The 57,671-nt window shown below is 38.5% G+C and carries 61 protein-coding genes and 2 pseudogenes (1 of these 63 running past the window's edge); 20 read left to right on the forward strand and 43 right to left on the reverse strand.

The window, feature by feature from the left end; translation table 11 throughout:
- Positions 1–525 precede the first annotated feature (525 nt).
- Complete coding sequence (locus R2S57_RS21440) at positions 526–1,482, forward strand: lipid A deacylase LpxR family protein (RefSeq protein ID WP_316846993.1); 957 nt, start codon at positions 526–528, stop codon at positions 1,480–1,482.
- Positions 1,483–1,492: 10 nt separating this feature from the next.
- Complete coding sequence (locus R2S57_RS21445) at positions 1,493–2,602, forward strand: acyloxyacyl hydrolase (RefSeq protein WP_316846994.1); 1,110 nt, start codon at positions 1,493–1,495, stop codon at positions 2,600–2,602.
- Here R2S57_RS21445 and R2S57_RS21450 read toward each other — a convergent pair.
- The 4 genes from R2S57_RS21450 to R2S57_RS21465 all read right to left on the reverse strand — a co-directional run bounded on the left by R2S57_RS21450 (position 2,599) and on the right by R2S57_RS21465 (position 5,451).
- Complete coding sequence (locus tag R2S57_RS21450; protein ID WP_316846995.1) at positions 2,599–2,958, reverse strand: CoA-binding protein; 360 nt, start codon at positions 2,956–2,958, stop codon at positions 2,599–2,601. The two genes, R2S57_RS21445 and R2S57_RS21450, sit on opposite strands and share 4 nt — an antisense overlap.
- A gap of 40 nt (positions 2,959–2,998) precedes the next feature.
- Entirely contained in the window at positions 2,999–3,466 is a 468-nt protein-coding gene (locus R2S57_RS21455) for a DinB family protein (RefSeq protein WP_316846996.1), read from the reverse strand.
- A gap of 33 nt (positions 3,467–3,499) precedes the next feature.
- Positions 3,500–5,041 carry an NAD(P)/FAD-dependent oxidoreductase gene (locus R2S57_RS21460; protein WP_316846997.1) on the reverse strand — a complete coding sequence of 514 codons (1,542 nt, stop codon included), beginning with the start codon at positions 5,039–5,041 and terminating at the stop codon, positions 3,500–3,502.
- A gap of 98 nt (positions 5,042–5,139) precedes the next feature.
- Positions 5,140–5,451 (reverse strand): hypothetical protein, encoded by a 312-nt coding sequence (locus tag R2S57_RS21465; protein WP_316846998.1) that lies wholly within the window; start codon positions 5,449–5,451, stop codon positions 5,140–5,142.
- A gap of 138 nt (positions 5,452–5,589) precedes the next feature.
- Between R2S57_RS21465 and R2S57_RS21470 the strand changes: the two genes are divergently transcribed.
- The 5 genes from R2S57_RS21470 to R2S57_RS21490 all read left to right on the forward strand — a co-directional run bounded on the left by R2S57_RS21470 (position 5,590) and on the right by R2S57_RS21490 (position 8,543).
- Positions 5,590–6,171 carry a LemA family protein gene (locus tag R2S57_RS21470; protein WP_055907879.1) on the forward strand — a complete coding sequence of 194 codons (582 nt, stop codon included), beginning with the start codon at positions 5,590–5,592 and terminating at the stop codon, positions 6,169–6,171.
- An 82-nt stretch (positions 6,172–6,253) separates the two neighbouring features.
- The gene (locus R2S57_RS21475; RefSeq protein WP_316846999.1) at positions 6,254–6,697 is read left to right on the forward strand and encodes a TPM domain-containing protein; all 444 of its coding nucleotides are present in this window, start codon (positions 6,254–6,256) and stop codon (positions 6,695–6,697) included.
- A 3-nt stretch (positions 6,698–6,700) separates the two neighbouring features.
- Positions 6,701–7,474: a TPM domain-containing protein gene (locus R2S57_RS21480; protein ID WP_316847000.1), complete on the forward strand. Its 774-nt coding sequence runs from the start codon at positions 6,701–6,703 to the stop codon at positions 7,472–7,474.
- Positions 7,475–7,559: 85 nt separating this feature from the next.
- Entirely contained in the window at positions 7,560–7,949 is a 390-nt protein-coding gene (locus tag R2S57_RS21485; protein WP_316847001.1) for a hypothetical protein, read from the forward strand.
- A gap of 45 nt (positions 7,950–7,994) precedes the next feature.
- Entirely contained in the window at positions 7,995–8,543 is a 549-nt protein-coding gene (locus tag R2S57_RS21490; RefSeq protein ID WP_316847002.1) for an NUDIX hydrolase, read from the forward strand.
- 57 nt (positions 8,544–8,600) lie between these two features.
- Here R2S57_RS21490 and R2S57_RS21495 read toward each other — a convergent pair whose 3' ends face one another.
- Both R2S57_RS21495 and R2S57_RS21500 read right to left on the reverse strand, forming a co-directional pair.
- Positions 8,601–9,629, reverse strand: coding sequence for a S41 family peptidase (locus R2S57_RS21495; protein WP_316847003.1), 1,029 nt, complete (start codon positions 9,627–9,629; stop codon positions 8,601–8,603).
- A gap of 17 nt (positions 9,630–9,646) precedes the next feature.
- Positions 9,647–11,413 (reverse strand): S41 family peptidase, encoded by a 1,767-nt coding sequence (locus R2S57_RS21500; RefSeq protein ID WP_316847004.1) that lies wholly within the window; start codon positions 11,411–11,413, stop codon positions 9,647–9,649.
- A gap of 212 nt (positions 11,414–11,625) precedes the next feature.
- On the opposite strand from R2S57_RS21500, the gene R2S57_RS21505 reads away from it, so the two are divergent.
- Together R2S57_RS21505 and R2S57_RS21510 are read left to right on the forward strand one after the other, a co-directional pair.
- Positions 11,626–12,669 (forward strand): sensor histidine kinase, encoded by a 1,044-nt coding sequence (locus tag R2S57_RS21505; protein ID WP_316847005.1) that lies wholly within the window; start codon positions 11,626–11,628, stop codon positions 12,667–12,669.
- Positions 12,666–13,385, forward strand: coding sequence for a LytTR family DNA-binding domain-containing protein (locus R2S57_RS21510; RefSeq protein ID WP_316847006.1), 720 nt, complete (start codon positions 12,666–12,668; stop codon positions 13,383–13,385). The genes R2S57_RS21505 and R2S57_RS21510 overlap by 4 nt, the downstream gene beginning before the upstream one ends.
- A gap of 101 nt (positions 13,386–13,486) precedes the next feature.
- On the opposite strand, the gene dnaA is transcribed toward R2S57_RS21510, so the two are convergent.
- The 3 genes from dnaA to R2S57_RS21525 form a co-directional block, all read right to left on the reverse strand.
- Positions 13,487–14,917 (reverse strand): chromosomal replication initiator protein DnaA, encoded by a 1,431-nt coding sequence (dnaA, locus tag R2S57_RS21515; RefSeq protein WP_025145530.1) that lies wholly within the window; start codon positions 14,915–14,917, stop codon positions 13,487–13,489.
- 554 nt (positions 14,918–15,471) lie between these two features.
- A complete protein-coding gene (locus R2S57_RS21520; RefSeq protein WP_316847007.1) occupies positions 15,472–17,019 on the reverse strand; it encodes a methylmalonyl-CoA mutase in 1,548 nt (515 codons plus the stop codon).
- A 189-nt stretch (positions 17,020–17,208) separates the two neighbouring features.
- Positions 17,209–17,739, reverse strand: coding sequence for a hypothetical protein (locus R2S57_RS21525; RefSeq protein WP_316847008.1), 531 nt, complete (start codon positions 17,737–17,739; stop codon positions 17,209–17,211).
- 92 nt (positions 17,740–17,831) lie between these two features.
- Between R2S57_RS21525 and R2S57_RS21530 the strand changes: the two genes are divergently transcribed.
- Positions 17,832–18,185 (forward strand): HesB/IscA family protein, encoded by a 354-nt coding sequence (locus tag R2S57_RS21530; protein ID WP_238415818.1) that lies wholly within the window; start codon positions 17,832–17,834, stop codon positions 18,183–18,185.
- A gap of 157 nt (positions 18,186–18,342) precedes the next feature.
- A complete protein-coding gene (locus tag R2S57_RS21535) occupies positions 18,343–19,572 on the forward strand; it encodes an ABC transporter permease (protein ID WP_316847009.1) in 1,230 nt (409 codons plus the stop codon).
- A 225-nt stretch (positions 19,573–19,797) separates the two neighbouring features.
- Here R2S57_RS21535 and R2S57_RS30585 read toward each other — a convergent pair.
- From R2S57_RS30585 to R2S57_RS21565, 5 genes and pseudogenes are all read right to left on the reverse strand, one after another.
- Positions 19,798–20,534 (reverse strand): annotated as a pseudogene (locus tag R2S57_RS30585) (tyrosine-protein phosphatase).
- Between the two features lie 17 nt (positions 20,535–20,551).
- Positions 20,552–21,109, reverse strand: coding sequence for a hypothetical protein (locus R2S57_RS21550; RefSeq protein WP_316847012.1), 558 nt, complete (start codon positions 21,107–21,109; stop codon positions 20,552–20,554).
- Positions 21,110–22,132, reverse strand: coding sequence for a UDP-glucose 4-epimerase GalE (gene galE, locus R2S57_RS21555; protein ID WP_316847013.1), 1,023 nt, complete (start codon positions 22,130–22,132; stop codon positions 21,110–21,112).
- 1 nt (position 22,133) lies between these two features.
- The gene (locus tag R2S57_RS21560; RefSeq protein WP_316847014.1) at positions 22,134–23,162 is read right to left on the reverse strand and encodes a UDP-glucuronic acid decarboxylase family protein; all 1,029 of its coding nucleotides are present in this window, start codon (positions 23,160–23,162) and stop codon (positions 22,134–22,136) included.
- A gap of 44 nt (positions 23,163–23,206) precedes the next feature.
- Positions 23,207–24,520 (reverse strand): UDP-glucose/GDP-mannose dehydrogenase family protein, encoded by a 1,314-nt coding sequence (locus R2S57_RS21565; protein WP_316847015.1) that lies wholly within the window; start codon positions 24,518–24,520, stop codon positions 23,207–23,209.
- Positions 24,521–24,655: 135 nt separating this feature from the next.
- Between R2S57_RS21565 and R2S57_RS21570 the strand changes: the two genes are divergently transcribed.
- Positions 24,656–25,888, forward strand: a complete 1,233-nt coding sequence (locus R2S57_RS21570) for a 3-deoxy-D-manno-octulosonic acid transferase (RefSeq protein ID WP_316847016.1) — start codon at positions 24,656–24,658, stop codon at positions 25,886–25,888.
- Here R2S57_RS21570 and R2S57_RS21575 read toward each other — a convergent pair.
- From R2S57_RS21575 to R2S57_RS21610, 8 genes are all read right to left on the reverse strand, one after another.
- Positions 25,866–26,372, reverse strand: coding sequence for a gluconokinase (locus tag R2S57_RS21575; protein WP_316847017.1), 507 nt, complete (start codon positions 26,370–26,372; stop codon positions 25,866–25,868). The two genes, R2S57_RS21570 and R2S57_RS21575, sit on opposite strands and share 23 nt — an antisense overlap.
- 14 nt (positions 26,373–26,386) lie before the next feature.
- The gene (gene hemH / locus R2S57_RS21580) at positions 26,387–27,397 is read right to left on the reverse strand and encodes a ferrochelatase (RefSeq protein WP_316847018.1); all 1,011 of its coding nucleotides are present in this window, start codon (positions 27,395–27,397) and stop codon (positions 26,387–26,389) included.
- A 428-nt stretch (positions 27,398–27,825) separates the two neighbouring features.
- Entirely contained in the window at positions 27,826–28,500 is a 675-nt protein-coding gene (locus tag R2S57_RS21585; protein ID WP_316847019.1) for a fatty acid desaturase, read from the reverse strand.
- A gap of 33 nt (positions 28,501–28,533) precedes the next feature.
- Positions 28,534–29,073, reverse strand: coding sequence for a cysteine hydrolase family protein (locus R2S57_RS21590; protein ID WP_316847020.1), 540 nt, complete (start codon positions 29,071–29,073; stop codon positions 28,534–28,536).
- A gap of 32 nt (positions 29,074–29,105) precedes the next feature.
- Positions 29,106–29,954: a 4-hydroxy-3-methylbut-2-enyl diphosphate reductase gene (locus R2S57_RS21595; protein ID WP_316847021.1), complete on the reverse strand. Its 849-nt coding sequence runs from the start codon at positions 29,952–29,954 to the stop codon at positions 29,106–29,108.
- Between the two features lie 12 nt (positions 29,955–29,966).
- Positions 29,967–30,641, reverse strand: coding sequence for a carotenoid biosynthesis protein (locus R2S57_RS21600; RefSeq protein ID WP_316847022.1), 675 nt, complete (start codon positions 30,639–30,641; stop codon positions 29,967–29,969).
- Positions 30,611–31,708: a glycosyltransferase family 2 protein gene (locus R2S57_RS21605; RefSeq protein ID WP_316847023.1), complete on the reverse strand. Its 1,098-nt coding sequence runs from the start codon at positions 31,706–31,708 to the stop codon at positions 30,611–30,613. Before R2S57_RS21605 ends, R2S57_RS21600 begins: the two co-directional genes overlap by 31 nt.
- Positions 31,705–32,343 carry a 1-acyl-sn-glycerol-3-phosphate acyltransferase gene (locus tag R2S57_RS21610; protein ID WP_316847024.1) on the reverse strand — a complete coding sequence of 213 codons (639 nt, stop codon included), beginning with the start codon at positions 32,341–32,343 and terminating at the stop codon, positions 31,705–31,707. Before R2S57_RS21610 ends, R2S57_RS21605 begins: the two co-directional genes overlap by 4 nt.
- Before the next feature lie 304 nt (positions 32,344–32,647).
- On the opposite strand from R2S57_RS21610, the gene R2S57_RS21615 reads away from it, so the two are divergent.
- Positions 32,648–33,193, forward strand: a complete 546-nt coding sequence (locus R2S57_RS21615) for an REP-associated tyrosine transposase (RefSeq protein ID WP_316847025.1) — start codon at positions 32,648–32,650, stop codon at positions 33,191–33,193.
- A gap of 118 nt (positions 33,194–33,311) precedes the next feature.
- Here the strand turns inward: R2S57_RS21615 and R2S57_RS21620 are convergent, their stop codons facing one another.
- Positions 33,312–33,818, reverse strand: a complete 507-nt coding sequence (locus tag R2S57_RS21620; RefSeq protein ID WP_131532897.1) for a phosphoribosyltransferase family protein — start codon at positions 33,816–33,818, stop codon at positions 33,312–33,314.
- 192 nt (positions 33,819–34,010) lie between these two features.
- On the opposite strand from R2S57_RS21620, the gene R2S57_RS21625 reads away from it, so the two are divergent.
- The gene (locus R2S57_RS21625) at positions 34,011–34,715 is read left to right on the forward strand and encodes a head GIN domain-containing protein (protein WP_316847026.1); all 705 of its coding nucleotides are present in this window, start codon (positions 34,011–34,013) and stop codon (positions 34,713–34,715) included.
- A gap of 152 nt (positions 34,716–34,867) precedes the next feature.
- Here the strand turns inward: R2S57_RS21625 and R2S57_RS21630 are convergent, their stop codons facing one another.
- From R2S57_RS21630 to R2S57_RS21640, 3 genes are all read right to left on the reverse strand, one after another.
- On the reverse strand, positions 34,868–35,278 hold the full coding sequence (locus R2S57_RS21630; RefSeq protein ID WP_316847027.1) for a hypothetical protein: 411 nt from the start codon (positions 35,276–35,278) through the stop codon (positions 34,868–34,870).
- A gap of 91 nt (positions 35,279–35,369) precedes the next feature.
- Positions 35,370–36,782: a 23S rRNA (uracil(1939)-C(5))-methyltransferase RlmD gene (gene rlmD, locus R2S57_RS21635; protein ID WP_316847028.1), complete on the reverse strand. Its 1,413-nt coding sequence runs from the start codon at positions 36,780–36,782 to the stop codon at positions 35,370–35,372.
- Positions 36,783–36,924: 142 nt separating this feature from the next.
- Positions 36,925–37,035 carry a hypothetical protein gene (locus R2S57_RS21640; RefSeq protein ID WP_025145553.1) on the reverse strand — a complete coding sequence of 37 codons (111 nt, stop codon included), beginning with the start codon at positions 37,033–37,035 and terminating at the stop codon, positions 36,925–36,927.
- 260 nt (positions 37,036–37,295) lie between these two features.
- On the opposite strand from R2S57_RS21640, the gene R2S57_RS21645 reads away from it, so the two are divergent.
- From R2S57_RS21645 to R2S57_RS21655, 3 genes are all read left to right on the forward strand, one after another.
- Entirely contained in the window at positions 37,296–38,690 is a 1,395-nt protein-coding gene (locus R2S57_RS21645) for a S41 family peptidase (RefSeq protein ID WP_316847029.1), read from the forward strand.
- Positions 38,691–38,806: 116 nt separating this feature from the next.
- A complete protein-coding gene (locus R2S57_RS21650; RefSeq protein WP_316847030.1) occupies positions 38,807–39,265 on the forward strand; it encodes a DoxX family protein in 459 nt (152 codons plus the stop codon).
- A 44-nt stretch (positions 39,266–39,309) separates the two neighbouring features.
- Positions 39,310–41,013 (forward strand): M28 family peptidase, encoded by a 1,704-nt coding sequence (locus tag R2S57_RS21655; RefSeq protein WP_316847031.1) that lies wholly within the window; start codon positions 39,310–39,312, stop codon positions 41,011–41,013.
- A 1-nt stretch (position 41,014) separates the two neighbouring features.
- Here R2S57_RS21655 and R2S57_RS21660 read toward each other — a convergent pair.
- Positions 41,015–41,239, reverse strand: a pseudogene (locus R2S57_RS21660) (Fic family protein); the annotation flags it as partial.
- 157 nt (positions 41,240–41,396) lie between these two features.
- Positions 41,397–41,897, reverse strand: coding sequence for a RhuM family protein (rhuM, locus tag R2S57_RS21665; RefSeq protein ID WP_316847032.1), 501 nt, complete (start codon positions 41,895–41,897; stop codon positions 41,397–41,399).
- Positions 41,898–42,036: 139 nt separating this feature from the next.
- Here rhuM and crtD point away from each other — a divergent pair, with 139 nt between their 5' ends.
- The gene (gene crtD, locus R2S57_RS21670) at positions 42,037–43,524 is read left to right on the forward strand and encodes a 1-hydroxycarotenoid 3,4-desaturase CrtD (RefSeq protein ID WP_316847033.1); all 1,488 of its coding nucleotides are present in this window, start codon (positions 42,037–42,039) and stop codon (positions 43,522–43,524) included.
- A gap of 112 nt (positions 43,525–43,636) precedes the next feature.
- Here the strand turns inward: crtD and R2S57_RS21675 are convergent, their stop codons facing one another.
- The 5 genes from R2S57_RS21675 to R2S57_RS21695 are packed head-to-tail and all read right to left on the reverse strand — an operon-like array spanning position 43,637 to position 47,401.
- Complete coding sequence (locus tag R2S57_RS21675) at positions 43,637–44,137, reverse strand: shikimate kinase (protein WP_316847034.1); 501 nt, start codon at positions 44,135–44,137, stop codon at positions 43,637–43,639.
- A 21-nt stretch (positions 44,138–44,158) separates the two neighbouring features.
- A complete protein-coding gene (locus R2S57_RS21680; protein WP_316847035.1) occupies positions 44,159–44,605 on the reverse strand; it encodes a DinB family protein in 447 nt (148 codons plus the stop codon).
- A 3-nt stretch (positions 44,606–44,608) separates the two neighbouring features.
- The gene (locus tag R2S57_RS21685) at positions 44,609–45,664 is read right to left on the reverse strand and encodes an ABC transporter permease (RefSeq protein WP_316847036.1); all 1,056 of its coding nucleotides are present in this window, start codon (positions 45,662–45,664) and stop codon (positions 44,609–44,611) included.
- 1 nt (position 45,665) lies between these two features.
- A complete protein-coding gene (locus R2S57_RS21690) occupies positions 45,666–46,817 on the reverse strand; it encodes a BT_3928 family protein (protein WP_316847037.1) in 1,152 nt (383 codons plus the stop codon).
- Positions 46,818–46,855: 38 nt separating this feature from the next.
- Positions 46,856–47,401: a DUF1599 domain-containing protein gene (locus R2S57_RS21695; protein WP_316847038.1), complete on the reverse strand. Its 546-nt coding sequence runs from the start codon at positions 47,399–47,401 to the stop codon at positions 46,856–46,858.
- A 99-nt stretch (positions 47,402–47,500) separates the two neighbouring features.
- On the opposite strand from R2S57_RS21695, the gene folP reads away from it, so the two are divergent.
- Entirely contained in the window at positions 47,501–48,355 is an 855-nt protein-coding gene (gene folP, locus R2S57_RS21700) for a dihydropteroate synthase (protein ID WP_316847039.1), read from the forward strand.
- Positions 48,356–48,643: 288 nt separating this feature from the next.
- The gene (gene cdaA, locus R2S57_RS21705; RefSeq protein WP_230145952.1) at positions 48,644–49,435 is read left to right on the forward strand and encodes a diadenylate cyclase CdaA; all 792 of its coding nucleotides are present in this window, start codon (positions 48,644–48,646) and stop codon (positions 49,433–49,435) included.
- Positions 49,436–49,761: 326 nt separating this feature from the next.
- Here cdaA and R2S57_RS21710 read toward each other — a convergent pair whose 3' ends face one another.
- From R2S57_RS21710 to recJ, 10 genes are all read right to left on the reverse strand, one after another.
- The gene (locus tag R2S57_RS21710) at positions 49,762–50,172 is read right to left on the reverse strand and encodes a BrxA/BrxB family bacilliredoxin (protein WP_029275606.1); all 411 of its coding nucleotides are present in this window, start codon (positions 50,170–50,172) and stop codon (positions 49,762–49,764) included.
- A 99-nt stretch (positions 50,173–50,271) separates the two neighbouring features.
- Positions 50,272–50,751 carry a CCC motif membrane protein gene (locus R2S57_RS21715; protein ID WP_316847040.1) on the reverse strand — a complete coding sequence of 160 codons (480 nt, stop codon included), beginning with the start codon at positions 50,749–50,751 and terminating at the stop codon, positions 50,272–50,274.
- Positions 50,752–50,759: 8 nt separating this feature from the next.
- Positions 50,760–51,080, reverse strand: a complete 321-nt coding sequence (locus tag R2S57_RS21720) for a DUF2752 domain-containing protein (RefSeq protein WP_316847041.1) — start codon at positions 51,078–51,080, stop codon at positions 50,760–50,762.
- The gene (locus tag R2S57_RS21725) at positions 51,061–51,495 is read right to left on the reverse strand and encodes a YkvA family protein (protein WP_316847042.1); all 435 of its coding nucleotides are present in this window, start codon (positions 51,493–51,495) and stop codon (positions 51,061–51,063) included. The genes R2S57_RS21720 and R2S57_RS21725 overlap by 20 nt, the downstream gene beginning before the upstream one ends.
- Positions 51,496–51,513: 18 nt before the next feature.
- Complete coding sequence (locus tag R2S57_RS21730; RefSeq protein WP_316847043.1) at positions 51,514–52,398, reverse strand: YARHG domain-containing protein; 885 nt, start codon at positions 52,396–52,398, stop codon at positions 51,514–51,516.
- Between the two features lie 20 nt (positions 52,399–52,418).
- Complete coding sequence (locus R2S57_RS21735; RefSeq protein ID WP_316847044.1) at positions 52,419–53,045, reverse strand: DUF2306 domain-containing protein; 627 nt, start codon at positions 53,043–53,045, stop codon at positions 52,419–52,421.
- Positions 53,046–53,453: a hypothetical protein gene (locus R2S57_RS21740; protein ID WP_316847045.1), complete on the reverse strand. Its 408-nt coding sequence runs from the start codon at positions 53,451–53,453 to the stop codon at positions 53,046–53,048.
- Between the two features lie 109 nt (positions 53,454–53,562).
- Positions 53,563–55,080 carry a GH3 auxin-responsive promoter family protein gene (locus R2S57_RS21745; protein WP_316847046.1) on the reverse strand — a complete coding sequence of 506 codons (1,518 nt, stop codon included), beginning with the start codon at positions 55,078–55,080 and terminating at the stop codon, positions 53,563–53,565.
- Between the two features lie 162 nt (positions 55,081–55,242).
- A complete protein-coding gene (gene lptB, locus R2S57_RS21750) occupies positions 55,243–55,983 on the reverse strand; it encodes an LPS export ABC transporter ATP-binding protein (protein ID WP_316847047.1) in 741 nt (246 codons plus the stop codon).
- Between the two features lie 83 nt (positions 55,984–56,066).
- Positions 56,067–57,671, reverse strand: partial view of a single-stranded-DNA-specific exonuclease RecJ gene (gene recJ / locus R2S57_RS21755; protein WP_316847048.1) — the 3' portion only. The gene runs 96 nt beyond the window's last position; the window shows 1,605 of its 1,701 coding nt (coding positions 97–1,701); the start codon falls outside the window, past its right edge; the stop codon is at positions 56,067–56,069.

Consider the following 57,671-nt stretch of genomic DNA (forward strand, 5'->3'; position numbering starts at 1 on the left):
GATCTCCTGCGCCATCCTTTCATTCAAAACCCTTCCTCCGAAGCGGGATGCAAAAGTAGGGAATTTTAACGTACCCGCAAACAAAATATCACTATAAGTACACAGTTTAAGGTAAGTGCATGGTTTTCAACAGGAAAAAATATCGGACAGGCCAAAACTTTTTGAAGAAATAGATGTTTAGGGGCTGCCGCCCCCCAGGCTTCCGAAGTTTCGCCTGCGCACAGCCGTTTGAAAATCAGGAAGTCTTTGCCAGATAAACCCGACCATAGTGGAAAACCCAAAGGTGAGGAACGAACCGAGGATTTGGAACAAAGGGCGGGACTGTACTTATATAGTAGCACCGCGCCTGCTTTGCTAAAAAAGAGAATGTAGTCTCTGGCTTTAGCATTCCGAAATTCCCCTTACGCTTGGCCCATTTAAACTTCGGAAGTCAATTCCTCCTAACCTATATAGTAACACTGAAATTTCGAACAATATTTAATACTTTTATAACTTTATTAAAATCATCCCAAAAAAATGAAATTGATGCTCAAACTATACCTTTCTCTGCTTTTTATCAGCATAGTTGAAATTAGTTATGCCCAAAATTACAAAAATGAACTTGTTGTCATTTCCGAGAACGATGCTTATATAGACATCACCAGCGATCGTTACTATACAAACGGTGCATTCATTAAATTTAGGCATGCCCTAAATGGAGAAAATTTAAAACCAGGAAGAAACAAAGAAATCATCGGTTTTGAACTTGGTCAGAAAATTTACAATCCTTATTACAGTTTTGTACCAAATCCTGCGCTTCAGGACCGTCCTTTTACCGCTTATCTTTATGGGGAAGCAAATTATAGCCGGTTTTACGCAAATAAGCAAATGCTTAAAGTTTCTGCACAGCTAGGGGTTACAGGAAAAGATGCTTTTGGTGAAAAATTTCAAAAGGCATTTCATAAACTGGTAGGCCAGAATCAAATTGAAGGCTGGGAATATGGCTTAAACAGCGAACCTACATTAAACTTAGGCATAGAGTATAATAAACTTTTAGTTACTACTAATAATAAGATATTCGATATAACAGGAACAACTTCGGCTGCTGTTGGCAATGTAATTACCAAAGCTAACCTTGGTGCGATGTTCCGATTGGGTCGATTTAATGATATGGATGGTTCTGCGGCCTTTAACAGTTTAGTAAATAACAACAATACCAATAAAGCGCAACGCAAATACGAGCTTTTTTTTTCGGTGAGTCCGCAATTACATGCTGTTGCTTTTGATTCCAGTTTGCAGGGCGGCTTGTTTTTGGAGGACAAAGGACCAATCACCTTTAAACCTAAACCTATTGTTTTTACCACGCAGGTAGGTTTAACTTTTGCCATTGCCCGCTGGACAGCCAATTATACCGCCACCTTCACTTCGAACGAAGTTAAAAAAAGTGCCACGGGTTACCGCTATGCCTTTTATAGTCTCGCTTATCGTTTTAGTAAAAGCTAATGATATCCTCATGAAAAAACAACTACTCTCATTTATTCTTATTATTGGTAGTACATGCTTTACCAGAGCACAAATTGCGCCTGAAAATCATTCGATTATCCTGAAGCCTATATTTGGAACACATGTAAATAGTGATCAAGGACATTTGTTTCAAGACCAGATTACAGGTTTTGATGCGGCTTATTTTAATGATATTAGCCAGAACAGTGATAAATGGATCGGGTTCATTGGCGCAAAATCGTATGGCATCGGCTTTATTTTCAGGGATCTGAGCAAATTAAAGGGCACAAAAGATACTTCGGCAAATGCTTTTGGACAAGTATATGGCCTGGTGGCACAGATGGATTTTCGATTGTTTACAATTGGGAAGGTTAAATTTAATTTTACGCCGGGTGTTGGCTTGGGTTATACGAATAAGTATTATTTCAATAATACCAAAAACAGGTTTCTGGGAAGCCCGATTAACGAAACCATTAAAGCCGATTTAGGCATGGAACTCCCGCTAAGCAAATATGCTGATTTAATGGCAGGTTTCGGTTTTTTACATGTATCGAATGGAGGTGCCACAGTTCCAAATGGCGGCCTAAATACCGGAAATGTTTATGTTGGGCTTAAATTAAACAATCCGAAAACATTAACGGCTGAGCGGAAAAGCACATACACCACGCTGCAAAGAAATGCTATCGAAATCAGTGCAGGTATAGGTGCAAGAGGGGTATTTGCCGATAGAACGAAAAGTTTATACAAAAGTGGATTATATGCGGGTTACAACTTTTACCTGCACGATGTAATATCGCTTAAAGCAGGTGCAGATGCCGTTTATTATTTCAGCATCTTCGATCCAAATAATTATGTTAGAACCTTCCAGAATTATGGTACTTCATATGATAAGTGGCGCACAGGCATAAGCATTGGCGCTGACATTAATTTATGGCGCTTAACCGTTGCTGCACAGATCGGAAAATATATACACTACAACAGATTAATGGAAAAAGCATCCTGGTATTGGACCTTCGGTCCTACTTTTAACATTACACCGCACCTGGGCTTACAAGCCAAAACTTACATGCATTTTGCTCAGGCAGATTATGTAAACTGGGGTGTTGTGTACAGATTTTAATATTGACCAGTACTTAACAACACTAAGGTACAGGCTTCAACAGGCTCGATATCGTGCTGATCCAATAATTTTTCGAGTTCGTAATTCTCCGTTCCGGGGTTGAAAATTACGCGCTTTGGCTTTGTTGCCAGGATATAATCGTGATATTGTGCTTGTAAAGGTGGGCCAATATATAAAGTTATGGTATCGATATCGTTATGGATATCACCAGGTTTTTCAATTTCTACACCTGCAACCTCTCCCCTTTTTATACCTACATTCACAATATCGTGATTGAAACGTTTGAGCATATTGGCTGCTTTGTAGGCATATCTTGAAGGATCAGGCGATGCGCCAATGATTAATGTCTTCTTCATTGTTATTAAATTGATTACACAGGTTTAAGGATTAAACAAATTAAAATTTTGAAAGCAATGCAATCTGGCCGGAATGGTATGCGTGGTGTTGTGCCAAACCGTTTACAAGTTCGATATTGCTTACCCCTGTTCCTAAAGCAGTACTTCCTCCGCTCTTCAATTCATCATCCCACTGGTTATCTTTTATGGCTTCACAAACCCTGATGAGTTCCTCATTGGCCACTTTAAAGTTAAAAATAATTCTTTCCCAATCTTTTGGCGTTCTACCTTCAGGCTCCGGCCAATCGCCCATTGCAGGCTCCTCAGCTGGCTTACCAGTTAATCTGGAAGAAACTTCTTCTGTCCACGCCGTTAAATGCAAAGCAATTTCAGCAATAGAATGTGCATCTGGAACAAAATGACTAAATGCACTTTCGGGATTTACGTTATTTAGCGTTTGCATTACATGGTTACCATGCCAGGCATCGCCATTAAAGGCTTTTTTAATTTCGTTGGTGATATTAAACATACCAAAACAACAATTGGTATAATATAAAGTTTGTTATGATGCGCTTAATATTGCATTCGCACAGTTAATTCCATCTATTGCGGCAGATACAATTCCACCTGCATAACCGGCACCTTCTGCACAGGGATATAACCCTTTTACCTGAGGATGCTGATAGGTTTCTTTATCCCTTGGAATCCTAACCGGCGATGATGTTCTACTTTCAACACCAACCAAAATGGCTTCATTGGTATAATAACCCCTAATTTTTTTTCCAAACAAAGGCAATGCCGCGCGCAAACTATCAGATACAAAATCGGGCAGAATGTTATCGAGCATCGAACTTTTGGTACCTGGGAGATAAGAATTCTTGGGCAGATCGATCGATAATTTATTATTCACAAAATCGACCATGCGTTGTGCAGGGGCAACCAAATTGCCACCGCCAGCTTCGAAGGCTCTTTTTTCAATTTCTGATTGAAAATGCAACATCCTGAGCGGATCGTAACCCTGAACATCATCTAAGGTAACCTGAACCACTGTTCCAGAATTGGCATAAGGGTTGTTCCGCTTAGATGGCGACCAACCGTTAACCACAATTTCATTTTCACCTGTGGCACATGGAGCAATAATACCTCCCGGGCACATGCAAAAAGAAAATACACCCCGGGCACCGACCTGCTCTACCAAACTATAATAGGCCGGTGGTAAAAATTCTGATCGGATATCGCAATGGTATTGTGCCGAATCTATAATCTCCTGAGGATGTTCTATCCGTACCCCTAAAGCAAAAGGTTTGGCCTCGATCAGGATATTCTTTTTATTTAACAATTCGTAAACATCTCTTGCTGAATGACCTGTTGCCAGGATAATATCATCGGCCAACAACTTGTCCTGAAAATTAATCTCTATTCCTTTTACTTTGCCAAATTCGATTAAAATATCGGTCATTTGGCTATCGAACATTACTTCACCCCCAGCATTTAAGATGGTGTCTTTTATGGAAGTAATGATATGTGGCAGTTTGTTGGTACCAATGTGCGGACGGGCATCGATTGCGATATCGGGCTCTGCGCCATGGTTTACAAAAACCTGAAGCACCTTGTTAATGTCGCCACGTTTATTAGACCGTGTATATAATTTACCATCAGAGTAAGTACCTGCACCACCTTCGCCATAACAATAATTGGATTCGGTATTTACCAAACCTTGTTTATTAATAGCAGCCAGATCTCTACGGCGTTGCTTTACATCTTTACCACGTTCGATAATAATGGGTTTTAAGCCATTTTCGATACACTGAAGGGCCGCAAATAAACCTGCCGGACCAGCCCCGATAATAATCACAGCCTTAGCTGCACTTACATTTGGATAGTTGATGGTATACACTTCCGGAATGGCTTCTTCATCCACAAAAACCTTTACCTGGAGACGAAAAATGACTTTCCGCGAACGGGCATCAATAGATCTTTTCAGGATTTCAAAGCCTTTGATCCTGGATTCAGGTAATTTTAAGGCTTCAGCTAGTTTTTGGTTGACTAACTCAGTTTGCTCTACCTCATGAGGGAGCAACGTAATTTCGATGTCTTTTTGCATATCATGTCAGGTTTTTATCCCGAACGGTACAAAGATAGGTAACTATCAAGAAAAATTGATACTATTTAACATGCTGTTACAAATGCTTAATAAACGCCCTAAAATAATTCACTTATCCGGAAAGCAATTACGGTATTCCATAGGCTTTTTTGTTCCCGCTCTACCTCCTGCCCCGATGAAACCAGTGCAAAAAGCAAGCACACCATAAAATAAGGATATCCAGTGCTTAAACCGGGGGCATCCGTCCGATCGGGTTTAATTAGGTTGATTCTGCTACTATGTCGATTTTCCGTGCCACAGCCTGAAGTTATTAGCCTCGCTACTAATAAAAGCGAAAGACCTTGCACTTCAAATAAAAAAACGAGATTTAAATCGCTAGATGTTAAACGCTCATAAACAAAATCTTCCATTTCAATCTATCCAGAACCCTTACCTGGCTTGTCAACCTGGCAGATAATTAACGAAACTGTAACAAAGGCATACAATTTGATATCTAATTCGTAAATTGACCATAATTCAGTTTGATTATAAAGACAAAAACCATAAAAATGAAAAGATTAATATTTGGAATTCTTGCCGCCGTTATTGCGGTTAGCACTTTAAGCTCATGCGGATACAATAGCATGGTTAAATTGGATGAGAACGTTAAATCGAAATGGGGAACCGTACAAACCCAGTATCAAAGAAGGGCAGATTTAATCCCAAATTTGGTAGCTACTGTAAAAGGTGCAGCCAAATTTGAACAGGGTACTTTAACTGCAGTGACTGAAGCCCGTGCTAAAGCAACGCAAATGACGGTTAAAGCCGACGAATTAACACCAGAAAACATTCAGAAATACCAGGCCGCTCAAGGACAATTGAGCCAGGCTTTGGGTAAATTACTGTCCATTACCGAAAACTATCCTGAGTTAAGGGCTACCCAACAGTTTAGCGATTTATCTGCTCAGCTAGAAAGTACCGAAAACAGGATTACAGTTGCCCGTAAAGACTTTAACGATGCAGTACAGGAATATAATGGCAAAATCAGATCATTCCCTACCAATTTAACAGCTGGAATGTTCGGTTTTAAACCTAAGGGATATTTCGAGGCCGATGCTTCTGCAAAAGATGCACCCAAAGTAGAATTTTAATATTCTCCACAATATATAAGGGTAGTGAATGTTTACTTAACTGAACATTTATTACCCTTTTTACTTCATATAAAATAAACACATGTCGTTATTTTCAGATATTGAACAAGAAAAAATAGCAGATACCATCTCCAGCGCCGAAAAAGCAACTTCAGGAGAAATCAGGATCGCTATTGATAAACATTGTGAAGGTGATCCATATGAAAAAGCTACCGAATATTTTGCCAAGCTGGATATGGATAAAACAGCCAAAAGAAATGGCGTGCTAATTTATCTGGCACATGCAGATCATAAATTTGCCATTATTGGCGACGTTGGGATTCACCAGTTGGTACCTGAAAATTTTTGGGAAACTACTAAAATTGCCATGACAGCACATTTTGCAAAAGGCAATTTGGCTGATGGCATTATTGCCGGGGTAGCATTGGCAGGAGAGAAACTAGCCTTATTTTTTCCTCCTCAAAAAGGCGACATTAATGAATTGCCAAACGATATCGTTTTTATGGATAACCTAGAGGACAAATAAGCGATGAAAAAAATATTCCTTTTATCATTATTCACTTTATTATTCACTTTCGGTTTTGCGCAGGATTTCCCAGAAAAGCCCGGTACTTTGGTTAATGATTATGCCAATGTATTGTCTTCTGAACAAAAACAAGCGCTGGAAAGTAAATTGGTAACTTTTAGCGATTCGTCCTCTACACAGATTGCCATAGCCATATTAAAATCGGTAGGCGATTACGACATCAACGAATATGCAGTAGAGTTGGGTAGAAAATGGGGCGTTGGTCAAAATGGCAAAAATAACGGGATCATGATCGTTGTTGCTGTTGGCGATAGAAAAATTTCCATCCAAACCGGTTATGGTTTAGAAGGGGCCTTACCTGATATTTATGCCAAACGTATTATCGATAACGACATTAAGCCCAATTTTAAAGCAGGCAACTATTATGCAGGTCTGGATGAGGGTACTACATCGATTATAAAATACACCAGGGGTGAATATAAAAATGACAATCCAAAAGCTTCTTCAAAGAAAGGTGGCTCAGGTAGTATTATCATTATCATCATTATTGTAATTGTGATCATCATCATCATGCGAAAAGGTGGCGGAGGCGGAAGCGAAGTAATTGGCGGACGTGGCGCATCTAACGCTTTATTTTGGGCCATGCTTTTTGGAAGCGGTGGCGGTGGTCGAAGCAGCGGCGGCTGGGGAGGTGGTTCTTCTGGCGGAGGTGGCGGAGGATTCGGCGGCTTTGGTGGTGGGAGTTTTGGCGGAGGAGGCTCTAGCGGAAGCTGGTAGTCCATAGTCCATAAGTTGGAGCCTTTTCCCGTTCGAACGTTACAAAACATTCCAACTTTGCAACAATTTTAACATTACAACCCTAATGTATAGAAGAGATTTAATTACAGCAGAAATTCAGAAATTGGCCCAGGTTTTGGCCCGCATTATGGGACTCAAATTGGAGGGCAAATTAGCAGAGGCCAATCAAATTTTCGACGAAACCATGGAGAGTGGTTTTCTGTTGCCTAAAGAAATTCTTGAAAGCGAAGATCTGACGATTTTTGAAAACTGGTTAACTGAAGGGAATCTCCCGCCAGAAAAACTCGATTCGTTAAGCGAATTTCTGTATTACGAGTTAGGCGTGAGTCAGGATCGCAATCAAACCATTGCGCCAAAACTTAATTTAGTTTATCAATACTTGTCAGATCAGCACAAGATTGTACATTTGGTAAACCTGCACCGCCAGAAAACAATACAACAGTATATCAGTTAGGAGTTGGCAGTTTTTAGTTTTAAATAAACTCAATTAACATCAATAATGATTATAGAAAAGTGGCAGAAACTTGCCTCTAAATATTTAGTACGCGAGCAGTGGGCTACCTTACGGGTAGATGAAGTGAAACTTCCGGGCGGTGTGATAAAAGACGACTATTATGTTTTAGAATATCCAAACTGGGTAAACGCGATTGCATTAACCGAAGAAGGAAAAATAATTATGGTGCGCCAGTACCGCCATGCAGCTGATATTGTTTCGCTCGAAGTTCCGGGAGGTGTAATTGACGGTGACGAAGCACCTGAGTTTGCCGTTAAACGTGAGCTTTTGGAAGAAACCGGTTACAGTTTTAAAACCTGTAAACTTATTGCCGAGCTTTACCCCAATCCGGCAACAGCCAACAATAGAACTTTCACCTACATTTTAACGGGTGGTGTTAAAACTCACGAACAGCATTTAGATGAACACGAAATATTAAATGTTGAAGAATATACCGTTGAAGAAGTTAAACAGTTGATCAAAGACAATAAAATTGCCCAAGCCCTACATGTTGCCGCTTTGTACTATGGCTTAGCCGAGCTGGAAAAACGTTAAACATAATCCATTTATAAATAAAAGCTCCTTAATCAAAAAATTAAGGAGCTTTTTTTATTAGCGAACAGTTTTCTTATTTAATACCTCATACGCCTTTTCAAGGTATAATTGTTTGTCTTTTCCCTCATCTCCACTAAGCCGACCAACTTTAACATCACCAACAAGGCCCACTCCAATTTCAGCATACTGGTTTAAATTCCTATCGATGGTAATGCCTTCGGTTAAGACCAAAAATGCGCCATCACTCAGCTTATGCTCCTGGTTTGCCGAGGTTAATCCATTTGTTTTGTTGCCAATTATGGTAGCATTTTTCTGTCCAACAAAAGATATCGCAGCAAATTCGGCACTACTGGCTGTTTTTTCGTTCACCAATACCGCAAGATTAAGATTCTTGATTTTTATTTTATCTGTTGTGAGCTTAAATAGATAAACAGCTTTTTTGTTTTCGAATAACCTGTCATCTTTAAAATTAAAAAAGTTGTTTTTCCCGCTCCTATCCATCCAGCCGATTACGTTAGATTGATCGAGCAAAGGTGCTATTGCAGCATACATGGGTGCAAACATCCCGCCTTCATTATCGCGCAGATCCAATATCCATCCTTTAGGCTTTTGAGCCGAAAGTTTTAACAGTTCAGCTCTGAAATGATTTACAAATTCGTTCCATTCATTCATATTGTAGCTATAAAATGCCGGCAAAGCAATATAAGCATAACGGTTTTCTAAAAATGCTGTCTGTATTTCTGGGAAAGGCAGTCCGCTTGCCCGGTAGCCTTTTACATAAGATTCAACAACTTCTGGCGTAAAAAATTTAGAATGTGAATCACCTAATTTTTCAAGTACATCTTTTATAATAGGATAAGTTTCTCTTATATTTTTAAACTTTGCAGCTTGTTCAGTTGCTTCCAGCTCAATTTTATCCCAGTTTATTTTATCGCTGTTTATTTTATCGCTGTTTACCGATCTGTTTTTTATAATCCTAAGTGCTTTTTCAATGTAAGTTTTAATACTGTCACTGCTTTCAATTTTGACTGTTGCGCCCGCTTTGAGAACAATCAATAGTAATAGTATTATAAGAATCTTTTTCATCATATATTTTTTAAAGGTTATTGAACAGATTTAATAGCAAAATTGAGTTGCGTATCCCTATCTGCGAGGATATCTTCAATTTTTGGTTTAATTATTTTATTAATTTTTACTCCTTTTCCCTGTGCAAGTGTTCCATCGGGATAATAAATGGCATTGCCTGTAAAATAGATATTGTAATTTCCGGGAATATTGATACATTTTTCATCACCATCTGCTCCCGCTGTTTGCTCACCGATGGTAATTGCGTTAGGGAATGTGTACTGCAAATTCATGGTATTCCACTCAGATAAACTTTGGGTATCCGAATTAACGATGATGCATACCTTGCCCGTATACCTAAAACTTTCAGCCTTTACCCCGTCAGGGTAGTAGGTAAAAGTGCCTGGTATTGAGGAAAAGCTTCCCAGATTTGTGGCATCAGCCTGAAAATACTGCCCAAAAAGATTATGCTGCATCGCGAATTTCTTATAGATGTAATGAAAAACAAAGCCACCCCAGCTGGGATAACCCCGCATATCGAAAATCATTCCTTTTTGTTTTGCAGCTAAATTTAAAATAGAGTCCATTTTTGCATCCAAATGATCCTCTTGTACATGATCTAAAAGCCCGCGTATTTTATCGATATTGAAGTAGGCGATTCCATCATCCATTACTTTAAATGGCAAAATATTTTCCTTAATTTTCAACTTGGCGGTCATATAATTATTGATCGCCTGGATACCGTTCCTGTTTTTTGAGGTTACAAAAGCGACCAAGAGTTCTTTTTTCTTTCCTGATGAAGAAACAGCTAAACGATACCGAGAAGAATCATTGCTCCACATCAGATTGGTAAGGTAATTGTTGAGTTTAAAAATTAAGGTATTCCGGTTAGAGGCAGAAAGTAGTCCCTTAAGTCCGTCGATCTTTTTGTTTACGGCTATTCCATTAATTGCCGTGATTAAATCGCCTGCCTTTATCCCTGCTTCCGCACAGAGATCCGGCACAATAATTCCGGTAACCAATATTTTGTTGTCGATAATCTGGTAGTCGAAAGGTGGATAATAGCTGTTTTTAAAAATTTCCTTTTTATAGGTTAAATTATCATAAAAGCGGTTATAAGCATGGGTATCGTTTAGTTTGGCCACAATTTTTAGCAGCAGCACCTCATAATCCATACGGGAAGCACAGTTTTTAAAAAGCAGGATATTGTTTTTCACTGTTTGGTCCCAGCTTTCATCCATTAAAGTTTTGTGCGGGTAGAGGTAATCGATCACGCCCTGTAACTTGGCCAGCGCCAATAGCCGCATGCCCAAAGGCAGGTTGATGGAATCCGGGAATTTGTATTTCCGTTCATTGGGGATTTCAGCAGTGTAGTTCAATGCAGGAACATAATGTTTGCCAACAGTATCACGGTGCTTGTAAACACCCATTAGCTTATTTTTTAGTTCGGTGTTGATCAGTACATTATTCATATACCATTGATGGAAAGAGCCCATTTTTAAAACAGGTAAATCACCATTTTTTAGATTTTCTGCGTCGTTTCCAAGATCAGTAACCATCTCCATCAAAAATGTATTCAGTTCGGCTTTACGATGAATATGATCCAAAAGACTTTGCTTTTTCATAAAAATAGCGTCGGCATCTTCTTTCCCTTTGGTAAACTTGGGATGATAGTATTTCAGAAAATTCCATGTTTTAAAAAACAGAAAGTATTTTTCGGTTTCGTTTATCGGCTGTGCCTTGGCCTGATAACAAACAGTTACAAGCAGCAAAATATAAACTGAAGATTTTAATATATTTTTCATTTCCTGGTGATTAATTTTCTTCAAAGTTGCAGTAGAAAGAATAAGTGCAAAGGATGCAATTGACCAAAGCCTTTATTTCATTGACGAACCGCCAATTGATCAAAAAAGGGTTTCACTGCTTAAATTTCGGCGTTGGTGTATAAAAACAGTGCTTTCATACTTTTTAGTACAGCCTTATAATGGGATTGTATTATTTTTAACAAATTTCGGAGATGAAAAAAGCACATTTTACCTATTTACATATCGGCTATTGGCTTATCTTATGGCTCAAAGAACTACTCTTTGGGTTCCAGACCTTTAATATTGGCGATCTCAATTTCGCAAGTATTGCCTCTACACTCAGTGTTAAGCTCATCACGCTTCTTTTTCCAATCTGCATTTTTTACACCAACTTTCTTGTGCTGGTGCCGATGTTTGCAAGGAGAAAAAGGATCATTCTCTACGTTATATCGCTCATCATCCTATTTTCGCTGCTGGCCCCTATCCACAAATATGTATATGCCACCCTGCTTCCCCAAAAATTTAGCTGGTACTCTTATGTTTATTTAGATAAACTCAATTTCTGGCTGTCTTTTCAAACGCTGTTATTTGAAAATTATGTGTATATATTTTTCAGCATTGCCATAAGTTATGTTGGCGAATATTTCGAAACACAGAAAAAACAGCAGGAACTTGCAAAAGAACAGGCTGTAACAGAACTGGCCTATTTAAAATCGCAGATCAATCCTCATTTTTTATTCAATACCCTCAACGATATTTATGCACTTACCTATCAAAAAGCGAAAGAGGCACCAGAAGCAGTATTAAAATTATCAGAACTTTTACGGTACATGCTTAAAGAAAGCAACGATCGGTTCGCACCGATTGAAAGAGAAATAATTTATCTAAAAAATGTAGTTGAACTCTATGAAATCGGACAAAAAGGGATTGCTTATATCGATCTGGAGATTAATGGTGATGAAGCTGGAAAAGAAATTGCTCCGCTGATTTTGATCAACTTTGTAGAGAATGCTTTTAAACACGGAATAGTAAACGATGCCGAAAATCCGGTAAAGATTAATCTTTCCATCAATGAAAGTGACTTTAACTTTGAAGTTTCCAACAAAAAAAACAACGATTATAAGGATAAAACCGGAGGAATAGGCTTAGCCAATGTACAGAGAAGGCTGGCACTGATTTACCCCGATCGGCACAAACTTGTGATTACCGACGAAAATGATACTTTTACCGTTAACCTGAATATTAAAAATATATGATCCGTTGCGTAGTTGTTGATGATAAGCCACTGGCTATCGATATATTGAATGATTATATCAGCAAAATCCCAGATCTCACGCTGGTTTTTAGCGGCACCAACCCATTAGAAGCCCTGGAATATGTTATGAAAAAGCAAGTAGATCTTGTTTTTCTGGATATACAAATGCCCCAGCTCAACGGTGTTCAGTTTATGAAAATCGTTAATGATAAATGTCAGATTATCTTAACCACGGCCTATGCCGAATATGCCCTGGATGGTTTTGAAAACAACGCGATTGATTACCTGCTCAAACCGGTATCTTTCGAACGTTTTTATAAGGCTGTACAAAAAGCCATACGCCATTTCAGTTTGGCAGAACCCGTTCAACCTCTTATTCATTATCAACCTACCGAACCTGAAAACGATTTTATTTTTGTAAAAACAGAATACAAACTGGTTAAGGTAAATATGGATGATATCCTGTTCGTAGAAGGCATGCAAAATTACGTCTCCATTCAAACCACGACAGATAAAATTTTATCCCTTCAGAATATCAAAAAAACAGAAGAACAACTTCCTAAAAAGCAGTTCATCAGGGTACATAAATCCTATATTGTTGCAGTAAAAAAGATCAGTAGCATCGAAAGAAGCAGAATATATATCGGCGAAACGATTATACCTCTTGGGGATGTTTACAAAGAAGAATTTTATAAAGTGATAGAGGGAAAACAATAAAGGCCTGGTAAAATACCTGGCCTTTATTGTTGCATAAACACTTGAACATGGATGAAAGGTTTTAATTTAAACCCTTTTACCCTTCTATCCCTGAACTTGGTTTAGCTCATTTTTAATTTCTTTTGGATATCGTGTACGTATGCTTTAAACTTCTTATCAGTATCGATTAAATCTTCTACTGTTTGGCAAGCATAAATTACGGTACTGTGATCGCGACCGCCGAAGAATGCACCGATCGTTTTCAACGATGACTTTGTATGACTTTTAGAAAGGTACATCGAAATCTGACGTGCCTGAACAATTTCGCGTTTACGTGTTTGCGATTTAACCATATCAACAGGAACCTCGAAATACTCACAAACCAATTTCTGGATGTATTCCATTGAAATTTCCTTCGAAGTATTTTTGATAAAGTTTTTCAACATCTGTTTAGCAAGGGCCAAATCGATTTCTTTTTTATTCAATGTAGCCTGCGCCAAAAGCGATACCATAGCACCCTCCAGCTCACGAACATTGTTATCTATATTGTGTGCAACATATTCTACAACCTCGCCAGGTAACTCAATACCATCAGCATACATTTTCTTTCTTAAAATAGCAATACGCGTTTCTAAATCCGGAATCTGCAGATCCGCAGATAAGCCCCATTTGAAACGGCTTAACAAACGCTCTTCCAAGCCAGCCAAATCTTTCGGTGCTTTATCAGATGTTAAGATCACCTGTTTGCCTGATTGATGTAAGTGGTTAAAGATATGGAAGAAAATATCCTGTGTTTTTTCTTTACCTGCAAAGTTGTGCACATCATCCATAATGATCACATCCATTGCCTGGTAAAAGTTAACGAAATCGTTAATGGTGTTGTTTTTTAATGAGTCTACAAACTGCTGGCAGAATTTCTCACAGCTTACATAGATCACCAGCTTATCTGGCATGCTGCGTTTAATCTCGTTACCGATTGCCTGCGCCAAATGCGTTTTACCCAAACCTACTCCACCGTAAATCATTAATGGGTTAAAAGACGTACCTCCTGGTTTAGCTGCTACAGCGTAACCTGCAGAACGTGCCAGGCGGTTGCAATCTCCCTCAATATAATTTTCGAAAGTATAGTTCGAGTTTAATTGTGGATCAACATTTAATTTTTTTAATCCCGGGATAATAAAAGGGTTTTTAATATCCTTATTAATGGAAACCGGAATTGGCATCGATTGTACCTTTGCCTCCGCTCCATTTCCATTTGAGGGCATATTGGTAGTATAAGGATTACCGCTGTTTGATGATTTATCTACAACGATATTATATTCCAACCTGCCATCCTCTCCAAGTTGCTTTTTTACAGTCTTACGTAGCAAGCCTACATAATGTTCTTCAAGCCATTCGTAAAAGAACAAACTTGGCACCTGTATGGTTAAAACCTTACCTTCCAATTTAAGGGCTGTTATTGGCTCGAACCAAGTTTTGAAACTTTGGTTCGGAATGTTGTCCTTAATAATTTGAAGACAGTTCTTCCACACTTCTGTACAAGTTTTTTCCATTGCGATTTCTTTAATTTATTGGTTTACAGTGCCGATTCGGATTAAAGGGATGGTCCGTTTCGGGACTACGAATATTGAGAAAATTATCAACATTTTAAACAAAAATTTCAAATAAATCGTAACGTACTGATAAGGAATATAGTAGCCCGCTTAACCTCAATTTTTTATGTTGATAACTATTTATTAACACTGGTTATCCACATTAACGTTTATTTAACATGGATCACTCCGATTAATTTCAAATCGTTATTGGAAAAGCAAATTCCAAGCCATTATGATCATGAATTAAGTTTTTTAGCACCTATTCCCAACTAAAAAACTGAAAATCAGATAAATAACTAACACAAACAAACATCATTTTAATCTTATCAATTCAATCTTTTTTAATTTAACATCTTATTCTTTGTTTTCGTATGAATTTTACGACAGCTTAACCCCTTATTTAAGTATTACGGAATAGTGGTTTTGTTTATTTATTTCCAAAACAGCATAAATAGATTTTAACGCCAAAGAAGGCAAATACCAAAGCCTTTGCAGTTTGATATCAACCCTGTTTAATAGATGCCAAAACGAGCTCTAAATACATCGGCAATTTCGCCAAGTGTAGCATACTTTTCAACCGCATCAATAATGAGTGGCATCAGGTTCGTTTCGCCTTGGGCAGCTTCACTTAAGTCATGCAATGCCTTTTCTACAGCTGCATGATCCCGGGTGGCTTTTAACTGATCAAGCTTTTCGGATTGCAACTTACGGATGGAGTCGTCTACATTGAAAACTTCGGTTAAACCCTCTTCCTCTTGCGTAAACTTATTTACGCCTACTGAGATCCTTTCACCACTTTCAATTTCCTTTTGATATTGATAAGAAGCACTGGCAATTTCATTTTGCATATAGTCGCTCTCAATAGCATTAACCGAACCACCCATGGCATCTATCCGATCGATATAAGCCCATGCAGCAGCTTCCACCTCATCGGTTAAGCTCTCCACAAAAAATGATCCCGCCAATGGATCCACAGTGTCGGTAACACCGCTCTCGAAGGCAATAATTTGTTGAGTGCGCAGTGCAATCTTGGCAGCCGATTCGGTTGGCAATGAAAGTGCTTCGTCATAACCGTTGGTATGTAACGACTGTGTGCCACCTAAAACCGCAGCCATGGCTTGGTTGCTTACCCTGATGACGTTATTTAATGGTTGTTGCGCTGTTAAGGTAGAACCACCGGTTTGCGTATGAAACCGCAGCATTTGGGCTTTCTCATCTGTTGCACCTAAATCTTTGGTAATTTTTGCCCACATGCGCCTTGCTGCCCTAAATTTTGCGATCTCTTCGAAGAAATTATTGTGGCAGTTAAAAAAGAAAGATAAACGTTTTGCAAATACATTAATATTTAAACCCTTGTCTAAAGCGGCCTTTAAATAGGTTTTCCCATTGGCGAGTGTAAAAGCAAGTTCTTGTACTGCAGTAGATCCGGCTTCGCGGATATGGTAACCAGAAATAGAAATGGTATTCCATTTCGGCACTTCTTTACTACAGAACTCAAAAATATCAGTGATCAAACGCATCGACTGCTTTGGCGGATAGATGTAAGTTCCCCTCGCTGCATATTCTTTTAAGATATCGTTTTGAATAGTACCTGAAATCTGCTTTAAATCTGCACCTTGTTTTTTAGCCAATGCAATGTACATGGCCAGCAAAATTGAAGCAGTAGCATTGATTGTCATCGAAGTAGTAATATCTTTCAACTCAATACCATCGAACAAAATCTCGATATCCTTTAACGAATCAATAGCTACACCAACTTTTCCTACTTCACCATCGGCCATTTCATGATCAGAATCGTAACCGATCTGTGTAGGAAGATCGAAAGCAACCGATAAACCCGTTGTTCCCTGAGCCAATAAATAATGATAACGTTTATTCGATTCTTCAGCAGTCGAAAAACCGGCATACTGCCGCATGGTCCATAAACGGCCACGGTACATATCCCGCTGGATTCCTCTGGTAAAAGGAAATTCGCCGGGCAACTCTTCCATTGGCTTCGCCTCCGTATACAAGGCCTTAATTTCAATGCCCGAAGTGGTAGTATGTTTTTTATCGCTCATATATTTGGTTCATTGGTTCATAAGCCACTAGTTCATTACCCCGGTGTTGTTGGTTAACTGTATATACTGGTTAATTGGTTAACTGCATCCAGTGGTTAATTGTTGAAACTGGTTAATCGGTTAATAGTAAAATTGGGTAAGAACCGGATTTCAATTAACCGATTTAAACGATTAACCAGTTAACCTCAATCAAAACAACCTATGGATATCTTTTTTGATCAGCTCAATCGTTAAATCATATGGGTTTTCATCTATGCTGGCCATGTGCTGTAAAACAGCTTTGCTCAGTTCGATCCCATTTGCATCAGCAGGCAATCCCTGTACGGCATTATTGATCATGGCAATGGTATCGTCTTTTAGTTTACGTACTACATTCCAGGTTACGCTATCTACATATAATTGCTGTGTGATGTTATGCTGATATTCTGAACGCACTTCATTTAAGATGCCAGCCTGAAGCGTTGCGATGGCAATTCCTTGTTGGTGCAGGCGCACAAGTAGGTTTGCAGGGTTAACCCGGTCGATAAAAATGATTAAACGCTCATGTGCCTGTAACCGCAAGGGTAAAAGATGTGTCCTGCTTTCTTTATTCAATTCAATGGTTTTTAAGTCGAAAAAACGTTGGATATCACTCTTTAAGATATAATAAACGGCCATTAACGCAGCGAAAATGCCTGCAAATAAGATCACTACATCAATTAAAATCTGTTGGGTATTCATAAGTATTGTTTAATTACGGTAATATTAACGAACCGTTAAAAGCAAAAATGTGCATTATTATTTATATTTGTAACAGATAAAATTTAAATAACATGAGCACAACAGTTGATACAGCATTTGCACCAGTTACTTTTTCAGAAGGAGCAGCTAAAGAGTTATATAAATTAAAAGATCAGCAGGAGATTAGCGAAGATTACGGATTACGCGTAGGCGTAGAAGGTGGCGGTTGTGCTGGCATGAATTATATCTTAGGTTTCGATCAGAGAAAAGATGGCGATCAGGAATATTTCATTGATGGCATTAAAGTTTTCATGAACAAAGCACACCAGATGTACTTAATGGGCATGATGATCGATTGGCAGGATGGATTAAATTCACGTGGTTTTACCTTTGTTAACCCGAATGCTACCAGCACCTGTGGCTGTGGTACGAGTTTCTCGGCATAAATAAAATATTATTGTAACATATAGTGCGGTCCCCTTGTCTAAACATCGGGACTTTTTTTATTTTTACACATAAAGGTTTAAGGCAAAAGGTGTAGGGTATAGGGTAAATCCTATCTTCATACTTGATACTCGATACTTGACTTGATACTTACAATAAATGAATTACAGAGAAAACATCAGACTGGCATTAGAATCTATTAAAGGTAACCGCTTGCGTACCATGCTTACCGCCTTGATTATTGCCATTGGTTTAATGGCTTTGGTTGGGATTTTAACCACGCTTGATGCTGTAAAGAAAAGTATGACCGATGCTTTTAGTAGTATGGGTGCCAATTCATTTACCATCAGGAACCGCGGTACAGGGATCAGGATTGGAAACGGTAAACGGCCTAAACCCTTTAAAGCTATCCGTTACGAAGATGCTGTTAAGTTTAAAGACAGTCTGAACACCCCGGCAACCGTAGCTGTAAGCGTTTTCGCCAGCGGAGGTTCTACCATCAAATACGGCAGTTTAAAAACCAATCCCAACATCAATGTTCAGGGGATTGATGAAAACGGTTTGGCTTCTCAAGGACTAAATCTATCACAGGGAAGAAATTTTAGTGTTTCTGAAATACAACTGGGCAGCAACGTTTGTATCGTTGGTGGTGAGGTGGTTGAAAAATTGTTCAAAGATGCTGATCCTTTAGATAAACTGATCAACGTAGGCAACAACCGTTTCAAAATTGTAGGTATCTTAGAGAAAAAAGGATCGAGCATGGGCTTTAGTGGCGACAGGGCCGTTTACGTTCCCTTGTTAAAAGCAAAACAGATTAATGCCAATGCAAATCCTTCCTATACCATAACAGTAATGGTTCCCAGCAACGAAATGCAGGAGAATATTATCGGCGAATCTACAGCCTTATTCAGGAATATCCGGAAGGTAAAAATAAGTGAAACCAACAATTTCGAAATCACCAAGAGTGATGCCATTGCCCAAACCCTATTCGAAAATCTTGCTTTTGTGGCCATTGGCGGTGTAGCGATCGGAATTATTACCTTAATTGGTGCTTCGATCGGATTGATGAATATTATGCTCGTTTCGGTTACCGAACGTACCCGTGAAATTGGGATCCGTAAAGCAATTGGCGCAAATCCTAAGGTAATCCGCCGTCAGTTTTTAATTGAAGCAGTGGTCATCTGTTTAATAGGTGGTGTGTTTGGTATCTTCCTCGGCATTGTATTGGGCAACCTGATTTCGCTCGCCATGGGCGGTTCTTTCCTGATTCCCTGGCTCTTTATCATCGGCGGCTTTGTACTGTGTGTGTTGGTAGGCATTCTATCCGGATACTATCCTGCAAAAAAAGCATCCAAGTTGGATCCTGTAGAGGCATTGAGGTACGAGTAAATTGGTTCACTAGTTCATTGGTCAATGGTTCATTAGTTCATGGCAGTAGCCCAGAGGTTCATTAGTTCATAGTTAAGCCTAAAGGTAAGTTGCTAAAATCAATTGTAACGAATTGCTACCATCATCTGCCATGAGCCATTTAAGCTATGAACCATTAAACTATTAACCAATCAAGATGTGCTATATGCCCAGACCAATGAACTAATGACAAATGAACCAATGAACCTAAAGAAGTGCATTATTCAACTGATGCTGTGTAAGCAACTGTTGCATTAGCGGCGTACTGAGGCTATCCTCTAGTGCGGCGGCATGTTTTAAATGGTGCATATCGCTCCCTATAAAATCAACCATATGGTTTTCGGCCATTTCTTCTGCCACTTTTTTTGCACCAGAACCATAGTAACCTGTTAAGGCGATGCTGTTCATCTGTAACAAACAGCCTGTTTCCCTGATTTGGTGATAACTTTCAAAAGAATTATAATAATAAGGGTATCTTTCGGGATGAGCGAGAACAGGTTTATATCCGGCATCTTGCATCACTTTAATAAAATCGATCAGGTTTTGGGGGGCATTGATATAAGAGAGTTCGAATAAAACATAGTTCTCACCAAAAGTAAGCACCTCTTTTTGCCTGATTTTTTTTTCAGAGTTTCATCCAGATAATATTCGGCAGCGGCATCAACTTCTAAATCGAGTGCTGCTTCCTGCAAGCCTTTCCGTAACGTATCCAGCCCACGGTTAATGGTATCGGGTGTGTTCCGGAAATAATCGGCCATAATGTGTGGTGTGGCAATCAGCTTCTTATATCCTAAAGCTTTAAACTTTTTGGCCAAAAGCAAAGAATCCTTAATGTTTTGTGCACCATAATCAATACCTGGAATAATATGCGAATGCATATCCGTTCCGATCTCAGAGAAATTAAATTCGGGTGCTATTTTTTTCTTTTTAAATAATCCGAACATCGTGGTAGGTTGTAGCTTTAACTGATCTCCTTTGGCAGATTACTGGCCTCTGCCGCACCGGCCAGTTTAGAGGAATAGATTTTATCGAGCAAATGATTTAAGTCTTCACTTAAATCGAACTGCAGATCTTCGTGCAGTTTTTTGAATTTATTTAGGGTTACCGCGACCGTTTTCAAGTAAAATATACTAAAAAGCATCATAAAATCGCGGTAACCAAAAATTGATTTTTTATAGTCGAAAGGGATAGCATTGAGGATATACAGTTTCAGCTCTACCTCTCCAACCGGATCTTTGGTCACTTTATAAAAATGGTTAACCGATGTAATCATTTTCCTTACTTTTACTAAGGCTTCTTTGGCATTTAGTTTTTTCAGTTCCAGAATCTGTTCATCTACATCGGCTTTAATCTTTTCTTTGCGGTCTTCCAGATCAGTTTCATCCTCTAATAATTTATAATGAAGATGTTCTGTGAGCACTTTGTCTTTGGCCACCAAACGCAACAACAGCTTGTCTTTTTCTTTTACAGGCAGTTCTGTTATAGCAGCTTTTAAATCTTTGTGCTCAGCTAACTTCATCTAAAAAGGATTGGCCTTGATGTATTTTTCCCACTCCCATGCAGAGCGCATCATCTCATTGATATCAAGCGCCGCTTTCCATCCCAGTTCTTGATTCGATTTCGTTACATCTCCATAAATCTGAACAATATCGCCTGCTCTTCTTGGACCAATCTTATAATCGAGTTTTTCTCCGTTTACCCTTTCAAAGGCTGAGATAATTTCTAAAACAGAAGAGCCTTTTCCTGTACCAATGTTGAAAACATCGTAATTGGTTGCAGCTTTTCCTTCTTCTAATCTTTTAATGGCTGCAACGTGTGCTTTTGCAAGATCAACCACATGAATATAATCGCGGATGGCGGAACCATCAGGAGTATTGTAATCATTTCCATAAACGGTAATCGGGCCACGTTTGCCGATAGCCGACTGGGTAATAAAAGGAACAAGGTTTGCAGGCACTCCATTTGGCAGTTCGCCGATCAGCGCCGTTTCGTGTGCGCCAACTGGATTGAAATAACGCAAAGCGATAATGTTTAAATCTGGGGTTACTGCAGCAGTTTCTGCCAATATTTCTTCGGCAATCTGTTTGGTATTTCCATAAGGAGATTCTGCTTTCTGCACCGGAGCAGCTTCTGTAACGGGCAGCGTTTCTGGCTGGCCATAAACGGTACAAGAGGAAGAAAACACGAAATTAATCTTTCTGTTAAACGATGTTAACAGGTTAATCAAACCGTAAAAATTATTTTTGTAATATTTTAAAGGTTGCTCTACCGATTCGCCTACAGCTTTTGAGGCTGCAAAATGGATAATTCCATCAATATTGGTATGGTTTTCTGCAAATTCCTGAACAGCTTTATCATCCTGCAGGTCGATTTCATGGAAATCGAACCATTTGCCAGTGATGGCATGAAGCTGGGTTAAAATTTTAATATTCGAGTTCGAAAGATTATCGATAATTACAACTTCATATCCTGCGTTGTGTAACTCTACGGCTGTGTGCGAACCTATATATCCTGTTCCACCAGTAACTAATATTTTTGCCATTTTAACGGTTAAATGTGGTAAAATCTTTATGATCTATTTTCTCCAAAGCCTCTGCAGGCAATGATTTAAAATATTCGTATGTAATTTTCAATCCTTCAGCACGGCCAATCTTTGGTTCCCATCCCAATATCGCTCTCGCCTTGGTAATATCGGGCCTACGTTGTTTAGGGTCATCCTGCGGAAGCTCCCGGTATACAATTTTCTGTGTAGTGCCTGTTAATTTGATAATTTCTTCGCAGAACTGTTTAATGGTAATTTCATCCGGGTTACCAACATTTACGGGCTGGGCATAATCACTCATCAGTAAACGGAAAATCCCTTCAATCAGGTCATCAACATAACAGAAAGAACGGGTCTGACTTCCATCCCCAAAGATAGTTAAATCTTCTCCTCTGAGCGCCTGTCCGATAAAAGCAGGTAAAACACGGCCATCATTCAGTCGCATTCTTGGTCCGTAAGTATTAAAGATTCTAACAATCCGGGTTTCTACACCGTGGAAGGTATGGTAGGCCATGGTAATGGCTTCCTGAAAACGTTTGGCTTCATCGTAAACACCACGCGGTCCAACAGGATTTACATTGCCCCAGTATTCCTCTGGTTGTGGATTTACACTCGGATCGCCATACACTTCAGAAGTTGAAGCAATTAACATCCGGGCATTTTTGTTCCGCGCTAAACCCAAAAGATTATGCGTACCTAACGAACCTACCTTAAGGGTTTGAATTGGGATTTTAAGGTAATCGATTGGGCTTGCTGGTGAGGCAAAGTGCAGGATATAGTCGAGCTGACCAGGAATATGTACAAATTTGGAAACATCGTGGTTATAAAACTCGAAATTTTCTAATTTGAACAAATGTTCAATGTTCGCCATATCACCGGTAATCAGGTTATCCATTCCGATCACATGGTAACCTTCTTTCACAAAACGATCACAAAGGTGTGAACCCAAAAATCCGGCTGCACCTGTAATCAATATTCTCTTTTTCGCCCCTAAATCCCCTGAAGGGGATTTTGTATTTATATCGTTCATTCTATCAGCTTTTTAAAGTTGTGTCACAACTCCCCGTTAGGGGACTAGAGGGTTAACAGTTTTCTACCTATGCTATTATAATAATAGCCAAGATCGATCATTTTTTGCAAATCATACAAATTTCGACCATCGAAAACCACTTTATTTTTTAACGTACTGTCTATTTTCTCAAAATCGGGGTTGCGAAAAACCGACCATTCTGTCGCAATCAACAGTGCATCAGCATTTTCCAAAGCCTCGTATTGGTTTTTAGCATAATTTACCTGATCGCCAATAATATTTTTAACATTCGCCATTGCTTCGGGATCGAACACGGTTACGCTTGCACCATTTTTAACCAGCGCATCAATAATATATAAAGATGGTGCTTCACGGATATCATCAGTTTCGGGTTTAAAAGCCAATCCCCAAAGGGCAAAATGTTTGCCTGTAATATTACCTTTATAATATTTAAGCACTTTATCAACCAAGATTGTTTTTTGACGCTCGTTAACCTCCATTACCGATTTCAGGATCTGAAAATCGTAGGCATAATCGTCAGATGATTTTACCAATGCCTGAACATCTTTCGGGAAACATGAACCTCCGTACCCTACACCAGGGAAAAGGAAACGTTTACCGATACGGTCGTCAGAACCTATACCTCTTCTCACTGCATCAACATCAGCACCAACCAGCTCGCAAAGATTGGCTACTTCGTTCATGAAAGTGATTTTTGTAGCCAGGAAAGAGTTTGCAGCGTATTTGGTCAGTTCAGAAGAACGTTCGTCCATAAAAAGAATCGGGTTTCCCTGACGAACATAAGGACCGTATAATTCGGTCATCAGTTTTTTCGCTTTTTCACTTTTTGTTCCCAAAACAACACGGTCGGGTTTCATAAAGTCATCAACCGCTACACCTTCCCTTAAAAACTCGGGGTTAGAAACCACATCTACTTCGATCGAGGTATTTTCGGCAAAAACGGCTTTAACCTTATCCGCAGTGCCAACCGGAACAGTCGATTTATTTACAATGACCTTGTATTCGGTAATCAGTTTGGAAATATCCTTTGCAGCACCTAAAATGTAAGAAAGATCGGCAGCACCATCTCCGCCCGGAGGCGTTGGCAAAGCCATAAAAATAATCTGCGCATCTTTTACGGCATCGGCAAGATTGGTGGTAAAGGTTAATCGTTCCTCCTCAATATTCCGATGGAACAAAAGGTCTAAACCAGGCTCATAAATCGGCACTTCCCCCGCCTGCATCTGTTTTACCTTTGCTTCGTTAATGTCGACACAAATTACATCATTTCCTGTTTCGGCTAAACAGGTTCCGGTAACTAAACCTACGTATCCGGTACCAATAACGGCTATCTTCATCTGTTGTATTTTATTTTAGCTGCTATGGAGTTATCATTAAAGCCTATTTATTGCATTGAATGTTAGGCTAAATTGCGATAGATCCATATATTTTTAAGCTTTTTAAATATATTCGTTTTATCTTGGCACGAAGATATGAAATTACTTTACATCATCGGAATCTGGACCTATACTTTACTCATCAGGATATTCTCTTTATTTAATCCTAAGGCTAAATTATTTATAACCGGGCGCAAAAATATCTTCAGCATAATTGCCCAGAAAATTAACCCTGCCGAAAAACATGTATGGTTTCATTTTGCATCATTAGGCGAATTTGAGCAGGGTCGGCCAGTTTTAGAAAAACTAAAAACACTTTATCCAGCCAAGAAAATCGTGGTCACTTTTTTTTCTCCTTCGGGATATGAAATCAGAAAAAATTATGCCCTGGCAGATGTATTTTATCTCCCGATAGATACTCCGGCTAATGCGAAACGTTTTATCGCAAACATTAATCCTGAAATGGCCATTTTCACCAAATATGAGTTTTGGCATTTCTATTTTAAAGAATTAAAAGACCAAGGTGTTCCTTTATATGTAATTTCAGGGATTTTTAGAGAAAGTCAGGCTTTTTTTAAATGGTATGGTGGCTTTTACCGCAATATCTTGAAGTCGGTTACCTACTTTTTTGTTCAAAATGAAGAAAGTAAAAGGCTTTTAAATTCAATTGGATTAAAAAACGTAATTATAAACGGCGATACACGTTTCGACCGTGTTTATGAAAATGCACAATCGCCGAAACAGCTCAGTCTCATCGAAAATTTTATTGGCAGCTCCCCTATCTTGGTATGTGGAAGCACCTGGCCAGAGGATGAAAAAATATTGTCGACCTTACCTGAAAAATATCCAGACTGGAAATTTATCATCGCCCCGCACGAGATCCACGAAAGCCATATCGAAAGTATTGAAAAACAGTTTCCGGTTGGCAGTGTTAGGTTTTCAGTTTTCAGTTCAGCCGATCAAATGCCAAACGCCGAACACCAAACGCTCATCATCGATAACATCGGCATGTTGTCTTCGCTCTATCAATACGGAAAAGTAGCTTATATAGGTGGTGGTTTCGGAACGGGAATACACAATACTTTAGAGGCTGCAGCATTTGGTATACCCGTAATTTTCGGACCTAAATACGATAAGTTTCAGGAAGCGAAAGATTTAATTGCCATAGGTGCGGCAAAAAGTATTTCTTCGCCCGAGGAAGTAATAAATGCTTTTAATGGCTTTATCGAAAATAAAACCGCGGCAGAGGAAGCTCGGAAATATGTGGCAGACAAAAAAGGGGCAACCGATCAGATTATTTCGATGATTACAAAATCAGATCAGCCTTAGCAATTTCTTCCACAATTTCGGGAATGCTTTGGTCGATCGAAACGGTTAATACATCCTGCTCATCAGCTTGTGGCTCTTCTAAGGTTTCAAATTGACTTTTCAATAAACTCGGGGGCATATATTGATGAGAACGTTTCACAATCCGATCGTGGATTAAATCGAAACTTCCTTTTAAATAAACAAATCGGATGGATGCATTATCGGTTCTTAACAGATCACGATAAGATTTCTTCAGTGCAGAACAAGCAATAATACAGGTTGTACCGTGTGCAGCATGCTCGCGGCCAACCTTGGCAATCAGCTGTAACCAGTCTAAACGGTCGGCATCTGTTAGGGGAATCCCGGCAGCCATTTTATCTACATTACGTTGCGAATGCAGGTTATCGCCATCAATAAATTCGGCATTTAACCTTGGTGCCAAAGCTTTTCCGACAACGGTTTTACCACTCCCCGAAACGCCCATCAAAATGATAAAATTCGCCATCTCTAAATCTAAAACTATTTAACCATTCCGGCAAGCGCCTCAATAAATACAGGACTATCATTTAAACTTTCTACCAGCTGAACATGTTCGCCACCTAGCGTTTTAAACTCTTCGTGGTATTCTACCGTAATTTCGTAAAGTGTTTCTAAACAATCGGCCACAAAAGCCGGACTAAAAACCAACAATCGTTTTTTACCTTCTGCAGCTAATTTCTTTAATACATCGGTAGTATAAGGCTGTACCCAAGGCTCTTTACCTAAACGGGACTGGAAACATACCGTATATTGATCTCTCGATAAGTTTAATTCTTTAGCGATCAACCTGGCGGTATCATGCCCCTGTGCAGAATAACAGAATTTATTGGTGTCGTTTAACGTCTGACAGCAATCGGCACTTTTTAGGCAGTAGCTTCCGGTGTGATCGCACTTTAACAATTGACGCTCGGGCAAACCATGGAAGCTGAACAACACATGGTCATAGCTTTCAACGTTATGCTTTTTCGCATTTTCGGCAAAAACTTTAATCATCAGTTCGTTATCATGAAAAGAATTGACAAATGAGATCGGAGGAACTGTTTGCCACTTACTTACTAGTTCCATAACCATTTGCATTACCGAGCCTGTACTTGCCGATGCATACTGTGGGAACATCGGAATTACCTGAATGCTTTCTACCAAGCCTGCTTTTAGGTTAGCCAGTGCCGATTCGATTGATGGGCTTTGATAACGCATGGCCAATTCTACGTGGTAATCGTTGCCCAATCTTTCCTGTAACATTTTAGCTTGTAGCCGGCTGTAAAACAAAAGTGGCGAACCATTTTCATTCCAGATTTCTTTGTATAGTTTTGCTGTTTTAGGGCTACGGAATGGAACAATAATCCCCTTAACCAATAGTGTCCGGTTCAATTTAGGGATATCAATTACCCTTTCGTCCATCAAAAATTGGTCTAAGTATTTTTTAACGTCAGCCGTTGCCGGACTATCAGGTGTTCCTAAATTTACCAGTAAAATTCCCTTTTTGCTCATCTATACAAGAATATGTTTCGTGCCGCAAATATCGCCATTTTATTGTTTTTTACCTATGCTAAAAATATAATGGCCGACATTTTTTAGTCAAAAAATGCGGTATTGATTACTTCCGAAGTCTAAAAGGATTTGAGAGCGGCAAGAATTGGAATTCTTACGAAAAAACTCATGATAGTGTCAGATGGTAACATCTGACACCACGGCCAAATAAGTCATGATGACCTCGTGCCATGCGCAGCGACTCATCATGAATATTATGAAAGCTTCCTGCAGTGTGTAGCGACAAATCATGAGTATCATGACGGGCCTTTGCCTAGCGCAGCTGCAAATCATGAGTTTTCAGATGAATACTGTTGCTAAAGATAAGAACTGGGATCAAAAAGATTTAATCTTGTGTCGGATGGTAACATCTGACACCACGACCATTCCTATTGCTTCATTTTATGCAGTTGCCACCAGGGCATACCTGGCTTTTGGTGGTGTTCTAGATGATAACCAAAAAAATAACAGGTGATAAAGGCCACAAAATGATTTTTCTGCAAGGTAGAAGAATGGTACTCGTTATCATGCTCTCCTTTGTGCGGCAGGTAAGTACCGAAATAAAACAATTGGAAAGTACTTAATAAGGATGGCAATACCCAAAACAACAACAGGTTTGTTTCATCAACCCAGATTTTTAGCACATTATAAGCTATAGCCATAATTACCAGTTGGATGATGGTAACATAATTTAACATAAAACGGAAATACCATTTCCAAAAACCATGCGGTGCAAAGTCGGGATCACTTTCGGTATGTACATGGTTGTGGTGTTGGTGATGTTTTGCATATAAACGGTTATAGAAAAAACCTGCATACAAAAAAGCAGAAAGGTAACCGATAAAATTATTTACTTTTTTATTTGATGATATGGTTCCATGCATGGCATCATGGGCAGTTATAAATAAACCTGTATACAAATGCATCTGAGCGAAAACCATCAAATAAACCCAAGGATTGCTCCAGGAGAAATGCCAGGTAAGCAAGAAATAAAGTGAAACAAACCAACAGGCAATTACGGTTAACGCAACCAAAATTCCAGGGTAAGGGTTTATCTTTTTCAATTTACAGTTTTGTTGAGTAGATTACCTTTGTTCTTAACTAAACAAAGTAAACAGATCCTTAGTTTTTACAACCTTAATTTTAAAGTTTGTTGGGGTCATCTCGTTCCATATCCAATTGTAATGCTTAATCACATTACAAGCACTTAAATGTGGTCGATCTGCAGTTGTATGCGCATCTTCAACAACTGTTACTTCATAATCTTTACTAACAGCGGATTTTACTGTTGCATCAATACAGAAGTCGGTGGCACAACCCGTTATAAAAAGTTCAGTAATATTGTTTTCAGCCAAAGTAGCCTGCAAATTCGTATTGTAAAATGCATCATTTGCTGATTTTGAGATTAGATAATCAGAGGATGAACTAATTAATTCTGGCAAGAGTTTCCAATCACTTGTATTTGGCAAAAAAATATTCTCTTTAGTACCGTCATGTTGAACAAAAATCACCTTATTATTAGCCCGAAAATAGTTTGATAGTATATTTATCCTCTCAATTACCCCCAGTGTATCGTAGCGTAAAGCATAAGGTTTAAAGCTACCCACTTGCATATCTATAATTAATAATGCTTTCATATATAACAAATATTAATTGATAGGCTGTTTCATCAATATTGCTCCAAAGCAACCTTAACTTTCTCCATCAACCACATTGGTGTAGAAGTAGCTCCGCAGATGCCCACTTTATCATTTTCGTTAAACCAGCTTTGATCTAACTCTTCCGCATTAGAAATGAAGTAAGCATTATCATTGTGTTTTTTACACACGTCGTAAAGCACTTTTCCGTTAGACGATTTTTTACCTGATACGAAAACGATGCGGTCGTAATGACTTACAAAATCTTCCAGTTCTTCGTAACGGTTAGATACCTGCCTGCAAATGGTATCGTTAGCCTTAACTTCATAGCCCCGGCTTAATAGTTCATCTTTGATATGATAAAATTTATCTGTGCTTTTAGTGGTTTGGCTGTATAGGGTAAACTTGGCAGGAAGTTCTACATTATCTAATTCGGCCAAATCCTGAAATACGATTGCCTTACCATCCGTCTGACCTTGAAGGCCAATTACTTCGGCATGACCATGTTTGCCAAAAATAAGCACTTGTTCATCATCATCATGCGAATTTTTGATCCTGTTCTGGAGTTTTAAAACCACGGGGCAAGAAGCATCAATTAGGGTAAGGTTATTTTCTAAAGCAAGTTGATAAGTAGATGGTGCTTCACCATGAGCCCTGATTAAAACCTTTTCATCCCTGAGGTCTTTTAAAATTTCGTGATCAATGATTTTTAATCCACGTTTGGTTAAACGCTCAACCTCTTCATCATTATGAACAATATCGCCAAGGCAATATAAATAACCTTCGTTATCTAAGATATCTTCGGCCATTTCTATGGCATATACTACGCCAAAGCAAAAGCCTGATGATTTATCGATGTTGACCTGTAAGTTATAACCCATTGTGATACAAAATTAAGCAAAAATATTTGTTCCGGTTGTCATGTACAAGACAACAAAAAAGATTAGCTGCGATAGGAACATGGCCGTTCCGATATATTTTTGCTGTTTTAAACCCAAGGCATAATAAAATTTCAACAAGATTACCGAAACGATAAACCAGGCTACGTAATTTTGAACAGGGATATCGTGCCAATCCCAATGCCAGTAGTCAAACTTCATGGCTACGGGTTCTAAGAAGAAATCGAAGCCGACCAACACAAAAGCACCAATAACAGATGCTAAAATACTATGTCTGATTTTCAAACTTTTCATCATCTGACCTACACTAAAAATAAGGATTATCCAGTTTACGCCCATTAATATTGGAACCGCAGCAATTTTGTAACCTAATGTATCCCCATAATAGTAACTGCCAAATATTTTTCCGGTATGCACACCCAGTACCTCTACTAAAAAGCCACATAGAAAAACTCCCGAAACCAATAACAACAGCCGCTTTACATCTGCATTGTACGCAAAAACAATTACTGCAAACATTAACAATAAATGAAATGGAACAAGTTTGATAAAATAAGGTTGAGCAGCAGGGATTAAAAAACCAATCAAACCAACTAAATGAAAAATGATAATAACAGCAACCGCAATCCTTTTAACCTTTAAATCGCTTTGATCGTTCTGCCCTTCCATGTGCCTGTTTTAAAAATATGTTTTTTTATAGAAATAAATGAAATAACTAAGAAGAACAACATCTGAAATGGATGTAAGACCAAATTTATCAAAACATTCTGTCCGGATAAATAGGAGATCATGATTCTACTTAATACTATTAAAGTTAATGGTAATACAAGTAAAGCAATGTTAAAGTTTAAGATTAAAATTACCGGCCCTATAGTTACCAAAAGCTGGTAAAGTAATAATATTATGATGTTATTACCAAAACCCGCAAGTAAATTTTTACTAAAGCCGTTTAAGCTTTCCCCCAGATCCTTGTACATCCTGCAATAAATCAGTCCGTTGGCCAAAAGCGCTTCAGCATTATATTTTTCCTGTTTTACGAGTTTCATAATCTCTACATCTTCTACAACCTGATGTTTAACGCGCTCATGCCAATGGTTTTCTTTGTAGTTACCGGCATTAAAAAACATACATTGTCCACTTGCCGCCGCAAAAGCCGGATTTTTAGAAAGTTTAACCAAACGCAAGGGCAGTAAATTCAACAGAATAAAATGCATTAATGGCACGGTTAACCGCTCTCCGATCGATTTCATCGTTTGATTGGTGAAAACACTTAGCAAAGTCAGGTTTCCAATTTCCATACGGGCAATTAAACTATTGATCAGCCCCCTTTTGATTGTTTCATCTGCATCGATAAACAACAGGTATTTCCCTGTTGCCAATTCGCTAAGCTGATGGCAGGCATAATTTTTACCCAGCCAATTGTTCGGAAGCTCTTTTCCGCTTAGCACTTTAAACTGTGGGTTCGAACTGCAAAAATCAGCTACTACCTTGAAAGTATTGTCTGTGCTGTTATCATCCAAAACGATCACTTCATAATTGCTATAATCCTGATTTTTTATAGAAATAAGCAGTTCCAATATATCAGCTGCTTCATCTCTTGCCGGGATTAAAATCGAAACTTTATCCTGATAATGTTTAACAACCCTGGGTAACTTCGGATTAGAAAGGAAATTAAAAACGGTAACCGAAAACCTGATCACCAGAAAAATTAAAACGGCGTAAATAAAAATTGTCATTCAATAATCTGAGTTTGTTTAACAGCTGACTGATCGTAATGTTTATTGTAAGCGCTTTTTAATAACTGTAAACTCACGTACTCCTCATTCTCCCAATGCTGTAGATAAGTATAGGCCGTGGGTTTTCTCTTTGCGAAATAATCGATAAAAGTGGCCGCAAAAATAATATTAATCTTCTTCTGACTGGCGTTGATCATCTGCATGACGCCTTTCTCAAAGCTGATACTTTTTACATGGTTCGAGTACAGTTTACCCTGCGGGAATACAAGCACCAGATTAGCAGGGTCATCTAACAGTTTGCCAGCATAATTAAGTGTGGTTAAAACATCCTTACTTTTATTTTCGGCAGCAAACGCACCCAGATATTTCAGAAAACTTACTTTATTGTAATTTTCGGCATTCACCAACACATGGAATTGTTTTTTAAAAACTTTTTTATTGATGTAAAAAAGAAAAAAACCATCCCACCAACTGAAGTGGTTGGCCAAAATCAAAATAGAAGAATCCTGTTTGGTTTCCACTCCATCGTAATTATATGCTGCAAAATCCTTTTTGATAATAAATTGGATATACCAGGAGAAAAAGCTGAAAATCAAATTATTTTTTCTGGGCTGGTACATGTCGGGAAGTTGCAAAAAAATGAGGTTAATTGCAAATCTTTAACATTATAGTCTTCGTTTGCAACGAGGATTACCGAGAGCCACATTTGTAATGTGGGGTAACAGCTTAAAACCATTTCAATATCAGCGATATTCTCATACATCCTCGTTATAAACAAGCACGATACAATTAATGACCATAGTCCTCGTTTGCAACGAGGATTAGCGAGAGCCACATTTGTAATGTGAGACAATATTTCTTTATATTCGATAAAGATCCCTAACATCCTCATTATAAAAGAGGATAATAATTTACGTAAGAAAAAAAACTTATTTGATTATGGGAGGAAGCAGATATATTATTACAGATCAAAACCAGACATATTTTGTAACCTGCACTATAGTTGGTTGGATTGATCTATTTACAAGACCAGAATATAAAAACATTATTGTCGAATCATTAAATCATTGCATCAACAATAAAGGTTTAGTATTAAACGGCTGGGTTTTAATGACGAATCACATTCATTTTATTGGAAGATGTGAGGAACCGTATAAATTATCTGATTTCCTATGGGATTTTAAAAAATTCACCTCAAAAAAACTTGCAACAGCAATTAAAGAAATACCAGAAAGTAGAAGAGAATGGCTTCTAGATAAGTTTAGCTTCGAAGCTAGAAAAACCAATCGGGCAGAAAATTACAAAATCTGGCAAGATGACAATCATCCTATAGATTTACAAGATATAGACCCTTATCAAAAACTACCTTATATTCATGAAAACCCTGTTAAAGCTGATATTGTTGAATTTCCAGAGCACTATATTTATAGCAGCGCTAAAGACTATTCAGGAATTAAGGGACTAGTGAAAGTAGAGTTGATTTAAGTAGTAGCGATAAAATCGCTATTCTCATACATCCTCGTTACAAACGAGGACGATGTCACGAGCTCAACGGATTGAATGCTTCTATGAAAGAAAGTTTTCATCCATTTTACATCTTAATCTAGCTCAAATAAACCCGGTCTTCTTCACCCTCTACATCCATTACCACATCTACATGTTCCTTTAAGATGGTGGCGAGTTCCAATCCTACAAAATCGGTTGCTATGGGAAAAATTTTATGGCTACGATCAACCAAAACAACTGTCCTGATCTTTTTATGCGGGGTATTTAAGAAAACACCCAGTCCATAAGCAAGGGTTTTGCCACTATTTAATACATCATCAACAATAATAATCACCTTATTTTTCCAATGGCTTTCATCTAAGTCAGTTGAGGCAACCAATTTGCTGCTTTCCTTTTGTAAATCTATACGCAATAAGGTAATCTTAAAACCTGATATCTTTTTAAGCACTTTTTCTAACCTCAGTGCCAGTTTGTAACCGCGGTCCCAGATACCTGCAAGCACAACCTCCTTTTCATTCAGGTTATCTTCCAATATCTGATAAGCGATGCGGTCTATTTTCTGCTGAATCTGTTTCTTATTAAGAATAAGTAGTTGTGATGCCATTGTATAAAAAGGATTGAATACAAAAAGAACGATTTTAAGGATGAAATTCAAACTATTTGAAAAATAATTTCAATTGTTTGCAACGTTTCGGTTAGAGATGCGTCTAATCAATAACCATAACACAAATCATGAATTATTATCCCACTAACACCCAGTTATGATAATTCAGGAATCATTTAACGAAATACAATTATGAAAATCATCACCAAATCATCCGCCATTTTATTTATGATCGTAACCAGCTATATGGCTAAAGCACAGGAAGCGAAAAATTTCCCCGTAAAAAACTTTAATAGCATAGGCGTAAGCAGCGGAATAGATTTATACCTCACCCAGGGCAACAGCGAGAGCGTAAGTATAAAGTCTGATTCGGAAACCCTACAAGATATTGTTGTTGAACAAAACGGCAGCAATATCAATATAAAATTCAAAGACGGCATTAATTTAAGCGGACTGTTTAAAAACCGAGTAATTAAGGCTTATGTGAGTTTCAAAACATTAAATGCACTTGCAGCATCTGGAGGATCGGATGTTTTTACACAAAACCAGATTAAAACAGATAAGCTTGCTATCCGCTCTTCGGGAGGATCAGACTTAAAACTGACTGTAGTTTGTAATGATTTAACGATCCAGTCGAGCGGCGGCAGTGACCTCGATTTAAAAGGCAAAGCAGCAAATATGACCATCCAATCGAGTGGAGGCAGTGATATTGATGCCTATGAATTAATTGCGGATTATGCAAAAGTTCAGGCTTCTGGTGGTTCGGATGTTAACCTTTATGTGAATAAAGGCTTAGAAGCAAGTGCGAGTGGTGGTGGCGATGTGAGCTACAAAGGTAATGCCTCACTAAAGAAAACATCGAGCTCGAAAAGCGGAGATGTACACCACGTAAATTAAGAGTTTAGTTTAGTTAATGATAACTCGCTGCTTTGTGGATGCAAAGCAGCGTTGTCTTTATAAAAGGATTTCACAGATTTGGGGATTACACAGATGGTAATTATTTATACGCATAGACTTCAGACTAAGGCCTGTGGACTAAGGACTAAAATCTACCTTCCACCTTTTTTATACGGATAATAAATAAAGTTTGCGCCTTCTGGAACGATCACAAATACACACATGTAATCTTCCGGCTTTTTATAAACCTTTAAGAAGGGTTCTCTTCTCTCTTTACTGATGATGCCTTTTTCTACAAATTCTTCTAATGTTGAAGCCTGTATCGTCCAGTTGGTATTGAGTTCTTCTTTATTTAAGATAAGTTCGCCAATGTTTACCTCGTGTTGGTGCGCGATAAAAATCGGATGTGCAGAAATGCCCTCAACCATAATTTCAATAGCAACTTCTCTAACTGCATCCGCGTAAAACTCCAGATCTTTCTCTAAACTTACCAGCGGGCTTTCCTGTTTTTGTGGTGCCCCACTATCTTCTGGCGTTGCACTTAATAATTCTTCTCTATCCATTTTAGGGTAAAAGGTTTATGGTGTAGGGTATAAGGAGTAGGGTTTAAAATACATCATTTATTTAAGGGCTGTTGACCTTAAACCTTTTGCCTTACGCCTTTAACCTTAACAATACTACATTTTCTACGTGTTGCGTGTGTGGAAACATATCCACAGGTTTAATGCGTGCTACATCGTATTTTTCTTTTAACAGCTCTAAATCTCTTGCTTGTGTAGCTGCATTACAACTCACATACACAATTTTTTCTGCTTCCATTTCCAGCAAGCGCTGTACTACATCTGCATGCATGCCGGCCCTTGGCGGATCGGTAATTACCACATCTGGTTTGCCATGAGCCAGGATAAATTCTGAAGTAAGGATATCTTTCATATCTCCGGCATAAAAGATCGTATTGTCGATCCCATTTAACTCGGAATTAAACTTTGCATCTTCAATCGCGGTTGGTACATACTCTACTCCCACTACCTGCTTCACATTTTTTGCAATAAAATTTGCAATCGTACCGGCACCTGTGTATAAGTCGTAAACCAGTTCATCGCCTTTAAATCCGGCGAAATCTCTGGTAATTTTATATAATTCGAAAGCCTGCTCAGAATTGGTCTGGTAAAAAGACTTCACCCCAATTTTAAAACGGATGCCACCCATTTCTTCGAAAATATGGTCACGACCTGAAAATACCACCACATCCTGATCAAAAATCGTATCATTTTTCTTCTGGTTAACAATGTATAAAAGTGAAGTAATCTGAGGAAATTCTGTCTTTAGGAAATTCATCAAGCCATCAACCTGATCCTGCTCCGGATAAGCGAAAACTACTGCTACCATTACCTCTCCGGTAGTAGAAGTACGGATAATCAAGTTACGTAAAGCACCTTCGTGGTTACGTAAATCGTAAAAAGACAAACCATGATCTGAAGCATATTTGCGTACCGAATTCCGGATCGAATTAGATGGCTCATCCTGCAGGTAACAGTGCTCGATATCTAAAATCTTATCGAAACGCAGGGGCACGTGAAAACCCAGGGCATTCATATCAAAGTCTTCTTCGCGTTCGATATCCGTTTTTTCTAACCAACGTTTGTTCGAAAAAGTAAACTCTAGCTTATTACGGTAATACCTGTTTTTTGCTGAACCTAAAATTGCTTCAGTGCCAGAGGTATCTATTTTACCGAGACGCTGTAAAGCAGCCTCTACATTTTTCTGTTTAAACTTTAACTGCGCATCGTAGCCCATGTGCTGCCATTTGCAACCGCCACAGGTTCCGAAATGAGGACAAAAAGGATCGGTACGTAGTTCCGATTTTTCGTGCAGTTGCTCAATGATGGCTTCTGCAAAATTCTTTTTCTTTTTGGTCAACCTCACATCTACTACATCACCGGGAACGGCCTTATCCACAAAAATAACCAACTCGTCGGCCTTGCCAACACCTTTTCCCTCTTCAGCAATATCGATTATATGTACGTTTGGAACAATAGTTACCGTACCGGGTTTTCTTCTACTCATTATTTTGCAAATATAGAAAAAAGAGGTTAAAGGTAGAAGATAGAAAGGTGGAGGGCTTAAAACCCAGTTAATCAAGAAAGATAGGGCAATACTATAGTGTTCGAACCAGGATTGTTCGTTAAGAAAATTTAGATTTTAAAAATTATTTTCCAAAAAATTTAAATGCAGCGCCCCAAAAGCCATCTAACCAATTAAATTTTAGGTCAAATTTTTCATCTACTTGTACAGAAAACTCTAATATTTCTTTGCTCATGATAAAAAACCTATCTATTTAAGCAATAATACTAAATTCATACCAAAAACCAAAACGGTATAAATTAATTTTATGTTAATTTTACATCAAATGGTTAAAAGTCTTCTTTATCAGAAAATTCAGTTTCGATCTGTCTTAGGATAATCATATGATACAAAGTCCTAATCAGTAAACTTAGCTCCCATACGCACCAATAGATAACCGCAGGATTAGATTTATTCTTTATACTTGCAGCCTGTTAAACTTAGTGCTATCACCCTATGAAATTCATCCTAACCAGTGTGTTATTTTTATTCATCATTTCTTCTACCTCTTTTGCACAGCCTTGTAATTGCAATCAAGAATTTAAGTATGTTAAAGATAAAATTGAAAAAAATTACGCTGGTTTTAAAGATAAGGTGAATGCTAAAACAGAAGCTACCTATCATAAACGCACACAGGCTGCACTTGAACAATCGAAATCGATAACAAAACCCGCTCACTGTGTTTACTTAATTAATGAGTGGTTAACTTTTTTCAAGGATGGGCATATTCAAATAGGCAGAAACAGGATCTCTAAAGAAAAAGAAGAAGCCAAATTACAAGAGCGTATTCAGGCAATGGAACGTTTAAGCCTGTCAAGCCAGGAGCTGGCCAACTTTAAAAATACAAAAGGAATAACGGGCATTTATTGGAGTGAAGATTCCACATCCCGAATCGCAGTGATCAAAAACAAAACCCACTTTCGTGATTATGCTGGTGTAGTAATTTCCTCAAAAGCCGGCAGATGGTTGCCTGGACAGGTAATATTAGAGCTTAAGAGCGGCAAGGATACTCTTAAAGGCATCATGTATGATCGATATTATATCCCTACAACTATTTCATTACAAATTAAGGAAAATGCTTTAGGCTCCTTTAAAAGAGAAGGAAGTAAGCAATCATCAACAGAACCTGTTAGTGAAGCAACTGTATCCAGCAAAGTACTTTCTACAAAAACATTATATATAAAGATTAGCACATTTAATCAGCTTAATGCAAAGAACATAGATTCCTTGTTTAAAGCAAACCGATCTAACTTAAGTAAAATGCCTTACTTAATTCTCGACTTAAGGAATAATGGTGGTGGTGCTGATTTTGCTTACAGGCCGATAACCCCATATATTTACACAAACACATTCAGAAACATCGGTGCAGATGTACTAGCTACGGATGACAACATAGCAGGTTGGGCTGCAATAGCTACAACAAATGGTCTTCCTCCTGATCAAAAGGTGTTTATTAGTGAGGTCATTAAAAAAATGGAACAAGGTAAAGGTAAACTGGTTTCCTTCTCTGACGACAGCAATACCAGTTTAGACAGCGTTGCGCCCTTCCCTCAAAAAGTTATCATTCTGATTAATAAAAATTGTGGAAGCACTACTGAAGAATTTCTGTTGCTGGCTAAACAAAGCAGCAAAGTAACTTTAATGGGCGAGCATACCGCAGGTGTTTTAGATTATTCTAATATGAGAGGCGCAGATTTTAGCTGTATGCCTTACATGCTTTATTGGGCTACTTCCCGAAGCAGAAGAATTGATGAAGGGATAGTCATAGATAACATCGGTATCAGTCCTGATCAAGTTTTAAAACCCGAACAGAACTGGATTAATGAGGCGAAGAATTACGTTGAAAAATAAACTCCATTTACAGCTCAAAAAATCTGACGGTACAGTTTGATATTCAATATGTTATTTGATATGATGATATAATTTCGTAACTTAATATATCATTCACATAAAAATGGAGGTTCATTATGAACGTTATCCGTAAAATTGAACATTGGGGCGATGTTCATCACTCAAAATGGCTGGATTATCTTCGGATTGTACTCGGCCTGATCATTTTTGGAAAAGGTGTTTCCTTTATCAGCGACACTTCAGTACTTCAGAACATGATCACACAAAACAACGTATTTGGTTTTTCAGGCGTGTTGATCAGTGTAGCCATTCATGTCGTCGCGTTTGCACATTTGGTTGGCGGAGTTTTAATTACACTGGGCTTAGTTACGCGCTTTGCCGTAGTCATTCAGATTCCAATCTTATTGTTTGCGGTATTTTTTGTTAACCTTACCCCGGGGTTTTCCTCGCCGAATTCAGAATTATGGTTTTCGGTACTGGTATTATTCCTGCTCATTATGTTTTGGGTAGTGGGTTCGGGGCCTTTATCTGTTGACGAAGGATTAAAACGCAAAACTGGCAAGCGCTACGCTTAAGCAACATTGAATATTCTTAGTATCTTTCGCTTTTATAGATGATCATGAAAACGAAGATACTTTTTGCACTGCTTTTTGCGGGATTGACAAGTTACGCACAAAATCCAACAGACGGATATTTCAAGCTTACCAGAACTGGCTTTAAAGAGAATAACGCCTACGAAACTACAGCCTTTGTAGAAAAGTATTTCCGTGTTCCTGGCAATACAGGTTTTAATGCGAGTATCCATTATGTAGAAAACATCCTTAAAAAAGCTGGTTTTGTAGAACAGAAACAAACTGAATCAGAGGCTCCTTTAACGTATCGCATCGAAAAAAGAGCAATGAAAAACAATACCTGGGAGCCTGTTGATGCCAATATTGATATTGTTGGCGAATCGCAACCACTTATCTCTTTCAAAAGCAACCGCAATATGATTCCGATCAATTGCGCATCAACACCTAAGGGAGGCATTACAGCAAATGTAGTTTTCATCGCCAATGCCACACCTGCCGAAATTGAAAAAATAGACCTTAAGGGGAAAATTTTATTCTCTGAGAGCAACCCTTCACGTTTACTTCAAATCGCTACGAAAGCAGGAGCAATTGGTGTATTGGGTTACTCGATGCCGAAATATACCCAACCCGAAATCCACCAGACTTCTATTCAGTTCGGAAGCATGAAAGCCAACAGTGAAGTTTGGACTTTGCTTTTATCTTATGCGGCTAAAGAAAAATTAAAAGCGGCCTGCTTAAAAGGCGAAACCAGGTTAAAAGTTGATATCCAGACCAAAATTTATCCATCAGAGGAATTAACCATTGTAGCTAACGTTAGAGGTAGCCTAAACCCTACCGAGCGTTTTGTATTCAGTGCCCATGTTCAGGAACCTGGCGCAAACGATAATGCCAGTGGTGTTGGTACTTTAGCAGAAATGGCACGCTTAACTGCCGAACTATATCAGGCAAAAAAAATCAGTCCGGAACGGAGCTTAACCTTTTTATGGGGCGATGAGATTGTGTCCACCAGAAGATATATTACCGAAGATACTATCCGCGCCAAGGGCATTATGTGGGGAATGAGTTTGGATATGGTTGGCGAGGACACTAAAAAAACCGGAGGTTCTTTCCTCATTGAAAAAATGCCAGACCCCTCTGCCATCTGGACCAGGGGAACAGATAAACATACCGAATGGGGAGCAGGAGATGTTGGTGAAAAAGACTTTTTTCCGCACTATTTTAACGATTTTATTTTTGACATCTGTAAAACGCAAGGCAAATTCGCCAATTGGACGGTTAACTATAATCCCTTCGAAGGTGGCAGCGATCATACTCCATTTTTACAGTATAAAATCCCAGGTTTATTGATGTGGCATTTCACAGATGTATTTTACCACACGGATAACGACCGTATTGATAAAGTTTCGCCATCGGAAATGAAAAATGTTGGTATAAGCGGTCTAACTGCAGCCTACACTTTAATTTCAGCAGATGAAAATACCGCTACAGCTACTGTTACACAGATTAAAACTGATGCTCTAATTCGTTTAAAAACGGAGTTCGAACTGAGCAAAAAAGCAATTACAGAAGGGAAAGCTGCAAAGGATGAAAAACACATTATCGAAGTTTGGGCCAAATGGTATATCGATGCCCTGGCTACGGTGAATAAAATGCCAGTAAAATCCGAAACCACAAGAGTGGGTTCAGCGATTAAGTTTGCTACCAGTGAGATTGAAAAGCAAACAAAAGTGTATTTGGAGGAGTTAAAGTAGGTTAGTTCTTATAGTTGATTAAGTTTATAACCACTTTAACCATCATTTCCTTTTCTTTAGGATCACTTTCCGCTATAAGTAAGGTGAGGGCAACCAAGGCATTATCGGCAATTCTTTTTGTACCATCTTCGCGATAGAGGATTTTATTTTTGTCCAGAAACCAAACGAATAAAAACGCCCCGATACGCTTATTCCCATCAGAAAAGGAATGATTTTTAACCACAAAATATACAAATTGGCCGCCTTCTCTTCTAAACTCGGATAAAGTTCTTCGCCATCAAAAGTTTGATAAATGGTAAATAACGAACTTTTAAAAGATTGATCTTTTTCATTCCCAAAAAGTTTGCTTCCACCAAATTTAAATCTTAAATCATCTATTGCCTCTATTGCCGAATCGTAATCGATTTTAAAACGACCTTTAGTATCAGAAACCGTGTTTTCGAGCTGCTGGTGATCATATTTATCGAGAACATCAAAGCATAAACATAATCTGTAAGAATCTTAAAGGTAGTTTTTAGCTCCTCATGATTAAGTAATTGGTTATTTTGAACTGTACCAATTAATTTAATAGCTTGCTTCAGTTCTAGTAGTTGCTGATTCTCCTCTTGTAACTTTTTATTATTTAATACGTAACCTTTAATTAAATATTCTTTCAAAATCCGATTGGCCCAAATACGAAATTTAGTACCTTCTTTCGACTTTACCCGATATCCCACTGAAATAACAACATCAAGTGAATAATAGAATGTGCTATATTTTTTCCCATCCTTGGCAGTTGTCAAGGATTCCTTGACAACTGCCTCTCTTACAAGCTCGCTTTCTTCAAATATATTCTTGATATGAAGACTTATATTCTGTTTAGTTTTATTAAAAAGCTGTTGCATTTGCTGCTGGGTAAGCCAAATAGTTTCACTACCAAAAGCCACCTCTATTGCAGGTAGTCCTTCTTCAGTTTTATAAATTATAATTTCATCCTAATTCATCGCTTTAAGTTAGTAAAATTATTTATCCTATTTTCGCATTATGCCTAAACCAAAAGCCATAATTATCGGAGGCGGAATTGCGGGAATCGCATCTGCTATACGCCTTGCTGTAAAGGGTTATGAAGTTGATGTTTTTGAAGCCAATTCGAAACCTGGTGGTAAGCTATCGGAAATAAAAATGAATGGATTTAGGTTTGATGCCGGACCAAGTTTATTTACGATGCCACAGTACGTGGATGAACTTTTTAAACTGGCCGATAAAAACCCTAAAGATTATTTCGGGTACATTAAATTGAGAGAAGTTTGTCGTTATTTTTACGAAGATGGCTTAAGGCTAAATGCCAGCGCAGATTTAGAAAAATTTGCGAAAGAAATTGAAGAAAAAACCCAATCAACTGCAGAAGAGGTTGATTTGTTTCTAAAAAAAAGCAAAACCATTTACGAGGTTACCCATCGCGTATTTTTAGAAAGAAGTTTGCATAAACTTAAAAGCTACCTGCACTGGGATACCTTAAAATCACTGCTCCGTTTTGGTCAGATAGATGCGTTTAGAACACAAGCCAAAGCGAATCAATCTTTCTTTAAAGATAAAAGAATAGCACAGTTGTTTAACCGTTATGCAACCTACAATGGCTCTGATCCTTATCAGGCACCAGCCACACTTAACGTAATTCCACATTTCGAGTACCATTTCGGGGCTTTTCTTCCCAAAAATGGGATGTACGGCATTGTTACTGCTTTGGTAAAATTGGCTGAAGAATTGGGTGTGAAATTTCATTACAACCAAAAAGCAGAAGAAATTCTATATTCGGATGGCCGCAAACCCAAAGTAACGGGCATAAAAGTTAACGATAAAACCTATAATGCAGATATTATTGTGTCTAACCTTGATATCTGGTTTACCTATAAAAAGTTACTTCAAGGCATAGCACAACCTCAAAAACTCCTCAACCAGGAGCGCAGCAGCTCGGCTTTGATTTTTTATTGGGGGATGGATGGTAATTATAGTGATTTAGGATTGCACAATATCTTTTTCACGGAAGATTATCAAAAGGAATTTAATGCCATCTGGAAAGATAAAACCATCTGCAGCGATCCTACTGTTTATATTAACATCAGCGCTAAACACATCAGAGATGATGCCCCTTTAGATGGCGAAAATTGGTTTGTCATGATCAACGTCCCTGCCAATAACCATCAAAACTGGGAGCTGTTAATTAAAGAAGCAAGGGAAAATATTATTAAAAAAATCAGTCGTGTTTTAAACAGGAATATTGAAAAAGATATTATTTGTGAACAGATTCTTGATCCTCGAAGTATTGAAAGCAAAACAGGATCGTATCAAGGTTCTTTATATGGCAACAGCTCCAACAACCAATTTTCTGCTTTCTTAAGGCATTCCAATTTCAGTTCGAAAGTGAAAAATTTATATTTCTGCGGAGGGAGTGTACATCCGGGCGGTGGGATCCCACTTGCATTATTATCCGCCAAAATAATTGATGATGGAATTGGTTTAGTGGTTCATTAGTCAATAGTATAATCGTTCATTGCTTATCGGTTATTGGTTCGCTTGCAGGTGTATATCCACTATTAGCTTAATCAATTAATTGTCTCCAAACTCCAAACGCCAAACTCATTTATCAATTATACCTAATCGCTTCCTCCAACTTCTCCCCATCCAGATCAAAAGCATTTACAATCAATTTAGCCTGGGTATAAAAAGGATCCCGCTCCTGAAGTTTTTCTTTGATGAATACCAAAAGCTGTTCATCATCCAAATCTTTAATTAAGGGTCGTTTTTGACGGTTATGTAAACGGGATACCAGGGCAGCAGGCTCCATTTGTAGGTACACCGTTTCACCATTGGCATTCATCCATTGCATATTATCGAAAAAACATGGCAACCCACCTCCAGTGGCCACCACGCAGGTTTCGGGGTAATTGAAGGTTTTAAGCATTTCACTTTCATAATCCCTAAAACCACTTTCTCCAAATTCGGCGAAATACTCCGCAATGCTTTTCCCGGTTTTTGAAACAATTTCGGCATCAAGATCTATTACAGGGCAATCTAAACGATGTGCCAGCTGTTTGGCTTTTGTACTTTTGCCGCAGCCCATATATCCGATAAGGAAAATCTTCATGTATTTCTCTTTTAATCGACCTTATAATAAATGATCGCGTTTTAACATTATATAATCGGTTACAGGTGGCGTAAAACCTTCTTTCTTTAATAAGGTTACAACCTGTCCGCGATGATAAGTAGAATGATTAAATAAATGAAATAAAATTTCATCTAACCGATTTTCATACTGAACACCATGCGAATTACTATATACAATAGGTTTATCTAAAGCATTATTTTCTAACGCGGCCCTGATCAACTTAAAATTGTCGGCAGCAATATTTTTAAAATTCGACTTTGGATGAATATCCCAAACCCCGTAAAGCGGTTTTTGACCTGAAATGCGTTGCGCCCAGATATGTTGTGCATTGAGTACGTGACTAAACAAACGTTCGGCATCCGGCATTTCGTGCGTTGCAAGCTTAAAGATTTCGATCATGCGCTGATCTGCAAGTTCAGTATAATTTACAATCTCTTTTTCCTGCATAGCTTAGCTTAATTTAACCCTTGGATCAACATAGGCATATAAAATATCTACCAGAATATTAATGACCACAAACACGAACGCAATAAAAAGAATAGATCCCATCACGACCGGAAAATCAGACATTTCTAAGGCTGTTACCGTTGTTCTTCCCAATCCGTTGTATCCAAAAATATACTCCACAAAAAAGGAACCTGCCAGTAACGAAGCAAACCAACCCGAAATGGCCGTAATTACCGGGTTCATTGCATTTTTTAAGGCGTGTTTGTAAATAATGGCATTTCTACTCAAACCTTTAGCCCTAGCTGTTCTGATATAATCTTGTGCCAAAACATCCAGCATTGCACTTCTGGTGAGCTGTACGATAATGGCTAAAGGCCTTAAGCCTAAGGTAATCATCGGCAGCCATAGGTTTCTTAAGGTTAATACTTCACCGTTAAAGGGGTCGTAGGAATATAAGCTGCCGCTCATTTTTAGTCCGGTGTAATTGCTCAGCACAAAACCGAACAACCAGGCGATAATAATCCCAGCAAAAAAAGAAGGGGCCGATATTCCTAAAATGGCAAAAGCATTAGCCGACTTATCAATCCACGAATCTTTATAAACTGCCGATAGGACACCTAAAAACACCCCGATTATTGTGGCAAAGATCATCGCTGTTAAAGCCAGAATAAAAGTATTCGGTACTGTTTCGGATAGTATGGCTGTTACATCACGCTTGGTTTGATACGAGCTACGCAGGTATGGCCATTTTACAGCCAGTACCTTTTTATCAAAAGCCATTATTTTCACGTAGTGGTATTTCTGTTTACTGGTACTATCGTTATCTAAAATACTAATGGGCGATAAATCATTAATGTATAAAATAAACTGAACAGGCTTGGAACGGTCTAAACCAAATTCTTTGCGCACAGCCTCGAGCGACTGTACATCGGCCCTTTGCCCCATGGTCATCCGCGCTGGGTCGCCAGGCAAGATATTAAACAACACAAAAACAACCAGTATCACCCCCCCCATTACAAGCAGTCCGTACATTAGTTTTTTTAGTGCGTATCCGATCATGTTATTTATCGAAATATTTCCGGCTCAGCTGATCAAAAGTTGGTATGTTATGGGCATTCCATTTATTGATCACCACACCGTTTTTCATCAATAAAATACCCGGATTTGCCCTCACCATACTTTTCAACGGAACAGCATCTGCATAAAAAACCTCCGAGAACAGGTTATTCTTTTTGATAAATGCCTGTGTATCCTGTGCTGAATTGGACGTAAGCAATACCGTGCGGATATTAAACTGTTGCGTGGCATTTAAAGCCAGTGCATTTAATTTACCGATTGCGGCCTCATTTGTAGCATGAAGATCATAAGCCACAAAAATGATGTTGTAGTAGGGATTCTCAATTAACTCTTTGGTATAGTCGGTACCAGAAGCATCGGTAATATTTAAGTCTTTAATTTTGGGTTCAAATCCTTTTTTTACCAGGTTTTTTGTTGGCTCACCTATGATTTCCCAATTGTTATCCTTCCAGATTTCAGTTTTAAGATAGGCCTTATCGCTCATATCTTTCTCTTCTTTGGTTTTCTTATTTTTTAAATGGTACATGATCTCAAATTCATCTGGCTTTTCTCCCGGAGGGATAACCATTAATGAAGGAAGATGTGCACCTACTTTATAAGGCAGGAAATCGATAATTGGCAGTACATTATACGTGTAAATACCAAAACCCAAAGATACCACCGTTACAGCGATGGCGATATTTCTTTGCGTGGCTTCTTTTTTAAATAAGGGCTGAATGAGGTTCTTGTTTAAGAAAATTACAATAATTAGTGCCAGGAGGATCAGATCTTTACTAAACGACTGCCATGGCGTAAGCGGAATGGCATCGCCGAAACAACCACAGCTGGTAACTACCTTAAATGCTGCTGAAATAAATGTTAACAGTGTAAAGAAGATAATCAATAATAACAATCCCCAGGCTACCTTTTTACTCCAGAAACCCAATAACAATAAAGCGCCGAGTACAATTTCAAGCGTACAGAGTAAAATGGCGATACCCGTAGCCATTCCACTCAGAAAGTTCATGTGAAAAACTTCGAAGTATTCCTGAAGTTTATAACCAAATCCAAGTGGATCATTGGCTTTTATTAATCCTGAAAATATGAATAAGGCACCAACAAAAATTCTGGAGAATTTTAAAAGTATGTTTCGCATCTGTATGTATCTGTTTATAAAAGCAATTAAGCGACTTATTATTTAACGCCTAACTTGATCAATGCAAAAACCGAATAGTTCAGCATGTCCTGATAGTTGGCTTTAACACCTTCCGAAGCAAGGGTTTGGCCTTCGTTATCTTCAATTTGTTTAACCCTAAATACCTTCATCAAAATCAGATCGGTTAAGGAGCTCACGCGCATATCTCTCCAGGCTTCGCCGTAATCGTGGTTTTTGGCAAACATTAAATCTTTGGTTTCGGTTACTTTTTCCTCAAATTGTTTTTCAACTTCAGCAAAAGGCATTTCGTTAGGATCGCTCTCGCTCAGCTCGAGCTGCATCATGGCAATCACACAATAGTTTACAATCCCTATATATTCGGATATCACACCCTCTCCTACTTTACTTACTTTTTTTTCTTCTAAGGTACGGATGCGCTGCGCTTTGATAAAAATCTGGTCGGTTATCGAACTTGGTCTTAAAATCCGCCATGCCGTGCCGTAATCTTTAGTCTTTTTTAAAAATAATGATCTGCATACTGCAATCACTTCATCAAATTCGGTAGAGGTATTTGTTTGTGCCAAAGCCAATAATTATTTAGTTTTTAGTGTATTTTTGTCGTGTAAAAACAAAAGCTAAAGATACATTTTTAAAGCGAAACCCAAATCCCGAAAGGGTTTATTATGGCAGAAAAAAACTTTTTTGAGCCCAAACAAAGCTTAAATATAAAAGGTAAACTTATCGATTTAAGTACACCAAAAGTGATGGGTATTCTAAATATCACACCCGATTCTTTTTACAGCAACAGCCGCACAAAATCGATAGATGAAGCCTTAAACAAAGCTGCTCAATTTTTAAATGAAGGTGCCACATTTATCGATATCGGCGGGTACTCATCAAGACCTGGCGCTAAGAATATTTCGACAACTGAAGAGGTTGACCGCCTGGTGCCTGTGGTAGAAAGTTTAGTAAAAGCATTCCCTGAAGCCATTATTTCTATCGATACCTTTAGGGCTAAAGTTGCCGAAGAAACTGTTTTGGCCGGTGCACATATCATTAACGATATTGCTTCTGGCGATATGGACGAATTGATGTTCGAGACGGTAGCCAAGCTGCAGGTACCTTACATGATCATGCACATGCAGGGCACACCACAAAATATGCAGCAAAATCCGGTTTATAACAATGTATTACTGGAGGTAATCGATTATCTGGCAAAAAAAATTGAGGCACTTAAAACACTTCACATTCATGATGTCATTATTGACCCGGGCTTTGGCTTCGGAAAAACTATTGAACACAATTATGAGCTTCTTAATCAGATGGAGGCTTTTAAGATCTTTAAACTTCCGATATTGGTGGGTTTCTCGCGTAAGGGAATGATTTATAAAACATTGGGCACTTCTGCAGTGGAGGCCCTAAACGGAACTACCGTACTCAATACCATTGCCTTGCAAAAAGGTGCAGGTATTTTAAGGGTACATGATGTTAAGGAAGCGGTAGAGTGCGTGCGTTTGGTAGAAAGGTTAACTGGTTAATTGCCTAAATTGGTTAATCGACCACAGAAGGTTAATCCGTTAACTGTTTAAATTGGTTATTATTTGGCCCTGATTTTTATATAAACCCGGGGCAATGTGCTAACTTCTCCTTTAATTCGTCCTGCTGAACTTGTTTCAGCATCTATTTTTGAGTAATGACCCTGAAATAAATCTGATAGTTATCGGATCAGGGTGACGATAATTCACAAACAGTTAACCGATTAACCAATTTAAACAGTTAACCTATCTTGCTTGTAAACTGAAAACCATTTTGCTATCTTGCCACAAATGAAAGGTTTTGATTTTGATTTCCTTAAAGTATCGCCAACTGATATCGTTGATATCATTTTAGTAGCCTTATTAATTTACTACGTTTATACCCTCATCCGCAATACACTAGCTGTTAACCTGCTTGTTGGAATGTTTATTATTACAGTTTTTTACTGGATAGTAAAGGCATTACACATGGAATTGTTAACCGCTATCATAGAGAAATTTATGAGTGTGGGGATCATTGCACTGATTGTAATCTTTCACCCGGAGATTAGGCGTTTCCTTTTATTGATCGGAAAAAATGCCTTTTTACAAAAAAACAAAGCCTGGTGGGGTTATTTATTCGGCAGGAAAGAAATCGAAAGAAACAATTTAACCCGCATAAAACCCATTATTGATGCCTGTAAAAGCATGAAAAAAACCCGCACAGGTGCTTTAATGGTATTTGTTAAATTTTACGATGAACAATTTTTCGCAAACAGTTGTGAACTTGTTGATGCCAAAATATCGAAACGTTTATTGGAAAGTATCTTTCAGAAAAACAGTCCGCTGCATGATGGTGCTGTGGTGATTTCAGAAAACAAAATTAAAAGTGCCAGTTGTATTTTGCCCTTAACGGATAATGATCAGTTACCCTCACAGTTTGGTTTAAGGCACCGTGCAGGTATCGGCGTTTCCGAAACGACTGATGCTGTTGCCGTAATTATATCTGAGGAAACCGGAGAAATATCGTATGCCAAACAAGGCAGGGTAAGAATGAATGTTTCGTTCGGGGAGCTGGAGAAATTATTAAATAAGGATTTTTAGAGAGCACAGATTAGGGGATTGAAGGTGATTATACCGTTTTGGGAAATTGTCATCCTGATCCGATAGCTATCGGATGCAACGAAGGATCCCAGCTATGAAATACTGAATTTTCGATTAACGGAACATACACGATATAGTAAAGACCCTTCGACTCCGCTCAGGATGACAAACAGAGAGAAATATCCTGTGTATAGGTGTTTCCGTGGCAAAAACAATCCTTTAATAAAACCCGTAAAACTCAAAATGGTGAATGTTTCCACTCACCATTTCATTATAATTTAAATACCTTCTTATCGGTGTTATCGAATAATCTGTGTAATCAATTTTTAGCAATATTGCTCAAACGCACCGATCAGGTTATCAGCGATCATTTGTGCTGGTCTGCCTTCAATTTGATGACGTTCGATCATGTGAACCAGTTTACCATCTTTAAACAATGCCATTGCCGGAGAAGATGGAGGGAAAGGCATCATGTAATTTCTTGCCTGATCTACCGCTTCTTTTTCCATGCCTGCAAATACAGTAACCAATTTATCAGGATGTTTTTCGTGTGCTGCTGCTGCTCTAGCTGCCGGACGTGCATTTGCTGCCGCGCATCCACAAACAGAGTTTACCACTACCAACACAGTACCTTCGCCTTTAATAGCTTGATCTACGTCTTCTGCGTTTTTTAATTCTTGAAAACCTACGTTAGTTAATTCCTTACGCATTGGCTCTACTAAATATTCTGGATACATTATCTTTTTTTTTATTTACAATTTGAACGATACAAAAATAAGAAAATCGAATGGCATGCACCATCCGATTTATATTTTTAAGGTAAAATTAAATTATACCTATTTCATTCCCCTTAAAAAACCTTCAAACATACTTGGGTTCGCAACTACACCTACAATAATCAGTATAAACATCACGATCATTAGTGCACTCAAAATGGTTGCAATCATGCCACAGATTTTACCTGCTTTAGCATTTTTATAGGATGATTCGGTATATACTCCTGGATTCATTTCATACTTTTTCATATCACCCGCACCTAATATCCATGCAATTACACCGAAAATCAATCCGAAGATGCCGTAAAAGCAACATGCCGGCAAAGCCAAAATCCCCAACACCAGCGAAGCCGTAGAATTTGGTAAGTTTTGCTGACCAAAGCCTCCGCCTCCAAACTGCCCAAATGGTGGTGGCTGTTGAAATGGCGGTGGTGTTACCGGACCATTGCCAAGTGGTTGAAAGGGTGCAGGTTCTGGATTTTGACCTTTTGAAAGATCAATGGGTTTATTTTCTTGAGGGGTTTCCTGTTCTTCTGACATAGTTATATTTAGATCAATTGGTGAGTATATATTTTGTAAATGTAATTGATTAAGATAATTACTGCAACACCTGCAAAAACGATTTTAATAAGCTGTGCCCCAAATTTAAAATCTACCTTAAGGTGAACAAGTGTAAACAACACCACGAATATTAATGGAATTGTTGCAGGATAAAACTTAAATGAGGCAATTAAATCGCCGCGGAATAAAGCCAGTATGGAACGCTGAAGGCCACAGCCTGGACAATCTATCCCAAAGTGAGCCTTAAAGGGGCAGCTAAAAAGATGTTCGCCTATCCAATCAAAAAAACTACGATGCGGTTGAGCCATCTATATTACCAATAAATTTGATCTGCGCATCCTTCCAAACTTTATATTTTTCCAGATCTTTAAGCACCTGCCTATATACCAGATTTAAAATGTAGATATCATCAACAAAACCCAGTACAGGTACAAAATCAGGAATTACATCTATTGGCGACAAAAAATAAATCAATCCACCTAAAATGGCAATAATCGATCTTTTTGGAATTTCGGTATAATCGCCGTTCACATAATCTTTACTCACAGCAAACAACAGCAGCAGTTTCGACCAAACCCCTTCCAGATCACCTTTATTGCTGACTGCCTTTCCCAGGGCATCTTTAATCGTATTGCTAGCCTTTGTTTTATCACTTAAGATCACAGAAGCTTTACTTTCTGATTTTTTAAAGAAACCCAATATTTTCTCCCTGTTCAATTTCATGGTTAATCAATGTACAAATTAACGGCCAAAAGCATCATAATTGTCTTCGGCATATTTGGTAAAACGATCTAACAATACAATATTTTTGTTCTCAATGGCTGTTAAATCATTATCAACGTTGTTTTTTACCGGAACATACCATTCTACTGGGTCGAAGAAATTTCTGAAAGTTTGTTTTTTAAAGGCATAACCATGTCTGGCAAAAATGGTATTTTTAATAATCTGTAGGTCCAACTTCCTTAAATTCTTCACCTCTTCTTCCTTTAGTAAAGCTGCTGAAGCATTTAATTTAAAAATCTGTTCAGATGCGCTTCTGTAAAAAGTATTTGCGCCTAACGAATCGATACTCCCATCTTCAAGGGTATCTAACCTTTCTACCATTTTGTGGTCACTCCAGTCTACATATTCCATTTCGGTTGGCAACATACGGTTTGCGTTATATTCGAAAGCCTTTTTCAGTAATTTAAACTCTTTTTCAGGCCATTTCAGCTCCTTTTTATAAGCATTCCATTTGCCGATTAGTGTGTCGCCAACCAGGGTGATTTCAAATTTCCCATCATATTTATCGGTACCCGGTTCGTCCAGTACAAAAGTGATTTTACTGCCATCTTCTGATAATTTCCCTAGTAAAGGGCGGCTATTCCCCGAAACCACACTTTGTGCAATCACGGTATCTTTGGTTATTCTTTTAATATTGATATTCAGTTTTTTAACAGCATCCGACATGTCTCCATCGTATTCCAGTTCATCGGTTGTATAAAAATCGCCAACCCAAAAGCCATACAACTCTTTGTGGATTTCCTGTTGTGCAATGCCAGTTGGTTTTTCTTTTTTTGTTTTTTTGGTGTCTCTGCACGAAAGCATCAAAAAAGGAATGAGTGCGAGTAATAAGATTTTTTTCATTGGTATATAATATGTTAAGGTCAAATAAATTTCTTTTTGATCAGCCACTCGGCGATCAGTAAATTAGGTATCCAGCCCAGCCAGGCAATAATCTGGTATACATCCATCGGGGCAGGATGAAATAAATATACTAAAATAACTTTCCACAGCCTTAAGGTAATGGCAGAAGTAGCCAAAGCAAAACTGCGGTACATCAACTTTTTATGGTCTATTACTTTGCGTTTTAAGATCAGTAGAGTGGCTTTTAAGGTAAACCAGAACCACAAAACACCTAAAATGATAAACGATGTTTTAGCCATTACACCGCCATTGGCGAACCAGCCGATAAAGACACCCGATGGTGCGGCAAATAACAAAACAAAACTTACATATAAATATCCCAGCCACTTATGTACTTTGGGATATTTGGCTAAAATTTTTGCATTAAACTGTGTAAAACCCGCCAGTAGCACAAATATAGCGCTGTAAACGTGTACATAAAATATGGGAAGATAAGCTTTGATCCCTGATACTTCAGTCTGCTTAATATGCAGAAAAGAGACCTCACTGCTTAACGGAATATAACGAAGCGTAATCTGCACCATTAACATAAAAAAATAGGCAAAAAACAACAGCCAGGCTATCCGTTTATAGCTTATGTATTTCATCTATTTTTTATTGAACAGCAAAAGCAGTTTTTTATCGAAAGCTATGGCAACCAATTGTGCGTTTACCACATCATCTTCGTAAAGCTGTTGCTTTTTGGGATCGAATACAAACCGGGCGATAACAGGCATCCTGTCCGCATAACTTTCGTGCAGGTTAAAGTCATAGGTTTTGGAGTATTCTTGTGATGGATCGGTTTTAGGATTAGGGCTACTTTCGAGCATAATGCCATAAGAGGTGCCTCCATTTTTAACAATCCTTTCGTAAAGGCCTTTGGTAAGCTGCTTACATCGAGGAGAGGTTTCTACAATTTTATAGGCAATCTGTGCTTTATAGCTCTCTTTAACCTGAGCTTTCAATTGATAGGTAAATGATCCTAAAAATAAAAAAAGGATGAGGAGGTTTTTCATGGTTGAGTAGCGGGATTAATTATTACCTATTACATTGAGCTTGTCGGGATAGTTTTTACAAGGTCTTCGACAGGCTCAGACTGACATGTGTACATGATATTTATTAAATTTAAGAAGATTTCATCATTTCCAAAATATCATCCACGTATTTACGTTCATTGGCCAGGCGTGGTACTTTATGCTGTCCGCCCAGTTTATCTTTTGCCTTTAACCAGTTGTAAAACGTATTTGCAGGTGCATTGTGCACCTTAGGACGCGCTAAGGCCATATCTTTAAAACGCTTGGCATCATAATCAGAATTCACTTCGCGTAGTGTATTGTCCATGATGTCGACAAACTTTTCAAAATCGTTTGGTTGTTTATCAAATTCGATGATCCATTCGTGCCCACCAGCCTTCTCATCTTTAAAGTAAATAGGTCCGGCGGTATAATCTTTTATTTCAGCGCCGGTTTCCTGACAAGCTTTGGTTAAAGCCTGTTCGGCATTATCAATAATCACTTCTTCGCCAAAAGCATTGATAAAATGTTTGGTTCGGCCGGTAATTTTAATGCGGTATGGAGAAAGCGAAGTAAATTGGATGGTATCTCCGATCATATAACGCCACAAACCGCCATTAGTAGAAATCACAATGGCGTAATTTTTATGTAGTTCTACTTCCCCCAATAATAATGCTTTGGGATTTTCTTCGCCAATGTTTTCCATCGGAACAAACTCATAAAAAATACCATAATCGAGCATTAGCAACATTTCATCAGAGTTGTCCTGATCCTGAATTCCAAAGAACCCTTCAGATGCATTATAGGTTTCCAGATAATACATCTCATCGGATGGAATCAGTTGCTTAAACTGCTCACGGTATGGCGCAAAGTTTACTGCCCCATGAATATACAATTCGAGATTGGGCCAAACTTCCAGTAAATTCTGCTTACCGGTTAATTCGAGTACTTTTTTCGCCAATACGATGGTCCAGGTGGGTACACCAGAAATGCTGGTTACGTTTTCGTTAATGGTGGCTTCTGCCATTCTATCCATCTTGATTTCATAATTATCCATCAAAGCGATAGACATATCGGGTGTACGGTAATATTCGGCCCAAATGGGAAGGTTTTTGATCAGCACAGCCGATAAATCGCCATAAAAACAATCTTCGTTTAGCTGGTTCACCTGATGGCTTCCACCCAGCACCAAACCTTTTCCGGTAAACATCTGGTTATCGGGGCGGTTATTGCAATAAATAGAAAGCATATCCTTACCCCCTTTAAAATGGCATTCTTCCAGTGATTCCTGGGAAACAGGAATGAATTTACTTCTGTCGCTCGTAGTACCCGATGACTTAGCAAACCATTTGATATCGGATGGCCAAAGGATATTCTGCTCACCATTGAGCATGCGCTCAATGTAAGGTTTTAAAGTATCGTAGTTTTGAATGGGAACACGTTCCTGGTATTGCTGGGGAGTTAAAATGGATTTATAATCATACAACTTGCCCCATTCAGTATTTTCAGCACTATCAATCAGCGTGTGAAACCACTCTTCCTGAACGTCGTATGGGTATTTCATAAAAAGCTCGATCTGGTGGATCCGCTTTTTCATTAACCAGGTAAAAATCGAATTTACAAATGCCATCTTAAATGTTAAAATTAATGAGCATCATTTCATCATACGTTTCTACACACTTTTTATTCACAGCACATCGGTTTACAGAAATTTTTTCAAGCATAAAGTTTAGGCAACACACGAAATGAATATTTGTTTGTCGGTTGAAATCATTTATCGTTGATTAAGCGATTAAACATCAAATTTCTTGCGTTTCAGTACAAAGTTCGATCCAAGGTAAACTTTTCTCACCATCTCGTTTTCGGCCAAAACCTCTGGCACACCCTGTTCTAAAATTTTACCTTCAAAAAGCAAATAAGCCCTATCGGTAATAGAAAGTGTTTCTTGTACGTTGTGGTCGGTAATTAAGATCCCTATGTTTTTGTGTTTCAGTTTGGCCACAATACTTTGGATTTCCTCTACCGCAATCGGGTCTACCCCGGCAAAAGGCTCATCCAATAATATAAAATTAGGATTGGCCGCTAAAGCACGTGCAATTTCGGTACGACGGCGCTCGCCACCTGATAACAAATCGCCACGGTTTTTACGAACTTTGTGCAAGCTAAACTCGTTGATCAGTTCTTCAAGTTTATCTCTCTGTTCCTCTTTACTCAAATTACTCATTTCCAAAATGGCAAGAATATTATCCTCAACAGTAAGTTTTCTAAAAACCGATGCTTCCTGGGCCAGGTAACCGATTCCCTTTTGCGCCCTTCGGTACATTGGATCTTCGGTAATTTCTTCCTCTTCTAAAAAAATGCGCCCTTCGTTCGGTTTGATCAAACCTACAATCATGTAAAAGGATGTTGTTTTTCCAGCGCCGTTAGGACCTAAAAGGCCAACAATTTCTCCCTGGCTTACATTAAAGGAAACATTATTTACAACGGTACGCTGCTTATATTTTTTAACCAGATTTTCGGCTCTTAATATCATATATCGATCGATATCCTTCGGTTGTCACATTGAGCTTGTCGAAATGTCCTTCGACGGGCTCAGGATGACACCTTTGGAAATAATTAATTAACTTTTATTCCTTTAATATTTAACTGCAAACGTTTCTTATCTCTCCACACATTTTCTTCTAACGTATAACAAACAGAAAATGGCACTTTTGGTTGCAAAAGGTTTTGAAATTCTGCCAATCCAAATGCAATACCCTCAAAAATAGCCGAATTTTGTTGTTTTATATTAATTTTTAAATGATTTTGCCCAACTGCCATTGCATGCTGTGCAAGGTATACATTATGCGTCACAAATATCGGCGACATATTCTCTGGTCCGAATGGTCCCATTTGAGATAGCACCCGAAAAAACTTACCATCAATCTGTGTCAGTTCGATTTCGGCATCAATTCTGATCATGGGCGTAAGCAGCTCCTCCGTAATACTGGCCGATACAATTTCTTCAAACTTGTCGGCAAAGGCATCTACGTTGTGCTGTTGCATAGTTAAACCTGCCGCAAATTTATGCCCGCCATACTGGTCTAATAAATGCGCACAGCCGCTCAAGGCTTCATATAAATCGAAGCCTACTACCGAGCGGCAAGAACCTGCCACATGTCCGTTAGATTTCGTCAATACAATTGTAGGGCGATAATATTTTTCCGTTAAACGCGAAGCTACGATCCCGATTACACCTTTGTGCCAGTTTTCGTTAAAAACAACGGTTGTTTTTTTGTTGATCAGGATATCACTTTCACCAATCAGCGCCAAAGCCTCACGGGTAATGTCCTGATCGTAGGTTTTACGTTCGGTATTTTTAAGGTTGATGAGTTCGCTTTGCTCCAAAGAGTTACTATCAACCTGGCAAAGCAACATGGCTACGGCATGTTTTGCATGATCGATCCTTCCGGCGGCATTAATCCGCGGACCTAATGTAAAAACGACATCGGTAATGCTATAATTTTCGGTTTTGCCCGAAACTTCCATCAAGGCACGTAAACCTTCACATGGATTGGAGTTTAATTTTTTTAATCCGTAATAAGCCAGTATTCTGTTCTCGCCAACAACCGGAACAATATCTGCCGCAATACTCACCATCACCAAATCTAAATATTGCAGATAGGTTTCTTTTGGAAGCTGATGTTTTTGTGCGTAGGCCTGCGCAAGTTTAAAACCTATACCGCAGCCGGCCAATTCTTTAAAGGGATAAGGACAATCTAAACGTTTTGGATCTAAAACAGCAATGGCTTTAGGCAATTCGTCACCAGGCAAATGGTGATCACAGATAATGAAATCGACACCAAGGGTATTGGCATAATCAATTTTATCGATCGATTTTATACCGCAATCTAATGCAATGATTAAAGAAAATCCATTTGAGCTGGCATAATCAATCCCAGCAGTAGAAATGCCATAACCTTCTAAATAGCGGTCAGGGATATAATATTCTATATTTTCAGTGAGTTGGGAGAAGAAACTGAAGGCAAGTGCAACGGAAGTTGTACCATCTACATCATAATCGCCATAGATCAGTATTTTTTCGTGGGTGGCCAATGCGGTTTCGATACGGGCAATAGCGACATCCATATCCTTCATGATAAAAGGATCGTGAAGATGATCAAGATCTGGTCTAAAAAAATCTTTTGCCTGATCAAAATCACAGATATTCCGCTGCACCAA

The organism is Pedobacter psychrodurus (assembly GCF_032678585.1).
Lineage (GTDB): Bacteria > Bacteroidota > Bacteroidia > Sphingobacteriales > Sphingobacteriaceae > Pedobacter > Pedobacter psychrodurus_A.

Bases quoted from the DNA above. Each gene is read 5' to 3' on its own strand.
- R2S57_RS21485 (WP_316847001.1), top strand. From the start codon at position 7,560: ATGTATAGAAGAGATTTAATTACAGCAGAAATTCAGAAATTGGCCCAG.
- R2S57_RS21595 (WP_316847021.1), bottom strand. From the start codon at position 29,954: ATGGGTTATAACTTACAGGTCAACATCGATAAATCATCAGGCTTTTGC.
- R2S57_RS21470 (WP_055907879.1), top strand. From the start codon at position 5,590: ATGAAAAGATTAATATTTGGAATTCTTGCCGCCGTTATTGCGGTTAGC.
- cdaA (WP_230145952.1), top strand. From the start codon at position 48,644: ATGAAAGGTTTTGATTTTGATTTCCTTAAAGTATCGCCAACTGATATC.
- R2S57_RS21630 (WP_316847027.1), bottom strand. From the start codon at position 35,278: ATGGATAGAGAAGAATTATTAAGTGCAACGCCAGAAGATAGTGGGGCA.
- R2S57_RS21655 (WP_316847031.1), top strand. From the start codon at position 39,310: ATGAAAACGAAGATACTTTTTGCACTGCTTTTTGCGGGATTGACAAGT.
- R2S57_RS21570 (WP_316847016.1), top strand. From the start codon at position 24,656: ATGAAATTACTTTACATCATCGGAATCTGGACCTATACTTTACTCATC.
- R2S57_RS21520 (WP_316847007.1), bottom strand. From the start codon at position 17,019: ATGAGCGATAAAAAACATACTACCACTTCGGGCATTGAAATTAAGGCC.
- R2S57_RS21450 (WP_316846995.1), bottom strand. From the start codon at position 2,958: ATGAAGAAGACATTAATCATTGGCGCATCGCCTGATCCTTCAAGATAT.
- R2S57_RS21710 (WP_029275606.1), bottom strand. From the start codon at position 50,172: ATGTATCCAGAATATTTAGTAGAGCCAATGCGTAAGGAATTAACTAAC.
- R2S57_RS21645 (WP_316847029.1), top strand. From the start codon at position 37,296: ATGAAATTCATCCTAACCAGTGTGTTATTTTTATTCATCATTTCTTCT.
- R2S57_RS21495 (WP_316847003.1), bottom strand. From the start codon at position 9,629: ATGAAAAAGATTCTTATAATACTATTACTATTGATTGTTCTCAAAGCG.
- R2S57_RS21440 (WP_316846993.1), top strand. From the start codon at position 526: ATGCTCAAACTATACCTTTCTCTGCTTTTTATCAGCATAGTTGAAATT.
- R2S57_RS21575 (WP_316847017.1), bottom strand. From the start codon at position 26,372: ATGGCGAATTTTATCATTTTGATGGGCGTTTCGGGGAGTGGTAAAACC.
- R2S57_RS21650 (WP_316847030.1), top strand. From the start codon at position 38,807: ATGAACGTTATCCGTAAAATTGAACATTGGGGCGATGTTCATCACTCA.
- R2S57_RS21690 (WP_316847037.1), bottom strand. From the start codon at position 46,817: ATGCGAAACATACTTTTAAAATTCTCCAGAATTTTTGTTGGTGCCTTA.
- R2S57_RS21535 (WP_316847009.1), top strand. From the start codon at position 18,343: ATGAATTACAGAGAAAACATCAGACTGGCATTAGAATCTATTAAAGGT.
- R2S57_RS21715 (WP_316847040.1), bottom strand. From the start codon at position 50,751: ATGTCAGAAGAACAGGAAACCCCTCAAGAAAATAAACCCATTGATCTT.
- rhuM (WP_316847032.1), bottom strand. From the start codon at position 41,897: ATGCAACAGCTTTTTAATAAAACTAAACAGAATATAAGTCTTCATATC.
- galE (WP_316847013.1), bottom strand. From the start codon at position 22,132: ATGGCAAAAATATTAGTTACTGGTGGAACAGGATATATAGGTTCGCAC.
- lptB (WP_316847047.1), bottom strand. From the start codon at position 55,983: ATGATATTAAGAGCCGAAAATCTGGTTAAAAAATATAAGCAGCGTACC.
- R2S57_RS21685 (WP_316847036.1), bottom strand. From the start codon at position 45,664: ATGATCGGATACGCACTAAAAAAACTAATGTACGGACTGCTTGTAATG.
- R2S57_RS21605 (WP_316847023.1), bottom strand. From the start codon at position 31,708: ATGACAATTTTTATTTACGCCGTTTTAATTTTTCTGGTGATCAGGTTT.
- R2S57_RS21735 (WP_316847044.1), bottom strand. From the start codon at position 53,045: ATGAAATACATAAGCTATAAACGGATAGCCTGGCTGTTGTTTTTTGCC.
- R2S57_RS21720 (WP_316847041.1), bottom strand. From the start codon at position 51,080: ATGGCTCAACCGCATCGTAGTTTTTTTGATTGGATAGGCGAACATCTT.
- rlmD (WP_316847028.1), bottom strand. From the start codon at position 36,782: ATGAGTAGAAGAAAACCCGGTACGGTAACTATTGTTCCAAACGTACAT.
- R2S57_RS21480 (WP_316847000.1), top strand. From the start codon at position 6,701: ATGAAAAAAATATTCCTTTTATCATTATTCACTTTATTATTCACTTTC.
- R2S57_RS21620 (WP_131532897.1), bottom strand. From the start codon at position 33,818: ATGGCATCACAACTACTTATTCTTAATAAGAAACAGATTCAGCAGAAA.
- R2S57_RS21500 (WP_316847004.1), bottom strand. From the start codon at position 11,413: ATGAAAAATATATTAAAATCTTCAGTTTATATTTTGCTGCTTGTAACT.
- hemH (WP_316847018.1), bottom strand. From the start codon at position 27,397: ATGAGCAAAAAGGGAATTTTACTGGTAAATTTAGGAACACCTGATAGT.
- R2S57_RS21565 (WP_316847015.1), bottom strand. From the start codon at position 24,520: ATGAAGATAGCCGTTATTGGTACCGGATACGTAGGTTTAGTTACCGGA.
- R2S57_RS21460 (WP_316846997.1), bottom strand. From the start codon at position 5,041: ATGCAAAAAGACATCGAAATTACGTTGCTCCCTCATGAGGTAGAGCAA.
- R2S57_RS21510 (WP_316847006.1), top strand. From the start codon at position 12,666: ATGATCCGTTGCGTAGTTGTTGATGATAAGCCACTGGCTATCGATATA.
- R2S57_RS21525 (WP_316847008.1), bottom strand. From the start codon at position 17,739: ATGAATACCCAACAGATTTTAATTGATGTAGTGATCTTATTTGCAGGC.
- R2S57_RS21730 (WP_316847043.1), bottom strand. From the start codon at position 52,398: ATGAAAAAAATCTTATTACTCGCACTCATTCCTTTTTTGATGCTTTCG.
- R2S57_RS21675 (WP_316847034.1), bottom strand. From the start codon at position 44,137: ATGAAGATTTTCCTTATCGGATATATGGGCTGCGGCAAAAGTACAAAA.
- R2S57_RS21550 (WP_316847012.1), bottom strand. From the start codon at position 21,109: ATGAAGTTAGCTGAGCACAAAGATTTAAAAGCTGCTATAACAGAACTG.
- R2S57_RS21600 (WP_316847022.1), bottom strand. From the start codon at position 30,641: ATGGAAGGGCAGAACGATCAAAGCGATTTAAAGGTTAAAAGGATTGCG.
- R2S57_RS21445 (WP_316846994.1), top strand. From the start codon at position 1,493: ATGAAAAAACAACTACTCTCATTTATTCTTATTATTGGTAGTACATGC.
- folP (WP_316847039.1), top strand. From the start codon at position 47,501: ATGGCAGAAAAAAACTTTTTTGAGCCCAAACAAAGCTTAAATATAAAA.
- crtD (WP_316847033.1), top strand. From the start codon at position 42,037: ATGCCTAAACCAAAAGCCATAATTATCGGAGGCGGAATTGCGGGAATC.
- dnaA (WP_025145530.1), bottom strand. From the start codon at position 14,917: ATGGAAAAAACTTGTACAGAAGTGTGGAAGAACTGTCTTCAAATTATT.
- R2S57_RS21465 (WP_316846998.1), bottom strand. From the start codon at position 5,451: ATGGAAGATTTTGTTTATGAGCGTTTAACATCTAGCGATTTAAATCTC.
- R2S57_RS21680 (WP_316847035.1), bottom strand. From the start codon at position 44,605: ATGCAGGAAAAAGAGATTGTAAATTATACTGAACTTGCAGATCAGCGC.
- R2S57_RS21740 (WP_316847045.1), bottom strand. From the start codon at position 53,453: ATGAAAAACCTCCTCATCCTTTTTTTATTTTTAGGATCATTTACCTAT.
- R2S57_RS21625 (WP_316847026.1), top strand. From the start codon at position 34,011: ATGAAAATCATCACCAAATCATCCGCCATTTTATTTATGATCGTAACC.
- R2S57_RS21530 (WP_238415818.1), top strand. From the start codon at position 17,832: ATGAGCACAACAGTTGATACAGCATTTGCACCAGTTACTTTTTCAGAA.
- R2S57_RS21475 (WP_316846999.1), top strand. From the start codon at position 6,254: ATGTCGTTATTTTCAGATATTGAACAAGAAAAAATAGCAGATACCATC.
- R2S57_RS21455 (WP_316846996.1), bottom strand. From the start codon at position 3,466: ATGTTTAATATCACCAACGAAATTAAAAAAGCCTTTAATGGCGATGCC.
- R2S57_RS21725 (WP_316847042.1), bottom strand. From the start codon at position 51,495: ATGAAATTGAACAGGGAGAAAATATTGGGTTTCTTTAAAAAATCAGAA.
- R2S57_RS21590 (WP_316847020.1), bottom strand. From the start codon at position 29,073: ATGAAAGCATTATTAATTATAGATATGCAAGTGGGTAGCTTTAAACCT.
- R2S57_RS21745 (WP_316847046.1), bottom strand. From the start codon at position 55,080: ATGGCATTTGTAAATTCGATTTTTACCTGGTTAATGAAAAAGCGGATC.
- R2S57_RS21505 (WP_316847005.1), top strand. From the start codon at position 11,626: ATGAAAAAAGCACATTTTACCTATTTACATATCGGCTATTGGCTTATC.
- R2S57_RS21560 (WP_316847014.1), bottom strand. From the start codon at position 23,162: ATGAACGATATAAATACAAAATCCCCTTCAGGGGATTTAGGGGCGAAA.
- R2S57_RS21615 (WP_316847025.1), top strand. From the start codon at position 32,648: ATGGGAGGAAGCAGATATATTATTACAGATCAAAACCAGACATATTTT.
- R2S57_RS21640 (WP_025145553.1), bottom strand. From the start codon at position 37,035: ATGAGCAAAGAAATATTAGAGTTTTCTGTACAAGTAGATGAAAAATTT.
- R2S57_RS21490 (WP_316847002.1), top strand. From the start codon at position 7,995: ATGATTATAGAAAAGTGGCAGAAACTTGCCTCTAAATATTTAGTACGC.